The 54,888-nt window shown below is 71.4% G+C and carries 58 protein-coding genes and 1 tRNA gene (1 of these 59 running past the window's edge); 26 read left to right on the top strand and 33 right to left on the bottom strand.

Features of this window, described 5'->3' with window-relative positions; genetic code table 11:
* Positions 1-58: 58 nt before the first annotated feature.
* The 6 genes from ABZO31_RS18200 to ssd all read right to left on the bottom strand — a co-directional run bounded on the left by ABZO31_RS18200 (position 59) and on the right by ssd (position 4,658).
* Entirely contained in the window at positions 59-388 is a 330-nt protein-coding gene (locus tag ABZO31_RS18200) for a TadE family type IV pilus minor pilin (protein WP_406862286.1), read from the bottom strand.
* Between the two features lie 64 nt (positions 389-452).
* Positions 453-623, bottom strand: coding sequence for a DUF4244 domain-containing protein (locus ABZO31_RS18195; protein ID WP_406865393.1), 171 nt, complete (start codon positions 621-623; stop codon positions 453-455).
* A gap of 108 nt (positions 624-731) precedes the next feature.
* Positions 732-1,505, bottom strand: a complete 774-nt coding sequence (locus ABZO31_RS18190; protein WP_406862285.1) for a type II secretion system F family protein — start codon at positions 1,503-1,505, stop codon at positions 732-734.
* The gene (locus ABZO31_RS18185) at positions 1,502-2,383 is read right to left on the bottom strand and encodes a type II secretion system F family protein (protein WP_406862284.1); all 882 of its coding nucleotides are present in this window, start codon (positions 2,381-2,383) and stop codon (positions 1,502-1,504) included. The genes ABZO31_RS18190 and ABZO31_RS18185 overlap by 4 nt, the downstream gene beginning before the upstream one ends.
* Positions 2,377-3,558 (bottom strand): TadA family conjugal transfer-associated ATPase, encoded by a 1,182-nt coding sequence (locus tag ABZO31_RS18180; RefSeq protein ID WP_406862283.1) that lies wholly within the window; start codon positions 3,556-3,558, stop codon positions 2,377-2,379. Before ABZO31_RS18180 ends, ABZO31_RS18185 begins: the two co-directional genes overlap by 7 nt.
* Complete coding sequence (gene ssd, locus ABZO31_RS18175; RefSeq protein ID WP_406862282.1) at positions 3,555-4,658, bottom strand: septum site-determining protein Ssd; 1,104 nt, start codon at positions 4,656-4,658, stop codon at positions 3,555-3,557. The genes ABZO31_RS18180 and ssd overlap by 4 nt, the downstream gene beginning before the upstream one ends.
* 481 nt (positions 4,659-5,139) lie before the next feature.
* Here ssd and ABZO31_RS18170 point away from each other — a divergent pair, with 481 nt between their 5' ends.
* Positions 5,140-5,994 (top strand): HAD family hydrolase, encoded by an 855-nt coding sequence (locus ABZO31_RS18170; RefSeq protein WP_406865392.1) that lies wholly within the window; start codon positions 5,140-5,142, stop codon positions 5,992-5,994.
* A 304-nt stretch (positions 5,995-6,298) separates the two neighbouring features.
* On the opposite strand, the gene ABZO31_RS18165 is transcribed toward ABZO31_RS18170, so the two are convergent.
* Positions 6,299-7,117 (bottom strand): oxidoreductase, encoded by an 819-nt coding sequence (locus tag ABZO31_RS18165; RefSeq protein WP_406862281.1) that lies wholly within the window; start codon positions 7,115-7,117, stop codon positions 6,299-6,301.
* 102 nt (positions 7,118-7,219) lie between these two features.
* Here ABZO31_RS18165 and ABZO31_RS18160 point away from each other — a divergent pair, with 102 nt between their 5' ends.
* Positions 7,220-8,206 (top strand): ATP-binding protein, encoded by a 987-nt coding sequence (locus ABZO31_RS18160; protein WP_406862280.1) that lies wholly within the window; start codon positions 7,220-7,222, stop codon positions 8,204-8,206.
* Between the two features lie 154 nt (positions 8,207-8,360).
* On the opposite strand, the gene ABZO31_RS18155 is transcribed toward ABZO31_RS18160, so the two are convergent.
* Positions 8,361-9,659, bottom strand: a complete 1,299-nt coding sequence (locus ABZO31_RS18155; RefSeq protein ID WP_406862279.1) for a hypothetical protein — start codon at positions 9,657-9,659, stop codon at positions 8,361-8,363.
* Between the two features lie 254 nt (positions 9,660-9,913).
* Here ABZO31_RS18155 and ABZO31_RS18150 point away from each other — a divergent pair, with 254 nt between their 5' ends.
* The 6 genes from ABZO31_RS18150 to ABZO31_RS18125 all read left to right on the top strand — a co-directional run bounded on the left by ABZO31_RS18150 (position 9,914) and on the right by ABZO31_RS18125 (position 17,891).
* Positions 9,914-12,283: a SulP family inorganic anion transporter gene (locus tag ABZO31_RS18150; protein ID WP_406862278.1), complete on the top strand. Its 2,370-nt coding sequence runs from the start codon at positions 9,914-9,916 to the stop codon at positions 12,281-12,283.
* 232 nt (positions 12,284-12,515) lie between these two features.
* Positions 12,516-14,471 (top strand): acetate--CoA ligase, encoded by a 1,956-nt coding sequence (gene acs, locus ABZO31_RS18145; RefSeq protein ID WP_406862277.1) that lies wholly within the window; start codon positions 12,516-12,518, stop codon positions 14,469-14,471.
* 231 nt (positions 14,472-14,702) lie between these two features.
* Positions 14,703-16,124 carry a Na+/H+ antiporter NhaA gene (nhaA, locus tag ABZO31_RS18140; protein ID WP_406862276.1) on the top strand — a complete coding sequence of 474 codons (1,422 nt, stop codon included), beginning with the start codon at positions 14,703-14,705 and terminating at the stop codon, positions 16,122-16,124.
* Between the two features lie 37 nt (positions 16,125-16,161).
* Positions 16,162-16,647 (top strand): phage holin family protein, encoded by a 486-nt coding sequence (locus tag ABZO31_RS18135; protein ID WP_406862275.1) that lies wholly within the window; start codon positions 16,162-16,164, stop codon positions 16,645-16,647.
* The gene (locus tag ABZO31_RS18130) at positions 16,644-17,582 is read left to right on the top strand and encodes an alpha/beta fold hydrolase (RefSeq protein WP_406862274.1); all 939 of its coding nucleotides are present in this window, start codon (positions 16,644-16,646) and stop codon (positions 17,580-17,582) included. Before ABZO31_RS18135 ends, ABZO31_RS18130 begins: the two co-directional genes overlap by 4 nt.
* A gap of 120 nt (positions 17,583-17,702) precedes the next feature.
* A complete protein-coding gene (locus ABZO31_RS18125; protein ID WP_406862273.1) occupies positions 17,703-17,891 on the top strand; it encodes a hypothetical protein in 189 nt (62 codons plus the stop codon).
* Positions 17,892-18,000: 109 nt separating this feature from the next.
* Here the strand turns inward: ABZO31_RS18125 and ABZO31_RS18120 are convergent, their stop codons facing one another.
* The 3 genes from ABZO31_RS18120 to nth all read right to left on the bottom strand — a co-directional run bounded on the left by ABZO31_RS18120 (position 18,001) and on the right by nth (position 20,976).
* A complete protein-coding gene (locus tag ABZO31_RS18120; RefSeq protein WP_406862272.1) occupies positions 18,001-19,200 on the bottom strand; it encodes a MarP family serine protease in 1,200 nt (399 codons plus the stop codon).
* A gap of 47 nt (positions 19,201-19,247) precedes the next feature.
* Positions 19,248-19,949 carry an NUDIX hydrolase gene (locus tag ABZO31_RS18115; RefSeq protein ID WP_406862271.1) on the bottom strand — a complete coding sequence of 234 codons (702 nt, stop codon included), beginning with the start codon at positions 19,947-19,949 and terminating at the stop codon, positions 19,248-19,250.
* A 184-nt stretch (positions 19,950-20,133) separates the two neighbouring features.
* Entirely contained in the window at positions 20,134-20,976 is an 843-nt protein-coding gene (nth, locus tag ABZO31_RS18110; protein WP_406862270.1) for an endonuclease III, read from the bottom strand.
* Positions 20,977-21,291: 315 nt separating this feature from the next.
* Here nth and ABZO31_RS18105 point away from each other — a divergent pair, with 315 nt between their 5' ends.
* Positions 21,292-21,966 carry a Crp/Fnr family transcriptional regulator gene (locus ABZO31_RS18105; RefSeq protein ID WP_046910193.1) on the top strand — a complete coding sequence of 225 codons (675 nt, stop codon included), beginning with the start codon at positions 21,292-21,294 and terminating at the stop codon, positions 21,964-21,966.
* Positions 21,967-22,040: 74 nt separating this feature from the next.
* Here the strand turns inward: ABZO31_RS18105 and ABZO31_RS18100 are convergent, their stop codons facing one another.
* The 5 genes from ABZO31_RS18100 to ABZO31_RS18080 all read right to left on the bottom strand — a co-directional run bounded on the left by ABZO31_RS18100 (position 22,041) and on the right by ABZO31_RS18080 (position 25,496).
* On the bottom strand, positions 22,041-22,922 hold the full coding sequence (locus ABZO31_RS18100; protein ID WP_406862269.1) for a prohibitin family protein: 882 nt from the start codon (positions 22,920-22,922) through the stop codon (positions 22,041-22,043).
* A gap of 82 nt (positions 22,923-23,004) precedes the next feature.
* Positions 23,005-23,835 (bottom strand): MBL fold metallo-hydrolase, encoded by an 831-nt coding sequence (locus ABZO31_RS18095; RefSeq protein WP_406862268.1) that lies wholly within the window; start codon positions 23,833-23,835, stop codon positions 23,005-23,007.
* The gene (locus ABZO31_RS18090) at positions 23,832-24,731 is read right to left on the bottom strand and encodes an NUDIX hydrolase (protein WP_406862267.1); all 900 of its coding nucleotides are present in this window, start codon (positions 24,729-24,731) and stop codon (positions 23,832-23,834) included. The genes ABZO31_RS18095 and ABZO31_RS18090 overlap by 4 nt, the downstream gene beginning before the upstream one ends.
* Positions 24,732-24,873: 142 nt before the next feature.
* Complete coding sequence (locus ABZO31_RS18085; RefSeq protein WP_406862266.1) at positions 24,874-25,344, bottom strand: RidA family protein; 471 nt, start codon at positions 25,342-25,344, stop codon at positions 24,874-24,876.
* On the bottom strand, positions 25,341-25,496 hold the full coding sequence (locus ABZO31_RS18080; protein ID WP_406862265.1) for a DUF4177 domain-containing protein: 156 nt from the start codon (positions 25,494-25,496) through the stop codon (positions 25,341-25,343). The genes ABZO31_RS18085 and ABZO31_RS18080 overlap by 4 nt, the downstream gene beginning before the upstream one ends.
* 72 nt (positions 25,497-25,568) lie before the next feature.
* Between ABZO31_RS18080 and ABZO31_RS18075 the strand changes: the two genes are divergently transcribed.
* Together ABZO31_RS18075 and ABZO31_RS18070 are read left to right on the top strand one after the other, a co-directional pair.
* A complete protein-coding gene (locus tag ABZO31_RS18075; RefSeq protein ID WP_406862264.1) occupies positions 25,569-26,531 on the top strand; it encodes an ArsA family ATPase in 963 nt (320 codons plus the stop codon).
* Positions 26,532-26,656: 125 nt separating this feature from the next.
* Positions 26,657-27,931, top strand: a complete 1,275-nt coding sequence (locus tag ABZO31_RS18070; protein WP_406865391.1) for an ArsA family ATPase — start codon at positions 26,657-26,659, stop codon at positions 27,929-27,931.
* Here ABZO31_RS18070 and ABZO31_RS18065 read toward each other — a convergent pair.
* Positions 27,928-28,272 (bottom strand): WhiB family transcriptional regulator, encoded by a 345-nt coding sequence (locus tag ABZO31_RS18065; protein ID WP_331910866.1) that lies wholly within the window; start codon positions 28,270-28,272, stop codon positions 27,928-27,930. The two genes, ABZO31_RS18070 and ABZO31_RS18065, sit on opposite strands and share 4 nt — an antisense overlap.
* 425 nt (positions 28,273-28,697) lie before the next feature.
* Here ABZO31_RS18065 and ABZO31_RS18060 point away from each other — a divergent pair, with 425 nt between their 5' ends.
* Complete coding sequence (locus ABZO31_RS18060) at positions 28,698-30,917, top strand: transglycosylase domain-containing protein (RefSeq protein ID WP_406862263.1); 2,220 nt, start codon at positions 28,698-28,700, stop codon at positions 30,915-30,917.
* 130 nt (positions 30,918-31,047) lie between these two features.
* Here ABZO31_RS18060 and ABZO31_RS18055 read toward each other — a convergent pair whose 3' ends face one another.
* Both ABZO31_RS18055 and ABZO31_RS18050 read right to left on the bottom strand, forming a co-directional pair.
* A complete protein-coding gene (locus tag ABZO31_RS18055) occupies positions 31,048-31,512 on the bottom strand; it encodes a GatB/YqeY domain-containing protein (RefSeq protein WP_406862262.1) in 465 nt (154 codons plus the stop codon).
* Positions 31,513-31,533: 21 nt separating this feature from the next.
* Positions 31,534-32,064, bottom strand: a complete 531-nt coding sequence (locus ABZO31_RS18050) for an Lrp/AsnC family transcriptional regulator (protein WP_406862261.1) — start codon at positions 32,062-32,064, stop codon at positions 31,534-31,536.
* 70 nt (positions 32,065-32,134) lie between these two features.
* Here ABZO31_RS18050 and ABZO31_RS18045 point away from each other — a divergent pair, with 70 nt between their 5' ends.
* From ABZO31_RS18045 to ABZO31_RS18035, 3 genes are all read left to right on the top strand, one after another.
* Positions 32,135-33,073, top strand: a complete 939-nt coding sequence (locus tag ABZO31_RS18045) for an SMP-30/gluconolactonase/LRE family protein (protein WP_406862260.1) — start codon at positions 32,135-32,137, stop codon at positions 33,071-33,073.
* Between the two features lie 28 nt (positions 33,074-33,101).
* Positions 33,102-34,040, top strand: a complete 939-nt coding sequence (locus tag ABZO31_RS18040; RefSeq protein ID WP_406862259.1) for a metallophosphoesterase — start codon at positions 33,102-33,104, stop codon at positions 34,038-34,040.
* A gap of 87 nt (positions 34,041-34,127) precedes the next feature.
* Positions 34,128-34,201 (top strand) — tRNA-Pro (locus ABZO31_RS18035).
* Positions 34,202-34,513: 312 nt separating this feature from the next.
* Here the strand turns inward: ABZO31_RS18035 and ABZO31_RS18030 are convergent.
* Positions 34,514-34,720 (bottom strand): cold-shock protein, encoded by a 207-nt coding sequence (locus ABZO31_RS18030; RefSeq protein WP_406862258.1) that lies wholly within the window; start codon positions 34,718-34,720, stop codon positions 34,514-34,516.
* A 93-nt stretch (positions 34,721-34,813) separates the two neighbouring features.
* On the opposite strand from ABZO31_RS18030, the gene ABZO31_RS18025 reads away from it, so the two are divergent.
* The 3 genes from ABZO31_RS18025 to ABZO31_RS18015 all read left to right on the top strand — a co-directional run bounded on the left by ABZO31_RS18025 (position 34,814) and on the right by ABZO31_RS18015 (position 37,821).
* Positions 34,814-35,098: a DUF6191 domain-containing protein gene (locus tag ABZO31_RS18025; protein ID WP_406862257.1), complete on the top strand. Its 285-nt coding sequence runs from the start codon at positions 34,814-34,816 to the stop codon at positions 35,096-35,098.
* A 100-nt stretch (positions 35,099-35,198) separates the two neighbouring features.
* Positions 35,199-37,055, top strand: coding sequence for a prolyl oligopeptidase family serine peptidase (locus ABZO31_RS18020; protein WP_406862256.1), 1,857 nt, complete (start codon positions 35,199-35,201; stop codon positions 37,053-37,055).
* 22 nt (positions 37,056-37,077) lie between these two features.
* Positions 37,078-37,821 carry an SURF1 family protein gene (locus tag ABZO31_RS18015; RefSeq protein WP_406862255.1) on the top strand — a complete coding sequence of 248 codons (744 nt, stop codon included), beginning with the start codon at positions 37,078-37,080 and terminating at the stop codon, positions 37,819-37,821.
* A gap of 150 nt (positions 37,822-37,971) precedes the next feature.
* On the opposite strand, the gene ABZO31_RS18010 is transcribed toward ABZO31_RS18015, so the two are convergent.
* The 7 genes from ABZO31_RS18010 to ABZO31_RS17980 all read right to left on the bottom strand — a co-directional run bounded on the left by ABZO31_RS18010 (position 37,972) and on the right by ABZO31_RS17980 (position 44,339).
* Positions 37,972-39,108, bottom strand: coding sequence for a hypothetical protein (locus ABZO31_RS18010; protein ID WP_406862254.1), 1,137 nt, complete (start codon positions 39,106-39,108; stop codon positions 37,972-37,974).
* Positions 39,105-39,932, bottom strand: a complete 828-nt coding sequence (locus ABZO31_RS18005) for a SigE family RNA polymerase sigma factor (protein ID WP_406862253.1) — start codon at positions 39,930-39,932, stop codon at positions 39,105-39,107. Before ABZO31_RS18005 ends, ABZO31_RS18010 begins: the two co-directional genes overlap by 4 nt.
* 236 nt (positions 39,933-40,168) lie before the next feature.
* Positions 40,169-41,218: an aspartate-semialdehyde dehydrogenase gene (locus ABZO31_RS18000; protein ID WP_406862252.1), complete on the bottom strand. Its 1,050-nt coding sequence runs from the start codon at positions 41,216-41,218 to the stop codon at positions 40,169-40,171.
* The gene (locus ABZO31_RS17995) at positions 41,215-42,489 is read right to left on the bottom strand and encodes an aspartate kinase (protein WP_406862251.1); all 1,275 of its coding nucleotides are present in this window, start codon (positions 42,487-42,489) and stop codon (positions 41,215-41,217) included. Before ABZO31_RS17995 ends, ABZO31_RS18000 begins: the two co-directional genes overlap by 4 nt.
* A 137-nt stretch (positions 42,490-42,626) precedes the next feature.
* Positions 42,627-43,289 carry a DUF5063 domain-containing protein gene (locus ABZO31_RS17990; protein ID WP_406862250.1) on the bottom strand — a complete coding sequence of 221 codons (663 nt, stop codon included), beginning with the start codon at positions 43,287-43,289 and terminating at the stop codon, positions 42,627-42,629.
* A 44-nt stretch (positions 43,290-43,333) separates the two neighbouring features.
* Positions 43,334-43,933 (bottom strand): recombination mediator RecR, encoded by a 600-nt coding sequence (gene recR, locus ABZO31_RS17985; RefSeq protein ID WP_361584939.1) that lies wholly within the window; start codon positions 43,931-43,933, stop codon positions 43,334-43,336.
* A 70-nt stretch (positions 43,934-44,003) separates the two neighbouring features.
* Positions 44,004-44,339 (bottom strand): YbaB/EbfC family nucleoid-associated protein, encoded by a 336-nt coding sequence (locus ABZO31_RS17980; protein WP_406865390.1) that lies wholly within the window; start codon positions 44,337-44,339, stop codon positions 44,004-44,006.
* A 295-nt stretch (positions 44,340-44,634) separates the two neighbouring features.
* Between ABZO31_RS17980 and ABZO31_RS17975 the strand changes: the two genes are divergently transcribed.
* A complete protein-coding gene (locus ABZO31_RS17975; RefSeq protein ID WP_406865389.1) occupies positions 44,635-45,366 on the top strand; it encodes an SLATT domain-containing protein in 732 nt (243 codons plus the stop codon).
* 142 nt (positions 45,367-45,508) lie between these two features.
* Here the strand turns inward: ABZO31_RS17975 and ABZO31_RS17970 are convergent, their stop codons facing one another.
* From ABZO31_RS17970 to ABZO31_RS17960, 3 genes are all read right to left on the bottom strand, one after another.
* Positions 45,509-46,159 carry a hypothetical protein gene (locus ABZO31_RS17970; protein ID WP_406862249.1) on the bottom strand — a complete coding sequence of 217 codons (651 nt, stop codon included), beginning with the start codon at positions 46,157-46,159 and terminating at the stop codon, positions 45,509-45,511.
* 91 nt (positions 46,160-46,250) lie between these two features.
* Positions 46,251-46,982: a GntR family transcriptional regulator gene (locus tag ABZO31_RS17965; protein WP_406862248.1), complete on the bottom strand. Its 732-nt coding sequence runs from the start codon at positions 46,980-46,982 to the stop codon at positions 46,251-46,253.
* Positions 46,983-47,073: 91 nt separating this feature from the next.
* Entirely contained in the window at positions 47,074-48,435 is a 1,362-nt protein-coding gene (locus ABZO31_RS17960; protein ID WP_406862247.1) for an aspartate aminotransferase family protein, read from the bottom strand.
* A gap of 195 nt (positions 48,436-48,630) precedes the next feature.
* On the opposite strand from ABZO31_RS17960, the gene ABZO31_RS17955 reads away from it, so the two are divergent.
* From ABZO31_RS17955 to ABZO31_RS17935, 5 genes are all read left to right on the top strand, one after another.
* Positions 48,631-49,221: a DJ-1/PfpI family protein gene (locus tag ABZO31_RS17955; protein ID WP_406862246.1), complete on the top strand. Its 591-nt coding sequence runs from the start codon at positions 48,631-48,633 to the stop codon at positions 49,219-49,221.
* Positions 49,218-49,685 (top strand): MarR family winged helix-turn-helix transcriptional regulator, encoded by a 468-nt coding sequence (locus ABZO31_RS17950; protein ID WP_406862245.1) that lies wholly within the window; start codon positions 49,218-49,220, stop codon positions 49,683-49,685. The genes ABZO31_RS17955 and ABZO31_RS17950 overlap by 4 nt, the downstream gene beginning before the upstream one ends.
* A 46-nt stretch (positions 49,686-49,731) precedes the next feature.
* Positions 49,732-50,448, top strand: coding sequence for a helix-turn-helix transcriptional regulator (locus ABZO31_RS17945; protein ID WP_406862244.1), 717 nt, complete (start codon positions 49,732-49,734; stop codon positions 50,446-50,448).
* A gap of 4 nt (positions 50,449-50,452) precedes the next feature.
* On the top strand, positions 50,453-50,971 hold the full coding sequence (locus tag ABZO31_RS17940; RefSeq protein ID WP_406862243.1) for a DUF3291 domain-containing protein: 519 nt from the start codon (positions 50,453-50,455) through the stop codon (positions 50,969-50,971).
* 843 nt (positions 50,972-51,814) lie between these two features.
* Positions 51,815-52,051 carry a hypothetical protein gene (locus ABZO31_RS17935; protein WP_406862242.1) on the top strand — a complete coding sequence of 79 codons (237 nt, stop codon included), beginning with the start codon at positions 51,815-51,817 and terminating at the stop codon, positions 52,049-52,051.
* A gap of 581 nt (positions 52,052-52,632) precedes the next feature.
* Here the strand turns inward: ABZO31_RS17935 and ABZO31_RS17930 are convergent.
* Both ABZO31_RS17930 and ABZO31_RS17925 read right to left on the bottom strand, forming a co-directional pair.
* Positions 52,633-52,758: a hypothetical protein gene (locus ABZO31_RS17930; RefSeq protein WP_406862241.1), complete on the bottom strand. Its 126-nt coding sequence runs from the start codon at positions 52,756-52,758 to the stop codon at positions 52,633-52,635.
* Positions 52,759-52,770: 12 nt separating this feature from the next.
* Entirely contained in the window at positions 52,771-53,106 is a 336-nt protein-coding gene (locus tag ABZO31_RS17925) for a hypothetical protein (protein WP_406862240.1), read from the bottom strand.
* A 228-nt stretch (positions 53,107-53,334) separates the two neighbouring features.
* On the opposite strand from ABZO31_RS17925, the gene ABZO31_RS17920 reads away from it, so the two are divergent.
* Positions 53,335-54,171 (top strand): helix-turn-helix domain-containing protein, encoded by an 837-nt coding sequence (locus tag ABZO31_RS17920; protein ID WP_406862239.1) that lies wholly within the window; start codon positions 53,335-53,337, stop codon positions 54,169-54,171.
* Positions 54,168-54,362, top strand: a complete 195-nt coding sequence (locus tag ABZO31_RS17915; protein WP_406862238.1) for a DUF397 domain-containing protein — start codon at positions 54,168-54,170, stop codon at positions 54,360-54,362. Before ABZO31_RS17920 ends, ABZO31_RS17915 begins: the two co-directional genes overlap by 4 nt.
* Before the next feature lie 44 nt (positions 54,363-54,406).
* Here ABZO31_RS17915 and ABZO31_RS17910 read toward each other — a convergent pair whose 3' ends face one another.
* Positions 54,407-54,888 carry the 3' portion of a glycoside hydrolase family 19 protein gene (locus tag ABZO31_RS17910; protein WP_406865388.1) on the bottom strand. 418 nt of this gene lie beyond the right edge of the window, so the window shows 482 of its 900 coding nt (coding positions 419-900); its start codon lies off the right edge, out of view; its stop codon occupies positions 54,407-54,409.

Here is a 54,888-nt window from a genome sequence, read left to right as displayed (position 1 = left end):
GCGCACAGCGCGCAGGCCGCGAACGCCGTCCACACGGTCGCCAGGCCCCGGTCGCCCCTCACTGCTCCACCCCCACGGTGTCCTCCGCGAGCGCCGCGGCCTCGGCTCTCAGGGTGAGTCCCAGTCCGCCCGGCCCGGGGGCGGGCGCCCGTACGGTCACCCGCCACAGCTCGCCGGCGCGGACGATCGAGACCGCGGCCCCTTCGGGCGCCGCGACTCGCGCCACGGCCTCCGCGGTCGCCGCCGGCTCGGACCGGGCGGCGGACCGGGCCCCGGCCCGTGCCGCGTCCACGCACTGGATCTGCGCGGCGGCCGCGCCCAGTGCCCAGACCATGGCGGCGGTGAAGGCCACCAGCGCGGGCAGCGCCGTCGCGGCCTCCGCCGTCACCGATCCCCGGTCACGGGAGCCGGGGTCACGACATCCGGAGCGGTGCGAGCCGGAGCGACGGGCATCAGAACTGCGCATCGAGCGCCTTCCCGATCACCGCTTCGAGGGCGTCCGAGACCGCCCCGCTCGTGACGATCTTGTAGAGCACCGTCCCGAACATCGCCGCGGCGATGGTGCCCATCGCGTACTCCGCCGTCGTCATTCCCCGGTCCCGCTGCCGCCGGAGCGCCTCCAGCCGGCTCCGCGACCATGTGCCGTTCGGCCTGTTCCGGTTCCGCCAGTTCCACCTGCTCACGCCAACCCCCTTGTGTTGCCGATGTCTTGTGTCGTGTCGTGCGCGCGGTCAGCCGCGCAGGAGCCCGGTCAGGAGCCCGATGACCACCGGGGCCACGCCCAGCGCCAGGAACGCGGGCAGGAAGCAGAGCCCGACCGGCGCGGTGATCAGCACCTGGGCCCGCTGGGCCCGAATCTCGGCCTCCCGGCCGTGGGCGTCCCGCAGCCCGGACGCCAGCCGCGCGACCGCGTCCGCTGCGGGCGCTCCCGAGGACCAGGCCCGCTCCAGACAGCGGGCGAGACCCTCGGCGCCGGGTATCGCGCCGAACCTCCGCCACACCTCGGCCGGTTCGCCCCCGAGCCTCAGCTCGGCGGCCGTCCGCAGCAGCGCGGCGCCCACCGGCCCGTCGAGCGAGCGCCCGACCGCCTCGGCCGCCTGGCCCGGCCCCGCACCGGCGGAGACGCACGCCGCCAACAGATCCGCCGCGAGCGGAAGTTGCCGAACGGCACCCTGAGCGCGGTCCGCCGGGGCCCGACGGGCCCGCCAGTGCCGCACCCCGTACCCGGCGGCCATCCCCACCAGGCACCCCGGGACCCCGCCGATCACCACCCAGCAGCCGAGCAGTACGCCGAGGGGGACGAGCCAGGGCCGCAGCCGCTCCGGGCAGCCTGGCCGCCGGCCGCGCCTCCGCCCGTACTCGACAGCCAGCAGTTCCGTGATCCGTCGCCGGATGCGGCGCTCGCGTCGCCGTCGCACCACCGCCGACGCGGCCCACAGCAGCCCGCCCAGGACGGCGGCCACCGTCCCCAGCCTGTGGAGGAGTTCGGCCGGCCATCCGGTCATGGCGTCTCCCCCTTGCGTACGATCCACGTCGCCCACCGCAGCCCCGCGCCCTGCAGCAGCACCCCGATCACCAGGCAGGCCAGTCCGGCAGGCGTGTGCAGCAGCACCCGCAGTGGAGTCGCGCCCATCGCCGTCCCCAGCAGCAGCCCCACCACCGGCAGGACCGCGAGCACCGCCACCGTGGCCCAGGTCCCGGCCAGTTGGGCGCGCAGTCGCTCTCTGCGGTCCCGCGCTCCGCGCAGCGCGCCCTCCAGCCGGTCGACGCCCGACGCGAGGCCCGCGCCGCCGTCCACCGCGACCTGCCAGCACGCCGCGAGACCGGCCAGCCCTTCTGCGCCGTCACGGCGCGCAGCCCGGCGCAGGGCTCCGGGCACGTCGCCGCCGAATCTGGCCGCAGCCAGGACCTCCGCCTCGTCCGGTCCGAGCCCGCCGGTGGAGGCGGCCGCGAAGCAGAGCGCCGGTCCTGGCTGCCGGCCCGCACGCAGCTCGCCCGCGAGCGTCCCGCACAGCGCGACCACCGCGTCCTGTCGCGCCTCGTGCTCCTTCCGGAGCCGCGCGGCACGCAGTCGCCGCCCCACCAGCGGCACCGCGAGGGCCCCTGCGGCCAGCGGCAGCGGCGACCCGCCGAGCAGCGCCGGCAGAACGGCCGCCACCAGGCAGAACCACTCCGGTCGCGCCCGCAGCGCAGCCCACCACCGCGCCGCGCTCGCAGACCGCCACAGAGCGCCCTGCGGCGGCACTCCCTCGACGCCGCCGCCCGCGAGCACCAGCCGAGCCCTGCGCAGTCCGCGCCGCCGCCCGTCCACGACGAGCCACGCCGCCACCACCGCACACCCCAGCGCCGCGCTCACGGCCGGCGCCGTCTGTCCCGTCAGCACGGCGCACCTCCTTCGGTCAGCGACCGCAGCCGCTCCCAGCCGCGCTCCCGCACGAACCCGTCCGCGCCCCAGCGCAGCGCGGGCACGGTCAGCACCAGTCCGGCCGCGTCCCGTTCCAGTACGTGCACCTCGGCGATCCGCCGCCGGCCCTGCCCGTCCCGGACGAGGTGGAGGACGACGGACAGCGCCGCGCCCAACTGGCTGTGCAGGGCGGCCCGGTCGAGCCCGGCCGCCGTCCCGAGCGCCTCCAGCCGGGCGGGCACGTCCGCGGCAGTGTTGGCGTGCACCGTCCCGCAGCCGCTGTGCCCGGTGTTCAGGGCGGCGAGGAGGTCCACCGCCTCGCCGCCACGGACCTCGCCGACCACGAGACGGTCCGGCCGCATCCGCAGCGCCTGCCGCACGAGGTCCTGCAGAGTCACCAGGCCCGCGCCCTCCTGGTTGGCGGGCCGGGCCTCCAGGCGGACCACATGCGGGTGGTCGGGCCGCAGTTCGGCCGAGTCCTCGGCCAGCACGATCCGTTCACGCGGGCCGACCAGTCCGAGCAGCGCGGCGAGCAGCGTCGTCTTGCCCGAGCCCGTACCGCCGCTGATCAGGAACGAGACTCCTCCCCCGACCAGGGCGCGCAGCACGCGCTCACCGCCGGGCGGCACCGTGCCCGCCGCGGCAAGCTCGGCCAGGGTGAACGCCCGGGGCCGCACCACCCGCAGGGACAGGCAGGCCGAGCCCACCGCGACCGGGGGCAGCACCGCGTGCATCCGGGTGCCGTCCGGGAGCCGGGCGTCCACCCACGGCCGGGCGTCGTCCAGCCGCCGTCCGGCGACCGCGGCAAGCCGCTGGGCCAGCCGGCGCACCGCCTCGGCGTCGGCGAAGGAGACGTCCGCCGGTTCGAGCCCGGAGCCCCGGTCCACCCACACCGCGTCGGGCGCGGACACGAGCACGTCGGTCACCGACGGGTCGGCCAGCAGCGGCTCCAGCGGCCCGGTGCCGACCAGTTCGCAGCGCAGTTCCTCCGCCGCGCCGAGCACCTCCGCGTCCCCCAGCAGCCGGCCCTGCGCCCGCAGGGCGGCGGCCACCCGCGCCGGTGTCGGCTCGGCGCCGCTCTCCGCGAGCCGCCGCCGCACCGCATCGAGCAGCCGCGCCCCGCTCTGCGGCCCCAGCACCGCCGGGGCGCTCATGACACACCGTCCGGGACGAGGGCCTGCTCCCAGAACGCCGTGCAGAAGCGGGCCAGCGGGCCCCGGGCCGACGCCCCCGGCGGCAGTCCGGCGTCCTGCGCCGCCGAGAGGCCGGGATCCAGCGGGAGTTCGCCGGCCAGCGGCAGCCTCAGGGCGTCCGCGACCCACTGTTCGTCGAGCCCGGCCGCGTACGGGCCGCGGACGACCACGCGCAGGTCCCGGAGCACCATCCCGACGAGCGAGGCGACCCGCCCCGCCGCCGCGACCGCCCGCAGTTCGCCCGGGACGACGAGCAGCCCGAGGTCGAGCTGGGCCAGCGCCTCGGTCGCCGCAGCGTCGACCCGGCGCGGCAGGTCCACGACGACCACGCCGCCGCGCCTGCGCGCGGCCGCGAGGACGGACCGCATCGCGTCGGGCGGCACGACCACCGAGTCGCCGCGGTCCCAGCTCAGCACGCGCAGCCCGCGCACCGCGGGCAGGGATTCCTCCAGCGCCCCGCCGGCCACCCGGCCCTTCGAGGCGGCGAAGTCCGGCCAGCGCCGGCCCTCGGCGCGCTCACCGCCGAGGAGCACGTCCAGGCCACCGCCGAGCGGGTCACCGTCGACGAGCAGCGCGCGCCGCCCGGCGCGAGCTGCGGCCAGGGCCAGGGAGCAGGCCAGCGTCGACGCGCCGGCACCGCCGCTGCCGCCGATCACCCCGACGGTCAGGGCCTGCCGGCCGACGCCCTCGGCGACGTCGGCGATCCGGTCGACCAGCCAGCCCTCGCCGTCCGGGAGCCGCAGCACCCCGTCCGCGCCGATCTCCACCGCCCGCCGCCACACGTCGGGGTGGGCCTGCTCGCGGCCGACCAGCAGGACGCCGGGCCGCCGCACGGCTCCCCGGCAACGGGCCGCCGCGTCGTCCCCGACCAGGACGAGCGGGGCGTCGTCCCAGCTCGGCCGGTGCTCGGGCACCGCGTGATGCACCTCGGGCTCGGCGCCCGCGGCGGCGCACAGCCGCAGCAGGTCGTCGAGGAGTGCCAGGTCCTCGGTCACGATCAGCGGTCCGGCCCGCCGTCCCTCGCCGGCCCGGGCCCGCTCAGCGGTGATGGATCCGGTCATCGTCCACGCCCCTCTCCCCCGTGATCCCTTCCGCGCTTCGGCAGCGCGGGGCGAGATCCGTGAATCCTGTCGTCCGCGAACTTCGCGGCAGGAATCACGGTGGAGCGATCCCGGAAATAAAGTGGATCTTGCTCAAAAACTGTGGATAACTCACCGGTTGTGAATATCCGCACCGCCCAAACAGGCGACTTCCGGAGCGCAGCGCGACGACTACGCTGAGTGATGCAAGCGGAACTGCGGACCGTCGCCGACGCGCGGCGGAGGGGAGGGCGTCATGAGCGGGTTCGAGACCGGAAAACACGTCCGGACATGCGACGACCCCCGCCGGGGGGGAGAGCGGGGGTCGTCTCTCCGGCCGACTCGGGGGGGAGGAGCCGGACCGGGTTAGCACGGTCGCGAACGATCCGTGACTTCCATGGTGTACCCGAGAGCCTTCTCAGGCAAACCCACGCGCCTCAGCGTACGCCGAATGGCTGCACCTATGCTCGGGCTCGTGGAAAACCACTCGTTGCCGCGCACAGCAGCCTTCTTTGACCTGGACAAGACGGTCATTGCGAAGTCGTCGACGCTGACCTTCAGCAAGTCCTTCTACCAAGGCGGACTGATCAACCGCCGCGCCGTCCTGCGGACTGCCTACATCCAGTTCGTCTTCCTCGTGGGCGGCGCCGACCACGATCAGATGGAGCGGATGCGCCAGTACCTCTCGGCGCTCTGCAAGGGCTGGAACGTCGCCCAGGTCAAGGAACTCGTCGCCGAGACCCTGCACGACCTGATCGACCCGATCATCTACGACGAGGCCGCCTCCCTCATCGAGGAGCACCACGCCGCCGGCCGGGACGTGGTGATCGTCTCCACGTCCGGCGCCGAGGTGGTGGAGCCGATCGGCGAGATGCTCGGCGCCGACCGGGTCGTCGCCACCCGGATGGTCGTGGGTGACGACGGCTGCTTCACCGGGGAGGTGGAGTACTACGCCTACGGCCCCACGAAGGCAGAGGCCGTCCGGGAGTTGGCGGAGTCGGAGGGGTACGACCTCTCGCGGTGCTACGCGTACAGCGACTCGGCCACCGACGTCCCCATGCTGGAGGCCGTCGGCAACCCCTACGCCGTCAATCCGGACCGGGCCCTGCGCCGCGAGGCGAGCGCCCGGGACTGGCCGATCCTCGTCTTCAACCGACCCGTTCGGCTCAAGCAGCGGCTCCCCGAATTCAAGATGCCGCCGCGCCCCACGCTGATGGCCGCGGCGGCCGTCGGAGCGGCCGTCGCCACGGCGGGACTGGTCTGGTACGCGAGCAGGCGACGGCAGACCAATCGCGCTGGACGGTTTGTCCAGTTCTGAGGCCAATGACAAAGAAGTGGAGCTTAGGGGTTCCGCTTCCCATTCGAGAGAGGTACAAAGGAATCAGGCCCGCGAGACCTAGGACATCCGAGAGGATCACCTGTTGAGCATGAAGGCCCCACGGACCTGAGCACAGAAGCTTGGCACCCACGCGACGTCGACCCGTCGATTACGGGCCAGCCGCACCAGGCGTAGGGCAAAGTCCCCGCCTGATGGGCACATATCGAGGACGCTTGGTAACTGGGCAGATGTGCCAGCGGCGGTACCGAAGGTTGGTACCGCCGCAACCCGTTTCAGGGGAACGTCAGGCCGCGCCGCGCTGCAGCGCCTCGCAGACCGCCGTCGACTCCCGGACCCCCAGCTCCACCGAGCGCCCGCAGTGCGCGATCCACGCCGCCATGCCCTCCGCGGTCCCGGAGAGGTAGCCCTCGAAGGCCGTCACGTACGCCTCCGCGCCCTGTTCCGCGTGGCCGACCTCCGCCGGGCAGATCGCCTTCGGGTCCAGACCGCTGCCGATCAGCACGATCCGCTCCGCCGTCCGCGCGATCAGGCCGTTGTACGAGGTGAAGGGGCGCAGCGCCAGCAGCTCGCCGTGCACCACCGCCGCCGTCACCAGCGCCGGAGCGTCGCCTCCCGCGATGATCAGCCGTGCGAGTCCGTCCAGCCGGCCCTCGACCTCGGCGGCGTCCGGCAGCGGGCCGTCGATCAGCGGCTCGTCGACCGTCTCGCCGTCGTGACGGGGACGGCCGGTCGAGTCGCTCGGCTCGCCGGACGCGACGAGATGCAGCCGGGCCAGCACCCGCAGCGGCGACTGCCGCCAGATGGACAGCAGCTGACCGGCCTCGGAGCCCAGGCGCAGCGCCGCGCCGACGACCCTGGCCTCCGGGTCACCGCCGAAGTCGGTGCGCCGGCGGACCTCCTCCAGCGCCCAGTCGGCGCCGGACAGCGCGGCCGAGCCGCGCGCCCCGCGCAGCGCCGCCTCCGCGGTGATCTCGGTGCTGCGGCGCCGCATGATGCGATGCCCGTAGACCCGGTCGACGGCCTTGCGTACGGAGTCCACCGAGTCGGCGACGCCCGGCAGGGAGCCGAGGGCGGCCAGGGGGTCAGAGGCGTGCGTACTCATAAGTAGCGAGGCTACGCGCCCCGGGGCCGCACCCCACCTTGGAGTGGTCTTCTTCACGCACATCGACCACCCGACGCGATCAAGCGGCTACCGTAGGTGAACATGAAGATCGCTTTCGTAGGGAAGGGCGGCAGCGGCAAGACGACGCTGTCCTCGCTCTTCATCCGTCATCTCGCCGCGAACGAGGCGCCGGTCGTGGCGGTGGACGCGGACATCAACCAGCACCTCGGCGCCGCGCTCGGGCTCGACGAGGCGGAGGCGGCCGCGCTGCCCGCGATGGGCGGGCAGCTGCCGCTGATCAAGGAGTACCTGCGGGGCGGGAACCCGCGGATCGCCTCCGCCGACACGATGATCAAGACGACCCCGCCGGGCCGGGGCTCGCGGCTGCTGCGGGTCTGTGAGGACAACCCGGTCTACGACGCCTGCGCCCGGCCGGTGCGGCTCGACGACGCCGAGATCCGGCTGATGGCGACGGGCCCGTTCACCGAGTCGGACCTCGGGGTGGCCTGCTACCACTCGAAGGTCGGGGCGGTGGAGCTGTGCCTGAACCATCTGGTGGACGGGCCGGACGAGTACGTCGTGGTCGACATGACAGCCGGCTCGGACTCCTTCGCGTCCGGCATGTTCACCCGCTTCGACATGACGTTCCTGGTCGCCGAACCGACCCGCAAGGGCGTCTCCGTGTACCGCCAGTACAAGGAGTACGCACGGGACTTCGGGGTGGCACTGAAGGTCGTCGGCAACAAGGTGCAGGGGCCGGACGACCTGGACTTCCTGCGCGACGAGGTCGGCGACGACCTGCTGGTGACCGTCGGCCACTCGAACTGGGTGCGCGCGATGGAGAAGGGCCGGCCGACCCGGTTCGAACTCCTGGAGGCGGACAACCGGATGGCGCTGCAGACCCTGCAGAACGCGGCGGACGACTCGTACGAGCGGCGCGACTGGGAGCGCTACACCCGCCAGATGGTCCACTTCCACCTGAAGAACGCCGAGAGCTGGGGCAACGCCAAGACCGGGGCCGACCTGGCGGCGCAGGTCGACCCCGGGTTCGTGCTCGGGGAGCAGCTCGCCATGGCCCAGCCCGGGTGACGACGCCCACGACCGCCGGACGGAGTCCGGCGCAGCCCGCCGAAGCCCGCGAGGCGCCCCCGGGCGCCGAGCGGCGCGAGGGGGGCGGGGAGGACACAGCCCGGAGCCGACCTGGCGGCGCAGGTCGACCCCGGGTTCGTACTCGGGGAGGAGGTCAGCGCTCCTCAGCCCGCTTGACGGCCGGTGCGCCCGCGGGGGCGGTGGCGAGGAAGGACTGCCAGCCGCCCTGCGGGGCCTGACCGACCTTCAGGGTGCGGAGCTTGGCCAGGACCTCGGGGTCCTGGGCGTCCAGCCAGTCGGCGAGCTGGCGGAACGACACGCAGTGGACCTCCCGCTTCACGCAGACGGTGGCGATCGTCTCCTCGATGGCGCGCATGTACGTGCCGCCGTTCCAGGACTCGAAGTGGTTGCCGATGATCAGCGGGGCACGGTTGCCGTCATAGGCGCGGTCGAAGGCCTTGACCAGGCCGTCGCGCATCTGATTGCCCCAGTAGTCGTGCATCGAGCGGGCGCCCTGCGTGGTCGTGCCGGACTGGTTGACCATGAAGTTGTAGTCCATGGACAGCGTCTCGAAGGCCCGGCCGGGCATGGGGACGAGCTGCATCGACAGGTCCCACAGACCCTGGTCCTTCTTGGGCCAGACCTGGTTGTTGACGCCGCTGGTGTCGTAGCGGAAGCCGAGCTGGCTCGCCGCCTGGACGAAGTTCTTCCGCCCCTCCAGACAGGGGGTGCGCGCGCCGACCAGTTCCTTGTCGTAGTCGAACGGCAGCGGCTGCTCGGCGCTGAGGCCGGCATTGGTCCGCCAGTTCTTCACGAAGGACTTGGCCTGGGCGATCTCGCTCTTCCAGTCCTCCACCGACCAGTTGCCGACACCGCTCTCCGGGCCGCAGAAGTGGCCGTTGAAGTGCGTGCCGACCTCGTTGCCCTCCTGCCAGGCCCCGCGCAGCTCGCGCACGGTGGCGCGGATGCCCTCGGTGTCGTTGAAGCCGATGTCGGAGCGGCCGGGGGCGTGCTGCGGCGGCTTGTAGAGGTCCGACTTCCCCTCCGGCAGCAGATAGACCCCGCTGAGGAAGTACGTCATCGTCGCGTTGTACTTCTTGCCCACGGTCCGGAAGTGGGAGAACAGCTTCTGGCTGTCCTCGCCCGCGCCGTCCCAGGAGAAGACCACGAACTGGGGGGGCTTCTCACCGGGCTTGAGGCGCTTCCAGGTCGGCTGGTTCGGCTGGACGCCGGTGTACGCGGTGGAGCCGTCGCCGATGAGGCGCACCGGGCTCTTCTTGGGCGCCGCGCCCTGGGCGCCCTTCTCGACGGCCGGTCCGCCCGGTCCGGCCTTCACCGGCGGGGCGCCGCCGGAGCCGGAGCAGCCGGCGAGTGCGGCGACGAGCGCCACGGCGACCGCGCCGACGGCGAGCGTTCTCGTGCGGAGCGTGTTCCTTGTCCCGGCGACTGTCATCGCCCACCTCTCCTCGGTTCCGTGGTAGCGGCGTCAACGTCGCACCACGGCCGTCGGAACGATGAAACGACAAGCGGCAGAAAGCCCGGCAATCACCGGAACCGGTGAATTATTGCCCTATTTGCCTCGAAAATAATGCCGGAGTCTTTACTCTGCATTACGATCCGTTTACTGAGCGTTGATACTCGCTCGACGTGTTGATCGAAGTGCTGATCGAACAGCCCCGCCGCCCGGAACGAGGAAGACGGGACTCCATGACCCTCTGCTCACCGAACCGCACGACCACCCGACCCCGCTCCCAGCGCCCGCACAGCCCACCGGACGGCGGGCGCCGGTTCCGCATCGCCGGCGCGGACCTCTCCGCGTCCGTCACCGTCTTCCTGATCGCGCTGCCGCTCTCGCTCGGCATCGCCCTCGCCACCGGCGCGCCGCTCCAGGCCGGCCTGGTGGCCGCCGCCGTCGGCGGCATCGTCGCCGGACGCCTCGGCGGCTCCCCCCTCCAGGTCAGCGGCCCCGCCGCCGGACTGACCGTCGTCACCGCCGAGCTGATCCAGCGGTACGGCTGGCGCACCACCTGCGCGATCACCGTGCTCGCCGGACTCGCCCAACTCGCCCTGGCCGCCGTCCGCGTCGCCCGCTCGGCGCTCGCCGTCTCCCCGGCGATCGTGCACGGCATGCTGGCCGGCATCGGCGTGACCATCGCCGTGGCCCAGCTCCACATCGTCCTCGGCGGGACCCCGCAGAGCTCCGCGGTCGACAATGCCCTCGGGTTGCCCGCCCAGCTGGCCGGCGTGCACCCGGCGGCACTCTCGGTCAGCGTTCTCACGATCGCCGTCCTGCTGCTGTGGCCCAGACTCCCCGGTCGGGCCGGGAAGTGGGCGAGAAGGGTCCCCGCGGCACTGGCGGCCGTGGGTGCCGCCACGGCCCTCGCCGCGCTCGCCGGCCTTCGCGTCCCCCGGGTCGACCTGACGTCCTGGAGCAGCCACGCCCTGCCGAGCCTGCCCGAGGGGCCGGTGCTCGGACTGCTCGCCGCGGTCCTCACGATCACGCTGGTCACCAGCGTCCAGTCGCTGCTCTCGGCGGTCGCTGTCGACAAGCTGGTGACGGCCCGCCCCGACCACGGCCACGGCGTGCCCCGTTCCGATCTCGACCGCGAACTCGCGGGCCAGGGCGCGGCCAACATCGTCTCCGGGGCCCTCGGCGGGCTACCTGTCGCAGGCGTCGCCGTCCGCAGCGTCGCCAATGTCACGGCCGGCGCCGTCAGCCGCAGCTCCACGATGCTGCACGGCCTGTGGGTCGTCCTGGCGACGCTCCTCCTGGTCCCCGTGATCGACCTGATCCCGCTGCCCGCCCTCGCCGCCCTGGTGATGGTGGTCGGCATCCAGATGGTCAGCATCACCCACATCCGCACGGTCACCCGACATCGCGAAATCCTCGTCTATGCGGTGACGTTGAGCGGCACGGTCGTGGTCGGGGTCCTGGAGGGTGTGGCTCTCGGCGTCGCCGTCGCCGTCGCCGTCGCACTGCACCGCCTCACCCGCACCCGGATCACCCACGAGGAGCACGGCGACAGCCACCTGATCCGCGTCAGAGGCCAGTTGACCTTCCTCGCCGTACCGCGACTCAGTCGGACGCTGCACCAACTGCCGCCCGGGAGACGCGTGGTGGTGGAGCTGGACGGCTCGTTCATGGACCACGCGGCGTACGAGTCACTGACCGAGTGGCAGGCCACGTACATCCGGCGCGGCGGCACGGTCGAGACGACCGGCCCGGCCGGCGGACGGATCAGCCAGCCGGACGCCCAGTCGCACACCTGCTGCCGCCCCTGGACGCCCTGGCGGAACCACCGCTGCGGCGAGCAGCCGCCGACAGCCGGCAGACCGCCCACCACGGGGAACCAACTCGCCAGCGGGATCGGCAAGTTCCAGCGCAACACGGCCCCGCTCGTACGGAACGAGCTGGCCCGGCTCGCCCGCGAGGGCCAGAGCCCCTCCCAGCTCTTCCTCACCTGCGCCGACTCCCGCCTGGTCACGAGCATGATCACGTCCAGCGGCCCGGGCGACCTGTTCACCGTGCGCAACATCGGCAATCTGGTGCCGCTTCCCGGCGCGGAGAGCGGGGACGACTCGGTCGCGGCGGCCATCGAGTACGCCGTGGACGTGCTCCGCGTCGAATCGATCACGGTGTGCGGGCACTCCGGCTGCGGGGGCATGCAGGCCCTGCTCGCGGCCGGTCCGGACGACCCGCAGACCCCGCTGCGCCGCTGGCTGCGGCACGGACTGCCCAGCCTGGAGCGGATGGCGAGCCGGCAACACACCCAGGCGCGGATCTCCGGCAGACACGCCGCCGACTCGGTGGAGCAGCTGTGCCTGACCAATGTGGTCCAGCAGCTGGAGCACCTGCGGGCGTACGAGCCGGTGGCGCGGCGCATCGCCGAGGGCGCGCTGCAGCTGCACGGCATGTACTTCCACGTCGGCGAGGCCCAGGCGTACCTGCTGACCGAGACGACCGACGTGACCGAGACGAGCGAGACCACCGAACCGGTCCGGGTGGCAGAAGCACCCCGCGAGGGCGACGTCTTCGCCCTCGTCCCGCCGTCCACTCTGGAGAGAGCGGGAGCCTGAGGCTCTGACCTGCGCCTTTCCGCGCGTCCTGAACCTTTCCGGGTCACCGTCCGTGAGACGGTGTGGCCCCCTCCCCCCACCGCCCGGGGGAGTCGGGGCCACCCGTACCACGCCCGGTCCACTCACAGGTCTAAACCAATTCCCGGGAGGCTCTTGTCACCCGGGCATCTGGCTGATGAGCTATGACCCGGGACACAGAGGCACCTAGGACGCCCTGGGAAAGGGAGATGTCGTGAGCAACGAGAGCCTGGCCAACCTGCTCAAGGAAGAGCGGCGGTTCACGCCGCCGGCCGAGCTGGCCGCGCACGCCAACGTGACGGCGGCGGCCTACGAGCAGGCCGCTGCGGACAGGCTTGGCTTCTGGGCCGAGCAGGCGAGGCGGCTCACCTGGGCCACCGAACCGACCGAGACCCTCGACTGGACGAACCCCCCGTTCGCGAAGTGGTTCGCCGACGGGAAGCTCAACGTCGCGTACAACTGCGTCGACCGGCACGTCGAGGCCGGGAACGGCGAGCGGGTCGCCCTCCACTTCGAGGGCGAGCCGGGCGACAGCCGCGCCATCACCTACGCCGAGCTGAAGGACGAGGTCTCCAAGGCGGCCAACGCCCTGACCGAACTCGGCGTCACCAAGGGCGACCGCGTCGCCGTCTACCTGCCGATGATCCCCGAGGCCGTGGTCGCGATGCTGGCCTGCGCCCGCATCGGCGCCACGCACTCCGTGGTCTTCGGCGGCTTCTCCGCCGACGCCATCGCGACCCGCATCGAGGACGCCGACGCCAAGCTGGTCATCACCGCCGACGGCGGCTACCGCCGCGGCAAGCCCTCCGCGCTCAAGCCCGCCGTCGACGAGGCGCTCGCCCGCGTCGACCGCGTGTCCCACGTCCTCGTCGTCCGCCGCACCGGCCAGGACGTCGCATGGACCGAAGGCCGCGACGTGTGGTGGGACGACGTCGTCGGCCGCCAGTCCACCGAGCACACCCCCGAGGCCTTCGAGGCAGAGCACCCGCTGTTCATCCTCTACACCTCCGGCACCACCGGGAAGCCGAAGGGCATCCTGCACACCTCCGGCGGCTACCTGACCCAGGCGGCCTACACCCACCACGCGGTCTTCGACCTCAAGCCGGAGTCCGACGTCTACTGGTGCACCGCCGACATCGGCTGGGTGACCGGCCACTCGTACATCACGTACGGACCGCTGGCCAACGGCGCGACCCAGGTCATGTACGAGGGCACCCCGGACACCCCGCACCAAGGCCGGTTCTGGGAGATCGTGCAGAAGTACGGCGTCACGATCCTCTACACCGCGCCGACCGCGATCCGCACGTTCATGAAGTGGGGCGACGACATCCCCGCGAAGTTCGACCTGTCCAGCCTGCGGGTGCTGGGCTCGGTCGGCGAGCCCATCAACCCCGAGGCCTGGGTCTGGTACCGCGAGCACATCGGCGGCAACCGGACGCCGATCGTCGACACCTGGTGGCAGACCGAGACCGGCGCGATGATGATCTCGCCGCTGCCGGGCGTCACCGAGACCAAGCCGGGCTCGGCCCAGCGCCCCCTGCCGGGCATCTCCGCCACCGTCGTCGACGACGAGGCGAACGAAGTACCGAACGGCGGCGGCGGTTACCTGGTGCTGACCGAGCCGTGGCCGTCGATGCTCCGCACCATCTGGGGCGACGACCAGCGCTTCCTCGACACGTACTGGTCGCGCTTCGAGGGCAGGTACTTCGCCGGCGACGGCGCGAAGAAGGACGAGGACGGCGACATCTGGCTGCTCGGCCGGGTGGACGACGTCATGCTCGTCTCCGGGCACAACATCTCGACCACCGAGGTCGAGTCGGCCCTCGTCTCCCACCCGGCGGTAGCCGAGGCGGCCGTCGTCGGCGCGGCCGACGAGACGACCGGTCAGGCCATCGTCGCCTTCGTGATCCTGCGCGGCTCCGCCAACGAGGACGAGAACCTCGTCGCCGAACTGCGCAACCACGTCGGCACGACGCTCGGCCCGATCGCCAAGCCCAAGCGCGTCCTTCCGGTCGCGGAGCTGCCGAAGACCCGCTCCGGCAAGATCATGCGCCGACTGCTCCGGGACGTCGCGGAGAACCGCGAGCTCGGCGACGTCACGACGCTGACGGACTCCTCGGTCATGGACCTCATCCAGACCAAGCTCCCGGCCGCACCGAGCGAGGACTGACCGCAGACCCCGCAGCAGCGGCGCCCGTCCCGGACCTCCGGGGCGGGCGCCGCTGCCGTTATGTACTTAAAGTGAAAATTCACCGGACCCCGCCGGACGCACCCGCACCCGCGCCCCCGTCATGGGTAAAGTAAGGATCGCGTCAGGAACGCGACAAGAACAACCAAGGTGCGCCGGGAAGTCTGGTCGGCATGTGCTCTGTGCTGCCCACCCGACCGGAGGTTCCCCATCGTGGCCGCGCCCACCCCCACCCGCCGCAGGATTCTCGGCCGGCTCCCGCTGCCCGAGCGACGGTACGTGGCGGACGCCCTGCGCACCGAGACCGTCGGCGGCGTACTCCTGCTGCTCGCCGCCGTCGCCGCGCTCGTCTGGGCCAACACGGCGCAGGACAGCTACGAGACGGCCCAGAACGTCCACATCGGCCCGGCGGCCCTCGGCCTCGACCTCTCCATCCAGCACTGGGCCGCGGACGGCCTGCTCGCGATCTTCTTCTTCGTCGCCGGCATCGAGCTCAAACGCGAACTCGTCGCGGGCGAACTGCGCGACCCGAAGGCCGCCGCCCTGCCCGTCGTCGCCGCCCTGTGCGGCATGGCCGTGCCCGCGGGCGTCTACGCGCTCGTCAACATCCTCGGCGACGGCTCACTCGACGGCTGGGCCGTGCCCACCGCCACCGACATCGCCTTCGCGCTCGCCGTGCTCGCCGTGCTCGGCACGTCCCTGCCGTCCGCGCTGCGCGCCTTCCTGCTGACCCTTGCCGTCGTCGACGACCTCTTCGCCATCCTGATCATCGCGATCTTCTTCACCCACGACCTGAACTTCCTCGCCCTCGGCGGCGCCTTCGCCGGCCTCGTCCTCTTCTGGCTGCTGCTCCGCCTGAACGTCACGGGCTGGTACGTGTACGTGCCGCTCGCCCTGGCGATCTGGGGCCTGATGTACAACAGCGGCGTCCACGCCACCATCGCCGGGGTCGCCATGGGCCTGATGCTCCGCTGCACCCGCCGCGACGGCGAGGAGCGCTCCCCCGGCGAGCACATCGAGCACTTGGTCCGGCCGCTGTCCGCCGGGCTGGCGGTGCCGCTGTTCGCGCTGTTCTCGGCCGGGGTCTCGTTCGGCGGGAAGTCGCTCGCCGACGTGTTCACCGAGCCGGTCACGCTCGGCGTCGTCCTCGGCCTGGTCGTCGGCAAGACAGTCGGCGTCTTCGGCGGCACCTGGCTGACCGCCCGCTTCACCCGTGCGGAGCTGAACGAGGACCTCGCCTGGCCGGACGTGCTCGCCGTCGCCTCCCTCGCCGGCATCGGTTTCACGGTCTCGCTGCTCATCGGCGAGCTGGCGTTCGAGGGCGACGCCGAGACGACCCGGCAGGTCAAGGCCGCGGTCCTGGCCGGCTCCCTGGTCGCCGCCCTGCTGGCCTCCGTCCTGCTCAGGCTGCGGGTCCGCACGTACCAGGCGCTGCTCGCCGAGGAGGAGCGCGACGAGGACGAGGACGGCATCCCGGACATCTACGAGCAGGACGACCCGGACCACCACCTCCGGATGGCGGCGATGTACGAGCGCAAGGCCGCCGAGCACCGCGCCCTGGCCGAGGCCGCCCGCCGACGTTCCGCGACCGAACTGGCGGGGGCATCGCGCGACGACGGCGACAGTCCGGCATGATCTGTGTTCGGACCGTAGAAGACAAGAGGGAGCAGCGATGAGCGAGCCGTTCGACGGAACCGAGCGCAGCCTCGGTCAGCTGGTCGCCTCGGCGACCGCCGAGATGTCCGCTTTGGTGCACGACGAGATCGCGCTGGCGAAGGCGGAGATCCGCCAGGACGTCAAGCGGGGGCTGACGGGCAGCGCCCTGGGGATCCTCGCGATCACGGCGATCCTCTTCTCGCTGCCGATGCTGAGCTTCGCGCTCGCGTACGGCATCAACGCCTGGACCGGCGGCCACAACGGCGAGGGCGGCTGGAACCTCGCCTGGTGCTTCCTGCTGTCGTTCGCCGCGAACGTGCTGATCGCGGGGCTGCTGGGGTTCGTGGCAGTGATCAAGTTCCGCAAGATCAAGCCGCCGGAGAAGTCCATCAACTCGGCCAAGCAGACGGCCGCCGTCCTGCAGGGCGTCAAGCCGCGCCCCCGTCCGGAGCTGGTCAAGGCCAAGGACGACGCCGCGGCTGTGGCACGCTCGTCGGCATGACCGTCCCAGAGAGCAGCAACGGCAACGGCGGAGGTCCCGTACGGATCGACGGGCCGTGGACCCACCGCGACGTGGCCGCCAACGGCGCCCGCTTCCACATCGCCGAGATGGGCGACGGGCCGCTGGTCCTGCTGCTGCACGGCTTCCCGCAGTTCTGGTGGACGTGGCGGCACCAGCTGCCGGCACTCGCCGACGCCGGGTTCCGCGCGGTGGCGATGGACCTGCGCGGGGTCGGCGGCAGCGACCGCACCCCGCGCGGTTACGACCCCGCCAACCTGGCGCTCGACATCACCGGCGTGATCCGCTCGCTCGGCGAGCCGGACGCGGCGCTCGTCGGACACGACCTCGGCGGCTATCTGGCGTGGACGGCGGCCGTGATGCGGCCCAAGCTGGTGCGCCGGCTCGCGGTCTCCTCGATGCCGCATCCGCGCCGCTGGCGCTCGGCGATGCTCTCCGACTTCGCGCAGTCGCGGGCGGGTTCACACGTATGGGGCTTCCAGCGGCCGTGGCTGCCGGAGCGTCAGCTCGTCGCGGACGAGGGCGCGCTGGTGGGACGGCTGATCCACGAGTGGTCCGGGCCGCGAATCCCCGACGAGGACGCGATCGAGGTGTACCGGCGGGCCATGCGCATCCCGTCGACGGCGCACTGCTCGATCGAGCCGTACCGCTGGATGGTGCGGTCGCTGGCCCGCCCGGACGGCATCCAGTTCAACCGGCGCATGAAGCGCCCGGTGCGGGTGCCGACCCTGCATCTGCACGGCTCGCTGGACCCGGTGATGCGCACGCGCAGTGCGGCCGGTTCGGGGCAGTACGTGGAAGCCCCGTACCGCTGGCGCCTGTTCGACGGCCTCGGACACTTCCCCCACGAGGAGGATCCGGTGGCGTTCACGACGGAGCTCGTCAACTGGCTGCAGGACCCGGAGCCGGACCGGTAGGACGCCGTCCGCCCGGCGTGGCGAACTTCCGTTCCAGGAACGGCCATGTGCCCGGCGCATACTCCAATTGGCGGGCCTCGGGGCGGTTACCGACCTTGGGCCCCGGGCAGACGTCGGGGTATGGGCTGGACGCACGACTACGGTGACACAGCACGCAACCGCCGCTCGGCCAGTGGGTCGATCACGCACGAAAGAGGCGGTGCGCAGGACGAGGGGCAGGCACATCCCGGTCAGGGCATCGGGATCCCGCGCATCCTCCGCCGCAGGGCCCGCTGGGTCTCGGCACGACTGAGGCATACCCGCGGCTGACACGTACCCCGGCCGAGGCATACCCCCGGCTGAGGCATACCCCCGGCTGAGACGTACGGACTGAGGAGGCGGGCGCGCGGCCCGGCCGCGCGCCCCGCTCATTCCGGCTCTACAGGGCGCAGCCCTGGCTGTCGACCTGCTGGGTGGCCGTCGCGCCGCGCAGGATGTCGTCGCGGATCTCGTCCGCGGTCAGGGCGTAGCCGGTGTTCGCGTCGTCGAGGGACCGCGCGAAGATCACGCCGTACACCTGGCCGTCCGGGGTCAGCAGCGGTCCGCCGGAATTGCCCTGACGGACCGTCGCGTACAGCGAGTACACGTCGCGGCGCACCTCGCCCCGGTGGTAGATGTCCGGGCCGTTGGCGTTGATCCGGCCGCGGACACGCGCCGAGCGGACGTCGTACGCGCCGTTCTCGGGGAAGCCCGCGACGATCGCGCTGTCGCCGCTGCGGGCGTCCGAGCCGGTGAACCTGAGCGGCTCGGCGTCGAGGTCCGGCACGTCCAGGACGGCGATGTCGCGCTGCCAGTCGTAGAGCACGACCTTCGCGTCGTAGAGGCGGCCCTCGCCGCCGATCTGGACGGTCGGCTCGTCGACCCCGCCGACGACGTGCGCGTTGGTCATGACGCGGCGGTCGGCGAAGACGAAGCCGGTGCCTTCGAGGACCTTGCCGCAGCTCGGCGCGGTGCCGACGACCTTCACGATGGACCGCTGGGCGCGCGCCGCGACCGGGCTGTTCACCAGGGCCGGGTCGGGTGCCCGGACCTCCTTGATGGGCTCGTTGGCGAACGGGCTGAAGACCTGCGGGAAGCCGCTCTGCGCGAGCACGGAGGAGAAGTCGGTGAACCAGGTGGACGCCTGAGCGGGCATCACCCGCGAGACCCCGAGCAGCACCTTCGAGCCGCGGACCTCCTTGCCGAGCGTCGGCAGGGACGTTCCGGCGAGGGCGGAGCCGATCAGCCAGGCCACCAGCAGCATCGCGACGACGTTCACCAGCGCGCCGCCGGTGGCGTCCAGGACGCGGGCCGGCGACCAGACGATGTGCCGGCGCAGCTTGTTCCCGAGGTGGGTGGTGAACGCCTGGCCGACCGAGGCGCAGACGATCACGACCACCACAAAGACGATCACCGCGGTCATCGACGCCTGCGAGCCGTCGGTGAGCAGGTCCCAGAGCAGCGGCAACAGGTAGACGGCCACGAGACCGCCGCCGAGGAAACCGATCACCGACAGGATGCCGACGACGAATCCCTGGCGGTAGCCGACGATCGCGAACCACACGGCGGCGAGCAGCAGCAGGATGTCCAGCACATTCACCGTCAATAGCCTCGCAGATTCGTCTTCGGTCGACCCCGGTCAGGGTGTCATGAGCGCCAGTCGAGCGGGACCTGCTTCGTGCGGTCCCACGGACGCTCCCAGCCCGCGTAGTGGAGGATCCGGTCGATCACTCCCGCGGTGAAACCCCAGACCAGAGCGGACGCGACCAGGAAGGCGGGGCCCTGGTGACCGCTCGGGTGGACGGACATGGCTCGGTTGGCCGGGTCCGTGAGATCCGCCACGGGGACGGTGAAGACCCGGGCGGTCTCCGCCGGGTCGACGACGCCGACCGGTGACGGGGTCCGCCACCAGCCGAGTACGGGCGTGACGACGAAATGACTCACCGGGATGTAGAGCCGGGGAAGGACACCGAAGACCTGGACGCCGGAGGGGTCGAGGCCGGTCTCCTCCTGCGCCTCGCGCAGCGCCGCCCGCAGCGGGCCGCCGCGCTCCGGGTCGCCGTCCTCGGGGTCGAGGGCGCCGCCCGGGAACGACGGCTGGCCGGCGTGCGAGCGCAGGCTGCCGGAGCGCTCCATGAGCAGCAGCTCCGGGCCGCGCTCGCCCTCGCCGAAGAGCACCAGCACGGCGGACTGGCGGCCCGAGCCGCCGGCCGGCGGCAGGAAGCGGCTCAGCTGCTCGGGCGCGACGGTGCGCGCCGTCCTGTCGACCGGCGCGAGCCAGTCGGGCAGGCCCTCGCTGGTCACGGCGACCCCGCCGTCGTACGTCTCGGTCTCTCCTGCGCGTGTCATAGGCACCCCCGTCCGTCCTGTGCAACGCCCGCGACGCCCGGGATCGTTCCGCCCCGCCGCGTGTGGCGTGCATCCGCCATCCGGTCGCCGTCGGTCATCCGGCCGCCGTACGTCATCCGGCCACCATCCGTCACGCGGCCGCCGTCCGTCATCCGGCCGCCATCCGTCACGCGGCCGCCGTCCGTCATGCGGCGCCCAGCGGCGGCGCGGGCAGGCCCGGGTAGTCCGGCGGCGGGTTCAGCCGCTGGCCGGGGTAGCCGCCCTTCTCGTACTTCAGGAGCTTCTTCGCCTTCTCCGGGTCCGTCTCGCCCTCGCCGTAGGACGGGCAGAGGTGCGTGATCGGGCAGGCGCCGCAGGCGGGCTTGCGGGCGTGGCAGATGCGGCGGCCGTGGAAGATCACCCGGTGCGAGAGCATCGTCCAGTCGCTCTTGGGGAAGATCGTCGCGACCTCGGCCTCGATCTTCACCGGGTCGTCGGACTCGGTCCACTTCCAGCGCCGCGCGAGCCGCATGAAATGGGTGTCGACGGTGATGCCGGGGACGCCGAAGGCGTTGCCGAGGACCACGAAGGCGGTCTTGCGGCCCACCCCCGGCAGCTTCACGAGGTCCTCCAGACGGCCGGGTACCTCGCCGCCGAAATCATCCCGCAGGGCCGTCGCGAGCCCCATGATCGACTTGGTCTTGGCCCGGAAGAAGCCGGTCGGCCGGATCAGCTCCTCGACCTCCTCCGGATTCGCCCCGGCCAGGTCCTCGGGCGTCGGGTACTTCGCGAACAGCGCGGGGGTGGTCTGGTTGACCCTCAGGTCGGTGGTCTGGGCGGAGAGGACCGTGGCGACGAGCAGCTCGAAGGGATTACGGAAGTCCAGCTCGGGATGCGCGTACGGGTAGACGTCGGCGAGCTCCCGGTTGATCCGGCGGGCGCGGCGCACCATCGCGAGCCTCGACTCGGGCTTGGCCGGCTTCGCCGTCCTGGCGGGCTTCACGGCTGTCTTCTTCGGCTTCGCCGACGTGACCTTGCTCTCTGCCATGCCAGAAGGCTACGCCGGGACACGCACGGCGATCACGAGTCGGCCGATTCACCCGTTCCGCCCCTCTTTCGACTACCCTGAAGGCCGACGTTCGCCCACGGCTGAATTCCGTCCTCCGGAACGGCCCCAACCAGCGTGCCGCCCCCTCAACCCGCCCCTGGCAGAGCCGATCAGCACACGAATCCGACCCTCGGGCACTGTCCGGCTCGCCGGTACGTCAGACTTGTGGTGGATCCTTGTGATCGATCGCACTGTTTTGCGGTGCGGCATCATGGGGACCACGGTCCCCTGAGCAGGTCGACAAGGAGAGAACTCGTGGACGACGTTCTGCGGCGCGCCCCGCTCTTCGCGGCGCTCGACGACGAGCAGGCAGCGGAGCTGCGCGCCTCGATGAGTGAGGCGACGCTCGCCCGTGGCGACGCGCTCTTCCACGAGGGCGACCCCGGCGACCGCCTCTACGTGGTGACCGAGGGCAAGGTGAAGCTCCACCGCACCTCCCCCGACGGCCGCGAGAACATGCTGGCCGTGCTCGGCCCCGGCGAGCTCATCGGCGAGCTGTCCCTCTTCGACCCGGGCCCGCGCACCGCGACCGCGACCGCGCTGACCGAGGTCAAGCTGCTCGGCCTCGGCCACGGCGACCTCCAGCCCTGGCTGAACGCGCGCCCCGAGGTGGCCTCCGCGCTGCTGCGGGCCGTCGCCCGCCGGCTGCGCAAGACCAACGACCAGATGTCCGACCTGGTCTTCTCCGACGTGCCGGGCCGTGTCGCCCGTGCGCTCCTCGACCTGTCGCGCCGCTTCGGCGTGCAGTCGGAGGAGGGCATCCACGTGGTGCACGACCTCACCCAGGAGGAGCTGGCCCAACTGGTCGGCGCCTCCCGCGAGACGGTCAACAAGGCCCTGGCGGACTTCGCCCAGCGCGGCTGGCTCCGCCTGGAGGCCCGCGCGGTGATCCTGCTGGACGTGGAGCGCCTCGCGAAGCGCTCGCGCTGAGCCCTTTCGTCCGTACGTGAAAGGCCGCCCCGGTCCGACCGGGGCGGCCTTTCACGTACGACGAGCCCGGCGGGCTACTTCTTCGTGTCCACGATCAGCGGGTTGCCGCTGCCGCCACCGCACGGCACCGCGTAGACCGGGTTCTTCGCCGCGGCCTCCTTGTACGCCTCGATGCACTGGTTCAAAAGGACCTTGTCGGTCAGCGAGTCGCTGAGGATCTTGTTGGCGCGGGCGATGCCCTCGGCCTCGATCCGGCGGCGGTCGGCCTCGGCCTTGGCCGTACGGGCGGCCTCGGTGGCCCGCTCGGTGGCCTGCTGCTGCTGGATCTTGCTGTCGATCTGGTCCTGCAGCCTCTCCGACGGCTTCACGTTGCGCAGGTTGACCGCGGTGACGTCGATGCCGCGGGGCGCCAGGCGCTCCTTGATCAGGGTCGCGAGCTCGGCGTTGATCTTCTCGCGGTCGCTCGCGTAGCCCTGCTCGCTGGTGTAGCGGGCGAAGACGTTGCGGACGATCTCACGGCTGTCCGGGTAGACCAGGCGCTGCTGGATGGCGTCCTCGTTGCCGGCGAGCTTGTACAGCTCCACCGCCTTCGACGGGGTCACCGCCCACTTCACCGTCACCTCGGCGTACATCACGCCGCCCTGCGAGGAACGGACCTCGATGACGTCCTTGTCGGAGAGGTTGAGGTCGACGGGGCGCGTCGAGAAGGTCGTGACGTCCGTGAACGGCGACTTGAAGTGCATGCCCGAGGTCATCGGCGAACCGACCTTGCCGAAGGCGACCGGGACGCCCACCTCGTAGGCGCTGACGACGTACAGCGTGCTGCCGATCAGCGAGAACACACCGGCCAGCAGGGCGCCGACGGAGCCGAGCTTCAGACCGCGGCTGTCGTTGCCGCGGCCGACGAAGTACAGCACCACTGCCGCGATCAGCAGCAGGATGGATATGACGAACATTGAGCTTCCCCCGAGAAGTGAGGCCAGAAGTAAGCGGAGCGTAAAGCACGCTCGGAAAGATCCACTTCTCGGGGGCTTGGTCTCAGATGAGGCCGTGCTCCCTCAGGTACTCCAGCTGCGCCCGCACCGAGAGCTCCGCGGCCGGCCACAGGGACCGGTCCACGTCCGCGTACACGTGCGCGACGACCTCCGCGGCCGTGGTGTGGCCGTTCTCGACCGCCGTCTCCACCTGGGCCAGCCGGCCCGCCCGGTGCGCCAGATAGAACTCCACGGCCCCTTGCGCGTCCTCCAGGACCGGCCCGTGGCCCGGCAGGACCGTGTGGACCCCGTCGTCGACCGCGAGCGAGCGCAGCCGCCGCAGCGAGTCGAGATAGTCCCCGAGCCGCCCGTCGGGGTGCGCCACCATGGTCGTGCCGCGCCCGAGGATCGTGTCCCCCGTCAGGACCGCACGGTCGGCGGGCAGATGGAAGCTGAGCGAGTCCGAGGTGTGCCCCGGCGTCGGTACGACACGCAGTTCCAAACCTCCGGGCGCGATCACGTCACCCGCGGCCAGGCCCTCGTCGCCCAGGCGCAGCGCCGGGTCCAGGGCCCGAACCTGAGTCTTCGTCAGCTCGGCGAACCGGCCGGCGCCCTCCGCGTGGTCCGGGTGGCCGTGGGTGAGCAGGGTGAGCGCGACCCGCTTGCCGAGCTCCTCCGCCGTGCGGATCACGTTCCGCAGATGGGCCTCGTCCAGCGGCCCCGGGTCGACGACCACCGCGAGGTCGGAGTCCGGCTCGGAGAGGATCCAGGTGTTCGTCCCGTCCAGGGTCATCGCGGACGGGTTCGGGGCCAGGACGTTCACCGCGCGGGCCGTCGCGGGCCCGGAGACCACGGCGCCGCGGGGTCGGCCTGGCAGGGAGGCCGCGTCGGTCATGCCGCGCCTCCCGTCCCCGCACCCGTCCCGTCGCCCTCACCGGAGGCGGGGATGTGCTTGGTGAACTCCTCGTGCCCCGGCCAGCTCAGGACCAGTTCGTCGCCGTCCATCCGCGCCTCGGCGATCACCGGGGTCAGGTCCTGCTCTCCCGTCGCACCCAGTGCCTCCGCCGCGCTCCCGAAGCGCTCCAGGCCGCGCAGGGTCGCGATGGTCGGCGGCATCATCGTCAGCTCGCCGCGGTCGTAGCCGGCCGCCGCGTCCGCCGGGCGGATCCAGACGGTCCGGTCCGCCTCCGAGGAGGTGTCGCGGGTCCGCTGGCCGGCCGGCAGCGCGGCCACGAAGAACCAGGTGTCGTACCGCCGCGGCTCGAACTCCGGCGTGATCCAGCGCGCCCACGCGCCCAGCAGGTCCGAACGGAGCACCAGACCTCGCCGGTCCAGGAACTCGGCGAAGGACAACTCCCGGGCGATCAGCGCCTCCCGGTCCCGCTCCCAGTCCTCGCCCGTGGTGTCGCCGACGACCGCCTCCGCGGTCTCGCCGGCGAGCAGCACGCCCGCCTCCTCGAACGTCTCGCGCACCGCGGCGCAGACGACGGCCTGTGCCTCCGCCTCGTCCGGCACGCCGAGCCGCTCGGCCCACTCCTTCAGGGAGGGCCCGGCCCAGTGGACGGGATGCTCGTCACGCGGGTCGACGCCGCCGCCGGGGTAGGCGTACGCACCGCCCGCGAAAGCCATGGAGGCGCGGCGGCGCAGCATGTGGACGCTGGGCCCGCCGTCGCCGTCCCGCAGCAGCAGGACGGTCGCCGCCCGCTTGGGAGCCGCGGCCGTCAGCTCGCCGGCGGCGAGGGCGCGGATGCGGTCGGGCCATTCCGGTGGGTACCACTGACCATTCGCCATGGGCGGATCGTAAGCGCTGGCGGACCCGATGTTCGAGAGCCGATCTTCGGTACGTGGCGGCCGCCACAACCAGCCGCCCGTCTCGCGCGTACGGCCCCGGGCGCGAGGTTCGCGCACGGGGCCGCAGCGGAAGGAGCGGGTGTCAGGCCTGCTCGAGCTCCACCTGGATCTCGACCTCGACCGGCGCGTCCAGCGGCAGCACCGCGACGCCGACCGCACTGCGGGCGTGCACGCCCTTGTCGCCGAGCACCGCGCCGAGCAGCTCGCTCGCGCCGTTGAGGACGGCGGGCTGACCGGTGAAGTCGGAGGCGGAGGCGACGAAGCCGACGACCTTCACGACACGCTTGATCCGGTCCAGATCACCGGCGACCGACTTCACCGCGGCCAGCGCGTTCAGCGCGCAGATCCTGGCGAGGTCCTTGGCCTCCTCGGACGTGACCTCGGCGCCGACCTTGCCGGTCACGGGCAGCTTGCCGGCCACCATCGGGAGCTGGCCCGCGGTGTACACGTACGGACCGGACTGCACGGCCGGCTGGTACGCGGCCAGCGGCGGGACGACCTCCGGAAGGGTCAGCCCCAGCTCCGCGAGCTTCGCCTCGACGGCCCCGCTCACGGCTTCGGCCGCTTCAGGTAGGCCACGAGCTGCTCGGGGTTGGGCCCGGGCACGACCTGGACGAGCTCCCAGCCGTCCTCGCCCCAGGTGTCCAGAATCTGCTTCGTCGCGTGCACGAGAAGGGGCACGGTCGAGTATTCCCACTTGGTCATGGAGCCGACTGTAGCCGCTGCCACAGGCAGCCTCCTGCTTGGACGGCCCCGGCAGTGGTTAGGCTCGATGACGTGAGCAGGCTCCAGGTCGTCAGCGGCAAGGGCGGTACCGGTAAGACGACGGTCGCCGCGGCCCTCGCGCTCGCCCTCGCGACCGAGGGCAGGCGGACACTCCTCGTGGAGGTCGAGGGCAGACAGGGCATCGCGCAGGTCTTCGAGACGGAGGCGCTGCCGTACGAGGAACGCAAGATCGCCGTCGCCCCGGGCGGCGGCGAGGTGTACGCGCTGGCGATCGACGCCGAGCTGGCGCTCCTCGACTACCTCCAGATGTTCTACAAACTGGGCAGCGCGGGGCGGGCGCTGAAGAAGCTGGGCGCGATCGACTTCGCGACGACGATAGCGCCGGGCGTCCGGGACGTGCTGCTGACCGGCAAGGCGTGCGAGGCGGTGCGCCGGCGCGAGAAGCACGGCGGCTTCACCTACGACTACGTCGTCATGGACGCGCCGCCGACCGGCCGCATCACCCGCTTCCTGAACGTCAACGACGAGGTGGCCGGGCTGGCCAGGATCGGCCCGATACACAACCAGGCGCAGGCGGTGATGCGCTTCCTCAAGTCCCCCGACACCGCGGTGCATCTGGTGACGCTGCTCGAGGAGATGCCGGTCCAGGAGACCGCGGACGGCATCGCCGAGCTGCGCGAGGCAGAGCTGCCGGTCGGCAACGTCCTCGTGAACATGGTGCGGCCGCACGTCCTGGACGAGGACGCGGTACGGGCCGCCGCCGACGACCGTCGCGACGAGATCGCGGCGGCGCTGGCGGCCGCGGGCGTCACGGGCGGCGCGACCCTGGTCGAGCCGCTCCTGGAGCAGGCTGCGGAGCACACCCAGCGGGTGGGCCTGGAGCGCGAGCAGCGGGCCGTACTGGCGGGCCTGGACGTGCCGTCGTACGAACTGCCCTTCCTGGGGGAGGGCGCGGACATCGCCGGGCTGTACCGGCTGGCCAAGGAACTGCGGAGACTGGGGGTCGGCGCGTGACGGAGGGGTTTGAGGCGGCAGGGGGCTCAGAAGGACCGGGGGCCGACTCCGCTGTGCCCGGGGCCGACTCCGCGGCGCCGGAGGCCGACTCCGCCGTGTCCGGGACCGGCTCCGCGGCACCGGGGATCGACTCCGTTCCCGTCCTCGCCCTGGACCCGATCATCGACGACCCGGGCACCCGGATCATCGTCTGCTGCGGCGCCGGCGGCGTCGGCAAGACGACCACGGCGGCGGCGCTCGGCGTGCGCGCGGCCGAACGGGGGCGGCGGGTCGTGGTCCTGACGATCGACCCGGCGAGGCGGCTGGCGCAGTCGATGGGCATCGACTCGCTCGACAACGTCCCCCGCAAGGTGGAGGGCATCAAGGGCTCCGACGGCGGCGAACTGCACGCCATGATGCTCGACATGAAGCGGACGTTCGACGAGATCGTCGAGGCGCACGCGGACGCCGAACGGGCGCGGGCGATCCTGGAGAACCCCTTCTACCAGTCCCTGTCGGCCGGTTTCGCCGGTACGCAGGAATACATGGCGATGGAGAAGCTCGGCCAGCTGCGGGCGAAGGACGAGTGGGACCTGATCGTCGTCGACACGCCCCCGTCGCGGTCGGCGCTGGACTTCCTGGACGCGCCGAAGCGGCTCGGGTCGTTCCTGGACGGGAAGTTCATCAAGCTTCTGATGGCGCCGGCGAAGATGGGCGGCCGGGCGGGGATGAAGTTCCTCAACGTCGGCATGTCGATGATGACCGGGACGCTGGGGAAGCTGCTCGGCGGTCAGTTCCTGAAGGACGTCCAGACGTTCGTCGCGGCGATGGACACGATGTTCGGCGGCTTCCGGACGCGCGCCGACGCCACGTACCGGCTGCTACAGGCGCCCGGGACGGCGTTCCTGGTGGTCGCCACGCCGGAGCGGGACGCGCTGCGCGAGGCGGCGTACTTCGTGGAACGGCTGGCGGCGGAGCGTATGCCGCTGGCCGGGCTGATCCTCAACCGGGTGCACGGCAGCGGGGCCGCGCGGCTGTCCGCCGAACGGGCGCGGGCCGCCGCGGAAAATCTTGACGAGGACCGCATTGTGGATCAGGGGGCCGGGAAGACTGGTCTTCGTGGCCCCGGCGCCCTCGGGGCCGCCTCTCCCGAGCTTGGACCCGAGCCGTCGGAATCCCCCGTCGACGGTGACACAGATCCGGAAGTCCGGCCCACGGTCGAGCAGTTGACCGCGGGTCTGCTCCGGCTGCACGCCGAACGGATGCAGGTGATCGCGCGTGAACAGCGCACGCGGGATCGCTTCACCGCGCTGCACCCCGAGGTGGCGGTGGCCGAAGTGGCCGCGCTGCCCGGTGACGTGCACGACCTCGCCGGCCTCCGTGCCATCGGGGACCGTCTCACGACCGGCCGGTCGGCCTAGCCGACCGCGGCGTACGCCTCGTACGTCTCGTCGTCGTTCATCGCGACGGGCAGCAGGCCCGCGCCGCGCTCGTACTCGGTCCGCGCGGTCTCGAGGAGCCGGCGCCACGAGGTGACGGTCGGCCGCCGGCGCAGCAGCGCACGGCGCTCGCGCTCGGTCATTCCGCCCCACACACCGAATTCGACCCGGTTGTCCAGCGCGTCGGCCAGGCATTCCGTCCGCACCGGGCAACCGGTGCACACCGCCTTGGCCCTGTTCTGCGCCGCACCCTGCACGAAAAGTTCATCCGGATCGGTAGTGCGGCAGGCCGCCTGCGCACTCCAGTCAGCTACCCAGCCCATACCGGCGCCGTCCTCTCCCGAATCGAGGCTCCCCCACGGCGGCAGCGGCATATTCACCGCTGCCAGTTGAGGACGTTACGGAAGGTGGGCACAGCGCAACACCCCCTTCGGGCCCAATCTTGAATGGTCCGAACGGACTATGCGTACGCGGCAGATCACCCAGGGGAGTGACCGCAGGACATAAACGACTTTCCCTCTGAATTCGGGGCATAAAGCCCGACTTTACAGAGGGCACTCAATGACGCATGCGGCGGAATCGGGCACACCGACCCATGTTTCGGGGTCATGAATCGGTGTGGATAACGCGGTTGATGACGGAGTAACCGCCGGGGTCTTGATACAGAACCGCACAGCTGTGACAGTTGAGAGCAGCTTAGGCCAAGGCATATACGCGTGTCCGGCGAATGAGAACGTAGGCTGCCCCCATGGGAAAGAAGCGCTCGGGCGGTGGTCTGACCGGGACCCAGCAGGCCGTCAAGTTCCTCGGTGTCAGTGTGCTCGCCGGAGCCGTGCTGGCGGGCATCGCCCTGCCCGCGGCCGGGGCCCTGGGGCTCGCGGCCAAGGGGACCGTCGAGGGGTTCGACGAGATCCCCGCGAATCTGAAGACTCCGCCGCTCAGTCAGCGCACCACCATCCTCGACGCGCAGGGCGGCAAGATCGCCACGGTCTACTCCCGTGACCGCACGGTGGTGCCGCTCGACAAGATCTCGCCGTACATGCAGAAGGCGATCGTCTCGATCGAGGACTCGCGCTTCTACGAGCACGGCGCGATCGACCTCAAGGGCGTGCTGCGCGCCATCAACCGGAACGCGCAGTCCGGCGGCGTCGCCCAGGGCGCGTCCACGCTGACCCAGCAGTACGTGAAGAACGTCTTCGTCGAGGAGGCCGGCGACGACCCCGACAAGGTCGCCCAGGCCACCCAGCAGACCATCGGCCGCAAGGTGCGCGAGCTCAAGTACGCGATTCAGGTCGAAGAGGAGCTGGGCAAGAAGAAGATCCTGGAGAACTATCTCAACATCACGTTCTTCGGGCAGCAGGCGTACGGCATCGAGTCGGCCTCCCAGCGGTACTTCTCCAAGCGCGCCGCCGACCTGAACGTGGAAGAGGCGGCGATGCTCGCCGGCATCGTCCAGTCGCCGAGCCGGTACGACCCCGTGAACGACGCGCAGGAGGCGACCAAGCGCCGCAACATCGTGCTGCAGCGCATGGCGGACCTGAAGCACATCACCCCGGCCGAGGCGGAGCGCGCGATGGCCAGCCCGCTGAAGCTGAAGGTGAGCAAGCCGAAGAACGGGTGCATCACCGCCGTCAGCGGCGCCGGCTTCTTCTGCGACTACGTCAAGCAGGTCTTCCTCTCCGACCCGGTCTTCGGCAAGTCCCGCGAGGAGCGCGCCAAGATCTGGAACCAGGGCGGTCTGACCGTCCGGACCACCCTGGACCCGCAGGCCCAGGAGGCGGCCCAGCAGTCGCTGAAGGACCACGTGAACCAGGACGACAAGGTCGCCGCCGCGGTGAGCATGGTCGAGCCCGGCACCGGCAAGATCCTGGCGATGGGCCAGTCCAAGCCGTACGGCTTCGGCGAGCACGAGACCACGATCAACTACTCGGTCAACCAGAAGCAGGGCGGCTCGAACTTCGGCTTCCCGGTCGGTTCGACCTTCAAGCCGTTCCTCGCCGCCGCCGCGCTCGAGCAGGGCCGGCCGCCGACGCAGGTGTACTCGGCGCCGTACGAGATGCCGTACCCGGCGTCGATCCCGACCTGCTCCGGCAACCCGTGGGTGAACGACGGCAACTACAAGCTCGAGAACGAGAACGAGTCGGAGGTCGGTCCGTACGCGCTGAAGGAGGCGATGGCCAAGTCGGTCAACACCTACTTCGTGCAGATGATCCAGGACATCGGCCTCTGCCCGGTCGTCGACGTCACCGACAAGCTGGGCGTGGTGCAGGGCAACGGCAAGAAGCTGCCGGTCTCCCCCTCCGCGCTGACCCTGGGCTCCACCGGTATCTCGCCGCTGACGATGGCCACGGCGTACGCGGGCTTCGCCAACCGGGGCACGTACTGCACGCCGACCGCGATCGAGTCGATCAAGACGGCGGACGGCAAGAAGCTCGACGTGCCGCAGTCCAGCTGCAGCAAGGCGATGACGGAGCGCACCGCGGACACGATCAACTCGCTGCTGCGCGGCGTGGTCGACTCCGGTACGGGCCAGCAGGCCGGTCTGACCGGCCGTGACAACGCGGGCAAGACCGGTACCACGGACGAGCGGAAGAACGCCTGGTTCGTCGGCTACACGCCGAACCTGTCGGGCGCGGTGTGGGTCGGCAGCGCCAGCCAGCAGGTCTCGATGGAGCGGATCACCATCGGCGGCGTGTACCACGACAAGGTCTTCGGTGGTCAGGTCCCGGGCCCGATCTGGAAGGACGCGATGACGGGCGCGCTGGACGGGAAGCCGGCCGGGCAGTTCGTCCGCGTCGACATCCCGGACGCGCAGCCGAAGGACCCGAAGGACAAGGACCGCGACCGGCGGCGCCCGGACGACAACAAGCCGGGCGACGACGGGAACATCTTCCCGGACATCCAGCTCCCGCCGGACCTGATCGGCGGCCAGCGCGGCGGCCAGGGCAACGGCGGCCGCGAGCGGTAGGCGGCGGTACATACGGAAGGGGCGGCTCCTCTCGATCGAGAGGAGCCGCCCCTTCTGTATGTACGGTCCGGTTCGGTCAGGCCCCGGAGCGGGTCCCGGCCTGGGTGTCCGTCCGGTCCCGGTCCGCGTGTCAGCCGGCGAGGAGCTTCTTCACCGTGGCGGCGACCCGGCCGCCCTCCGCGCGCCCCGCGACCTTCGGGTTCACGATCTTCATGACCGCGCCCATGGCGCGCGGCCCCTCCGCACCGGCGCCGGCCGCCTCGGCGACGGCCGCGGCGACGATCTGCTCCAGCTCGTCGTCGCTCAGCTGCTGGGGCAGGTACGCGTCGAGGACGACGCCCTCCGCCTTCTCGCGCTGGGCCTGCTCGGCACGGCCGCCCTGCTCGAAGGCCTCGGCCGCCTCACGGCGCTTCTTGGCCTCCTTGGCGATGACCTTCTGGACCTCGTCGTCGGAGAGCTCGCGCTTCTCCTTGCCCGCGACCTCCTCCTTCTGGATGGCGGCCAGGGTCAGCCGGAGCGTGGACGAACGCAGTTCGTCGCGCTCCTTGATGGCGGCGTTGAGGTCTTCCTGCAGCGTGGACTTGAGCGTGGTCATGGCTTCTTCTTAGCCCTTTCCTCAGGACCCGGTCAAAGAGCTTTCGGGTCCGTCGGCCGCCGCCGAGGGGGTGTGGGCGGCCACCGGGCGTTCGAAGAACGTCTCCAGGGACACCGTCGCCTGGGTGCCATTCACGCCCTCGATCGCGTACAACCGGCGCAGCACGTCCTGCAGTTGTTCGGTCGTCTCGGTGCGCACCTTGACCAGGACGGAGGCGCTGCCCGCGATGACATGGGCCTCCATGATCTCCGGGATCGCCGCGAAGGCGTCCGCCGAGTCGCCCATCCAGGCGGACGACTCGACCATCACGAACGCCAGCACCCCGACGCCGAGCGCCGCCGGGTCGACGTCCACGGTGGTGCGCCGGATGACCCCGCGCTCGCGGAGCTTGCGCACCCGCTCGTGGGCGGCGCCGGCGGAGAGGCCGACCTCCTTGCCGAGCGCGGCATAGGCCGTGGTCGCGTCGCGCTGGAGAGCGGCGAGCAGCCGGCGGTCGATCTCGTCGAGGTCCGCTGCCCTTGCCTGTGTCGTCCTCATGGTGTGGGTGGCCATGGCACAACCGTATCCACTTCTGACATAGTCGAGGAAGACAGAATCCGATTCGGCGATCAAGCCTTGGGGGATGACGATGTCCAGCACCACTCACCCTGTCGTGTACGAAATCCTGGACGAGCGTTTCCGCGCCGGACGCTGTGCCAATGGCGACGACTTCATGCAGGTCCTCTGGACCGGCGGCCGCTGGGTCGAGGGCCCCGTCTATGTGCCGGCCTGGCGGCAGCTCATATGGAGCGACATCCCCAACGACCGGATGATGCGCTGGGACGAGACGACCGGGACCGTCGGCGTCTTCCGCACCGCCGCCGGGCACAGCAACGGCAACACCCTCGACCGCGAGGGCCGGCTGATCAGCGCCGAGCAGGGCGGCCGCCGGGTGACGCGGACCGAGCACGACGGGCGGATCACGGTGCTGGCCGACCGCTGGCAGGGCCGGCGGCTCAACAGCCCGAACGACGTGGTCGTGCACTCGGACGGCTCGGTGTGGTTCTCCGACCCCGACTTCGGGATCACCAGCGACTACGAGGGGCACCGCGCGGAGTCCGAGATCGGCGCGAACAACGTGTACCGGATCGACCCCGGCACCGGGGAGGTGCGGCTGGTCGCGGACGGCTTCGGGGCGCCGAACGGGCTGGTGTTCTCGCCCGACGAGCGGGAGTTGTACGTCTCCGACACCCGCAACGGCGTGATCCGGGTCTTCGAGGTGCGGGCCGAGGACGGGACGCTGTCGGACGGCAAGGTGTTCGCCGAGATGAAGGAGGGGCTCGGCCGCTTCGACAACATCCGCTTCGACGACGGCGGACGGCTCTGGGCCGCGGCCATGCACGGCGGCGTGCACTGCTACGACCCGGACGGCACGCTGCTCGGCCGGGTGCTGATGCCGGAGCCGGTCGCCAACGTGGCCTTCGGCGGCCCGAAGAACAACATCATGTTCCTCACCGCGTCGACGTCCGTGTACAGCTTCATGACCGCCGTGACCGGAGCACCGCGCATCCGCGTCCGGTGACACCTGTTCGGTCTGCGACGATGGGGCGATGCGCGCACGCTACGGACTCCCCATGAAAATCACGGCCGGTGTGGCGGCGACGGCCGCGGCGGGCCTGATCTACTCCGCCGGCATCGAGGCCCGCTCGTTCCGGCTGCGCCGGATCACCGTGCCCGTGCTGCCGCGCGGGATGCGGGACCTGCGGGTGCTCCAGGTGTCGGACGTCCACATGGTGTGCGGGCAGCGCAAGAAGCGGGCGTGGCTCCAGTCGCTGGCGGGGCTGCGCCCGGACTTCGTCGTGAACACCGGCGACAACCTGTCCGACACCGAGGCGGTGCCGGAACTGCTGGACGCGCTCGGCCCGCTGATGGACTTCCCCGGCGTGTACGTCTTCGGCTCCAACGACTACTACGGGCCGCGGCTGCGCAACCCCGCCCGCTACCTCCTGGAGAAGACGCAGGGCCGGCACGGCCTGAACGGCAACGCGCCGGTCGTCGGCGCGGTGCACAACCCGTGGGAGCCCATGCGCGACGCCTTCGACGAGGCGGGCTGGGTCAACCTCACGAACACCCGGGGCCGACTGAAGCTCGGCGGCGTCGAGCTGGCCTTCACCGGCCTGGACGACCCGCACATCAAGCGCGACCGGTACGAGCAGGTGGCCGGCGGCCCCGACGAGTCGGCGGACTTCTCGATGGGCATCGTGCACGCGCCGTACCTGCGCACCCTCGACGCCTTCACGGCGGACGGCTACCCGCTGATCCTGGCCGGCCACACGCACGGCGGCCAGCTGTGCATCCCCTTCTACGGCGCGCTGGTCACCAACTGCGACCTGGACACCGACCGCGTGAAGGGCCTGTCCACCCACACGGTCCACGACCGCACGTCGTACCTCCACGTCTCGGCAGGCTGCGGCACGAACCGCTACACCCCGGTCCGCTTCGCCTGCCCCCCGGAAGCCACCCTGCTGACCCTGACGGCAAGGCCCTGACCCCCACGAAAACCGGATTTCGTCCTGGAGCGCGCGTGGGCTAAAGTAATCGATGTCGCCGCGACGAGCAGATCAGAGCAGCGACATCGGGGTGTAGCGCAGCTTGGCAGCGCGCTTCGTTCGGGACGAAGAGGTCGTGGGTTCAAATCCCGCCACCCCGACAGCTGAAACACCAGGTCAGGGGCCTGATCCGCGAGAGCGGGTCGGGCCCCTGAGTGGTTTTCGGGGTGCCTGGGGAGTGGCGCGGGGGTGGATCAAGGAATCGCTCTCGACGCTGCCCACCAGGTCGCCGCCGGCCCACCGGCGGTGGTGAGCAGGGCGACGAGCCATCCGGGGATGCGTCGGATGGTCAAGTGCAGTCCGCCGACGCGGAGTTCCGGGCGGGGTGGGCGGGTGTGGGCGACATGGCGCTCTCCCAGTTGGGACGGGATGAAGCGACGTGCGGCTCTCTCGCGGGCCCTCGCGATGTCGCGTCAGGGGCGGATGTGCTTGGCCTCGAAACGGCCGGCTCCCAGGGTCAGGACGAAGGAGACCTGCTGGCCCTCGGAGAGGGTGCGGGGTTCGGATTCGATGTCCTCTGCGGTGAAGAAGACCGGCTCCTCCGAACCGAGGGGGAGGACGAAGCCGTAGCCGTGACGGCGGTCGAAGGACTTCACGAAACCGGTGCTTCTGCCTTCCATGGCGGTCTCCTTCCTTCCCTCTATGACTACCCCGTGGGCGGACGGCGTTCTCGCCGCTCTGGACGTGGTCGGCGGCCTGTAGAGAATGGCGGTATGGAGTTCGCCGTGCTCGTGACGCTGCCCGGTCTGGTCATCGTGCTCTGTCTGGTCGCGTTCGCCGACCAGATCCTGCGGGCGACCGGACGCGGGCGGCGGCGCGGGCAGGTGTCGTCGACCGGGTTCGAGCAGCTGCACGCGACCTTCTCGCATGGGAAGGAGAGCGAGCTGAAGGAGCGGCAGAGCGCGCTGGTGATGCGGGACGACGAGGAGGACGGGGCGCCTCCGCACCGGTCGACGGTGGACCTGGGCGCCGGGCGGGCGGTCATTCGGCTGCCGTAGTTCTCCACATCCGCCGGGGTCCTCTTCCGTCGTCCGGGGAGTTATCCACAGATTCGGGCCGGGCGGGCTGAATGTCCCTGGGATCGAGCATCATGGGGACATGACCGAGAGTGACGAGAACCCCACCGCCGTACCCGTCTGGGAGCAGCGATTCCGCGCGCCGCGGGTGTCCCTGCCCGAGTGGGCCGAAGAGGCCCCGGAGCGTTCGCTGTTCGTGTCCAACGCGACGGGGACGTACGAGCTGTACGCGTGGGACCGGGCCACGGGCATACAGCGGCAGGTGACGGACCGGCCGAACGGGACGACGGACGGGGCGCTGCCACCGGACGGCCGCTGGGTGTGGTGGTTCGCGGACACGGACGGCGACGAGTTCGGGGTGTGGATGCGCCAGCCCTTCGAGGGGGGCGACGACGAACCGGCTGTTCCCGGGCTCGAGCCTTCCTATCCGGCGGGGCTCGCGATCGGGCGGGACGGGACGGTGGTCGTGGGGCGGTCCACGGACGAGGACGGGTCGACCGTGCACGTCGTCTCGCCGGGACGGGCCGAGCCGGTGGAGATCTACCGGCACCGGGAGTCGGCGGGCGTCGGCGACCTCTCGTACGACGGGACGCTGATCGCGATCGAGCACACCGAGCACGGCGACTCGATGCACGCCTCGCTGCGGGTGGTCCGTGCCGAGGACGGGTCGACGGTGGCGGAACTGGACGACAGCAAGGGCGGCGCCGAGGAGCTGGGCCTGTCCGTGTGGGGCTTCGCCCCGCTGGCCGGCGACACGCGGCTGCTGGTCGGGCACCAGCGGCGCGGCCGCTGGGAGCCGCTGCTGTGGGACGTGGTGACGGGCGAGGAGACCGACCTCGCGCTCGAGCTGCCGGGCGACGTCTCCGCGGAGTGGTATCCGGACGGCTCCGGGCTGCTGATCGGGCACGACCACGAGGCGCGCAGCGACCTGTGGCGGTACGAGATCGGGACCGGCGCGCTGGTGAAGGTGGACACGCCGGTGGGCTCGGTCTCGGGCGCGACGGCCAGACCGGACGGCTCGGTGGAGTACATGTGGTCGTCGTCGGCGCGGCCGGCGGTGCTGCGGTCGACGGACGGCGGCGTGGTGCTCGACCCTCCGGGGCCCAAGGCGCCGGAGTCGGTGCCCGTGGAGGACGTGTGGGTGGAGGGTCCCGGCGGGCGGGTGCACGCGCTGGTGCAGCGACCCGCCTCCGGCGAGGGCCCGTACCCGACCGTCTTCGAGGTGCACGGCGGTCCGGCCTGGCACGACAGCGACTCCTTCGCGGCGGGTCCGGCGGCCTGGGTGGACCACGGCTTCGCGGTGGTGCGGGTCAACTACCGCGGGTCGACCGGCTACGGGCGGGAGTGGACGGACGCGCTCAAGCACCGGGTCGGGCTGATCGAACTGGAGGACATCGCGGCGGTCCGCGCCTGGGCGGTCGGCTCGGGGCTCGCCGACCCGGAGCGGCTGGTCCTCTCGGGCGGTTCGTGGGGCGGGTACCTGACCCTGCTGGGCCTCGGGACACAGCCCGACGACTGGTCGCTGGGGCTCGCCGCGGTGCCGGTGGCCGACTACGTGACGGCGTACCACGACGAGATGGAGGCCCTGAAGGCGCTGGACCGCACGCTGCTCGGCGGTTCGCCCGAGGAGGTGCCGGAGCGGTTCGAGGCCTCGTCGCCGCTGACGTACGTGGACGCGGTGAAGGCGCCGGTGCACATCTCGGCCGGGGTCAACGACCCGCGCTGCCCGATCCGGCAGGTGGACAACTACGTGGACCGGCTGGCGGCCCGGGGTGCGGTGCACGAGGTGTACCGGTACGACGCGGGGCACGGCTCGCTGGTGGTGGAGGAGCGGATCAAGCAGGTGCGGCTGGATCTGGACTTCGTCCGCAGACACCTCGGGCTCCCCATCGAGGCTCCGGCCGAGGGTTCGGCGGGGACCCCGGCGGAAGGGAGATGAGAACGCTGCGTACCGTGGAGGGGTGTACCGGTTCCTGACAACGCCCCGCTGGTGGGGGATCAACGTCTTCGTTCTGCTGGCGATCCCGTTCTGCGTCTTCATGGGGACCTGGCAGCTGGGCAAGTTCGAGGAACGCGTGGACAACCACCAGGCGGCCGAACGGCTCCCGGACCCGGCGAAGCAGAAGGCAGCGCCGCTGGACTCCCTGCTCCCGGTGAACACGGCGACCTCGGGCCGGGTGGCCGAGGCCTCGGGCCGGTACGGCGAGCAGTTCCTCGTACCGGACCGGCGGCTCGACGACCGGGACGGCGCGTACGTGCTGACGCTGCTGAAGACGGACGGCGGCCGGGCGCTGCCGGTGGTGCGGGGCTGGCTGCCGGCCGGGGCTAAGGCTCCGGCACCGCCGGCCGGTGAGGTCACGGTCACCGGGGCGCTGCAGGCATCGGAGAGCGCGGGCAAGGGCGGCGGCGCGGCGGGCGGACTGCCGCAGGGTCAGCTGGGGGTGATCAGCGCCGCGGCGCTGGTGAACCTGGTGGACGACGAGGTGTACGACGCCTGGGTGACCCAGGCCGACTCCCCCGCCGGACTGACCCCGGTGCCGCCGAAGGCGGCGGCGGGCACGGGGCTGGACGTGAAGGCGTTCCAGAACCTGGGCTACACGGCCGAGTGGTTCGTCTTCGCGGGCTTCGTGGTCTTCATGTGGTTCCGGCTGTTCCGCCGGGAGGCCGAGGCATCCCGCGACAAGGCCCTCGGCCTGACCGACTGAGCCCTGACCGACTGAGCCCTCACCCGGCTGAGCTCTCACCGGCTGAGGGCCCTCCGGCCGAGCCCTCACCCGCCGCGGACCCGCCGACCGACGACCCGCCGACCCGGCGACCCGACGACCTGACGACCCGCCGACCCGTATGCCGGGAGGTCAGGAGGCGTCGAGGACGCCTGTGCGGTAGATCGTGCCGGCGCAGGCGTTCGGGATGGTCGTCGAGGCGGACGGGCCGCCGGACTCGGCGGTGTGGGTCACCGCGACGCTGCCGTCGAGGAGTCCGCCGTCCTCCGCGACCAGCTGGGGCTGCTCGCCGGTGGTGCCGTCCGTGCCGGTGGAGCCGGTCGTGCCGGTCCCGCCGTCCGTGGCCGGGGCGGTGGGCGTGGGCGAGGTGTTGGCGGTCGGGCAGGTCTCCGAGGGGACCCAGGCGAACTTCACCTCGTACGCCGTGTCCGGCTTCAGCAGCAGCGACGGGGACTCCTGCGAGGGGTCCGGCAGGCCGTTGGCCGCGTCGCCCGCGTGGTGCGAGACGACGGAGATCTTGCCCGGGTCGGCCGCGCCCGAGGTCTGGAAGGCGATGCTGCCCGAGCCGTTGACGGCGCAGTCGCGGCCGGAGAGGTTCGAGACCCGGAAGGTGCCGTAGACCTTGCCCTCCCCGTCCGGCTGGCCGCTGTACGCGGAGGTGACGCCTAGCTGGTCGGCCCGGCAGGACGGGGCGGAGACCGGTACGGAGTCCGGGACCTGCCCGCCGGTGCCGTCGGCCCAGCCGTCGCCGGTGCGCGTGCCGCTCTGCCGGGGCTTCTCGGACGCCAGGTCGTCACGGGTGGGCGAGGTGGAGACGCTCGGGGTGCCGCTGCCCTTGCCGCCGCCCTCGACACCCGTCTCGCTGCCCGTGCCGCCCTGCGCCTGCTCGCCGTGCCCGGCGTTGATCGCGGCGGCGTCGGTGACCCCGCCGGAGTTCGCGACGTGCACGAAGGCGGGGATCGCGGTGCCGATCAGGACCGCGGCGGCCGCCATGCCGACGACGGCCTGGCGCTTGCGGGCGCGCCGCGCGGGCACCGCCCGGCGCAGGTGGTCCAGCGCTCCGTCGGAGGGCTCCAGGTCGCTCACCGCGGTCTGCAGCAACTGCCGCAACGCCGCCTCGTCCCCGCGCTGACTCTTTCCGAAGCCGGCGCCCAGCAGTTCGCCCAGCTCCCTCTCGGGCCGCCCGTCGTTCACGATGTCGTCGTTCCCACTCAGCTTGTCCTGCCCGCTGTTCAGCGGTTCCTGCTCGTCGTCCCGGCGGCCGGTCATGTCGTGGCCTCCATGGCGACCCGCAGCGCCGCGATGCCGCGCGAGCCGTACGCCTTCACCGAGCCCAGGGATATCCCGAGCGTCTCGGCGACCTGCGCCTCGGTCATGTCGGCGAAGTACCGCAGCACCAGCACCTCGCGCTGGCGCCGCTGAAGTCCGCGCATCGCCTTGATCAGCGCGTCCCGCTCCAGCTGGTCGTACGCGCCCTCCTCGGCGCTCGCCATGTCGGGCATGGGCTTCGACAGCAGCTTCAGGCCGAGGATGCGGCGGCGCAGCGCCGATCGCGACAGGTTCACCACCGTCTGCCGCAGGTAGGCCAGCGTCTTCTCGGGGTCGCGGACCCGCGAGCGCGCCGAGTGCACGCGGATGAACGCCTCCTGGACCACGTCCTCGCAGGCCGCGGTGTCGTCCAGGAGCAGGGCCGCGAGACCGAGCAGCGACCGGTAGTGGGCGCGGTAGGTCTCGGTGAGGTGGTCGACGGTGGTCCCGGCGGCGCCGGCGTCTCCCACCGACCCATCGGCGGTACCGGCCTTCCCGGCGGAAGCGGCGTCAGCCGTCCCGGTGTCGTCGGTGGACCCCGCCGCCATGGCGTCGTCGGCGCCGTCGCGCGGGGTCGGGATGCGGGTGATACGGGCAGGGGGCATCGGAGCGATCACCGGCATGCCGCCGGCCGGCCGAGGCCGCCGGATCGGACGCACCACGGCTCCGCCTGCACGAACCGCGGGAGCCTCCGGTGCCGCGGGTGCGCCGACCGCGCCCCGCACGGGGACGAGAGCCGCGCCGCGGAGCGAGACCACCGCGGTGATGTCGAGTACCTCTGCCACGCCTGTTGGACACGTTCCCCCCCGTCAGGGTTGTACGCGTACGCCACCGTTTTTGGCGGTGCGTCGTTCGTCCTCATGCGTACCTGATCTTCCCCAAAGACGCCGCCGTCCGGCCCGGCGGTTGCAGACGGCGGGAAGAGCATCGTCGGGCATGACATCGCCGCAGTTCAAGAGCTACTTACTCGTGAATGTGCGATGACTTGCTCACACTCGGTCCACCAGCCGGTGCACCGATCCTACAAAGCGGAGACGACCGCTTCCGCGATCTGCACGACATTGAGGGCGGCCCCCTTGCGGAGGTTGTCGCCGCAGACGAAGAACTCCAGCGCCCGCTCGTCGTCCGGGGCCCGCCGCACCCGTCCCACCCAGGTCGGATCGGTGCCGACGACGTCCGCCGGCGTGGGGAAGTCCCCGGCGTCCGGATCGTCGTACAGCACGACGCCGGGCGCGGTGGCGAGGATCTCGTGGGCCCGCTCCACCGTCACCGGCTGCTCGAAGCGGGCGTGCACGGACAGCGAGTGCGTGGTGAGCACCGGCACCCGGACACAGGTGACGGCCATCGGCAGCTTCGGCAGGTCCAGGACCTTGCGGGTCTCCGCCCGCAGCCCGGCCTCCTCGGAGGACCAGCCGCCGTCGAGCGAGGCGCCCGACCAGGGCACCACGTTGAGCGCGACCGGCGCGGCGAACGGACCGGTGTCCTCGCCGACGGCCCGCCGTACGTCGCCGGGACGGGAGCCCAGCTCGGTGCCGGCGACCAGGGAGAGCTGCGAGCGCAGCGCGGCCACGCCGTCCTGGCCGGCGCCGCTGACCGCCTGCAGGGCGGTGACCACGACCTCGGCGGCGCCGAACTCGGCGTGTAGCGCGCCCAGCGCCACGATCAGGGCCAGGGTGGTGCAGCCGGGGCTCGCGACGATGCCGCGCGGCCGTACCCGTACCGCGTGCGGGTTGATCTCGGGCACCACCAGCGGCACGTCCGGGTCCAGCCGGAACGCCGCCGAGTTGTCCACGACCACCGCGCCCTTGGCGGCGGCGATCGGCGCCCACTGCGCCGCCACGTCCTCGGGTACGAGGAAGAGGGCGACGTCCACCCCCTCCAGAGCCTCCTCGGAGAGGGCCACGACCTCGGTCTCCGCCCCGCGCACGGCGAGCTTCCGCCCGGCCGAGCGCGGGGAGGCGACGAGTCGGATCTCGCCCCAGACGTCCGCGTGCTGCGAGAGCAGCTGGAGCATCACGGCGCCGACGGCTCCGGTCGCACCGACGACCGCGAGCGCCGGCCGGCGGTTCATCGGCCGGTGCCTCCATAGACCACGGCCTCGTCGGAGTCGCTGTCCAGGCCGAAGGCGGTGTGGACGGCGCGGACCGCCTCGTTGACGTCGTCCTGGCGGGTGACGACCGAGATGCGGATCTCGGAGGTCGAGATCAGCTCGATGTTCACGCCCGCGTCGGACAGCGCCTTGAAGAAGTCGGCGGTGACGCCCGGGTTGGTCTTCATGCCCGCGCCGACCAGGGAGATCTTGCCGATCTGGTCGTCGTAGCGGAGCGAGTCGAAGCCGATCGCGTCCTTCGTCTTCTCCAGGGCCTCGATGGCCTTCGGGCCCTCCAGCTTGGGGAGGGTGAAGGAGATGTCCGTCAGGGCGGTCGCCGCGGCGGACACGTTCTGCACGATCATGTCGATGTTGATCTCGGCGTCCGCGATGGCGCGGAAGATCGCCGCGGCCTCGCCCGGCTTGTCCGGGACGCCGACGACCGTGATCTTGGCTTCGGAGACGTCGTGGGCGACTCCGGAGATGATGGCGTGCTCCACCTGAACGTCCCCATTCGGCTTTTCGTTGCTGACCCAGGTGCCCGGCAGCCCCGAGAACGAGGACCGTACGTGGATCGGGATGTTGTAACGGCGCGCGTACTCGACGCAGCGGTGCAGCAGCACCTTGGAGCCGGAGGCGGCGAGCTCCAGCATGTCCTCGGAGGAGATCCAGTCGATCTTCCGGGCCTTCTTCACCACGCGCGGGTCGGCGGTGAACACGCCGTCCACGTCGGTGTAGATCTCGCAGACCTCGGCGTCCAGCGCGGCCGCGAGGGCGACGGCGGTGGTGTCCGAGCCGCCGCGGCCGAGCGTCGTGATGTCCTTCGAGTCCGCCGAGACGCCCTGGAAACCGGCGACGATGGCGATGTTGCCGCCGTCGAGCGCCGTACGGATCCGGCCCGGCGTGACATCGATGATGCGCGCTTTGTTGTGGACCGAGTCGGTGATGACGCCTGCCTGGCTGCCGGTGAACGACTGGGCCTCGTGCCCCAGCTGTTTGATCGCCATGGCCAGCAGTGCCATGGAGATCCGCTCTCCGGCGGTCAGCAGCATGTCGAATTCACGCCCGGCAGGCATCGGGGAAACCTGCTCGGCGAGATCGATCAGCTCGTCCGTCGTGTCGCCCATCGCGGATACCACGACGACCACCTGGTGGCCGTCCTTCTTGGCATCGACGATTCGCTTGGCGACGCGCTTGATGCCTTCGGCATCGGCAACGGAGGAACCTCCGTACTTCTGCACGACAAGGCCCACGTGCGCTCCTCGCTCAGTCCCTGCCGCAGTCATCACTGCGGTCGGCGTCAGTTTATCGAGCGGCCCGGAAACACCGACCGGATATCGCATGCTGAGATGTACTGCTCAAGGAGCGAGCCAACCCCCGTGTCGGGAGGTCAGCGCTTCACCGGCCGCAGCCCCAGCGGGCCCGCGATCTCCTGCACCATCACCCGGCCGGCCTCCTCCGCAAGGTCGTCCTCCGTCAGGTCCTCGTCCGTGTCCAGGCCGTCCAGCTCGGCCAGCGGCTGGTCCAGGCGGACGTGCGCGACCAGCGACTGCAGCGCCCGCAGGGTCGCCGAGGCGGTCGGGCCCCAGTTGGAGAAGTACGAGAACTGCCACCACCACAGCGCCTCGGTCGTCCGCCCGGCCCGGTAGTGGGCGAGGCCGTGCCGCAGGTCGGTGACGATGTCCGCGAGGCTGTCGGAGATCCGGGAGGGCACCGGCGCCTTGCGCGGCTCGTACGGGTCGAAGACCTCGGAGAACACGTCCACCGGGTCGAGCATCACCGCGAACCGCTCCCGCAGCTCGTCGACGTCCGCCTCCGGGCCCGTGTCCGGCTCGTACCGCTCGTCCGGGACGATGTCCTCGTGCGCGCCGAGCCGCCCGCCCGCGAGCAGCAGCTGGGAGACCTCCAGGAGCAGGAAGGGAATCGCGCTGTCGGGCTCGTCGCCCTTGGCCACTTCCGTGGTCGCGACGATGAAGGACTCGATGGAGTCCGCGATCTGGACGGCGAAGTCGTCCGGGTCCTGCGTGATCGAGTGCAGCGTGGCGTCAGACATCGAGGGTGCCTCCCTTGAGCGCACGGTGCGCGCATGCCCTGTCGTCATACATCTAGCAGGCGCCGCCCCTCGAAGGCACGGCCCAGGGTGACTTCGTCGGCGTACTCGAGGTCGCCGCCGACGGGCAGCCCGCTGGCGAGCCGCGTCACCTTGAGCCCCATGGGCTTGATCATCCGCGCCAGGTACGTCGCGGTGGCCTCACCCTCCAGATTCGGGTCGGTGGCCAGGATCAGCTCCGTGACCGTGCCGTCCGCGAGCCGGGCGAGCAGCTCGCGGATCCGCAGGTCGTCCGGGCCGACGCCCTCGATCGGGCTGATCGCGCCGCCGAGCACGTGGTACCGGCCGCGGAACTCACGGGTCCGCTCGATCGCCACGACGTCCTTCGGCTCCTCGACCACGCAGATCACCGCCTGGTCCCGGCGCGGGTCGCGGCAGATGTTGCACTGCTCCTGCTGGGCCACGTTGCCGCAGACCGCGCAGAACCGGACCTTCTCCTTGACCTCCAGGAGCGCCTGCGCCAGCCGGCGCACGTCGGTCGGCTCGGCCTGGAGGATGTGGAAGGCGATCCGCTGCGCGCTCTTGGGACCGACGCCGGGCAGCCTGCCCAGTTCGTCGATGAGGTCCTGAACCACGCCTTCGTACAACGCCAGCGCCCTTCTCGGGAGTGCTTGATTCTTACGGTAGTGGCTTAAGACGTGCGTCAGAAGCCCAGGCTCAGAAGCCCAGGCCCGGCATCCCGCCCATGCCCTGGGCGAGCGGGCCGAGCTTGGCCTGCTGGAGCTGCTGCGCGTTGTCGTTGGCGGCCTTGACCGCGGCGACGACCAGGTCGGCCAGCGTCTCGGTGTCCTCCGGGTCGACCGCCTTCGGGTCGATCACCAGAGCGCGCAGCTCGCCGGAACCGGTCACCGTGGCCTTGACGAGACCGCCGCCGGCCTGACCGTCGACCTCGGTGGCGGCGAGCTCCTCCTGGGCACGCGCGAGGTCCTGCTGCATCTTCTGGGCCTGCTGGAGCAGCTGCTGCATGTTGGGCTGGCCACCACCGGGGAACACGGTCACTCACTCCTGGTCACTGCATCGGTCACTGCTGACGACTCTCGGTACGCCGAGCCTACGTGGTCCACGCCCCCGCTGCCGCCCAACTCTTTCGAGTGAGAAACTCGGGGCTCCTCTACCTGATCACGACCCCCTTGCGGGCGGAATTCCCGGGAATGCGGGCCCACAGCCCACCATTCGGCGGTAGGAAGGGCAGGCACCACGTGCACCGCACGTCACGCTCGACGCAACCATGCAGAGGAGTGCCCCGGTGAGCCAGCAGCCGGACATGCAGCCGCCGGAGATGCCGGAGATGCAGCCGGGGCAGCCCGGCGGGAAGCGGGACGGCCACCGGGACGACCCGGCCCGCAATCCCGACCTGACCGGCGCGCCCTTCCCGCACGGCGACTGGGGCGAGCCCGCGGAGCGCCTCGACGAGCTGTACCGCTGGGTCGAGGCGCAGGCGCTGCGCACCGCGGACTGGTACCTCTCCGACCGCGTCCGCAAGCGCCGCGCGGCCGTCGCCCTGCGCATCGGCACGGCCGTGGGCGTCGTGGCGGGCGCGGCGCTGCCGCTGCTCGACCTGACGGACGTGGCGGCGGACGGGGCGGCCGGCTGGGGCTACCTGTCGCTGCTGCTCGGGGCGGCGTGCATCGGGTGCGACCGCCTCTTCGGGCTCACGTCGGGCTGGATAAGGAACGTGGCCACGGCCCAGGCCATCCAGCGACGGCTGCAGGCCCTGCAGTTCGACTGGGCGTCGGAGAGCGTGCGCGAGGTGCTCGGGCCCACGGAGGGCACGGCGAGCGAGGCGGCGGAGCGGTGCCTCGGGATTCTGCGGCGGTTCTCGGAGGACGTGACGGAGCTGGTGCGGGCGGAGACGGCGGACTGGATGGTGGAGTTCCGCTCGGGGCCGGCGCCGCTGGTGATGCAGTCGATGGGGGTGCCGGGTGCGCGTGCCGAGGTGCCGCACCCCTCGTCGCGGTTCCCCCTTCCGCCGGGGACGCGGCCGAACATGCCGCGGCAGCGGCCGCCGGAGCCGCGGTGACGCTCCGCTAGGGGGCAGTTTCGACCTGCGGGCCGGTTGCGGCTGGTCGCGCCCACGCGGCGGAGCCGCCCATCGATACACCCCGCGCCCCTGTCGGGGCGCCGCCGAAGGTGCGGGCCCCGTGTGCGGGGGCCCGCACCCCTCAGCTGAAGATGATCATCGAGCCCTGGCCCAGGCTCCTCGTCGCTGCCGCGTGGAGGCCCAGCCAGACGTGGCGTTCCCGGGCGAAGGGGCTGTCGTCGTACGGGATGGGGCCCGCGGGCTCCTCCAGGGACGTGGGGCGTTCCGGCGGGAGCGGGGCCGCCGGGGGGTTCGCGGGGTCGATGCCGATCGCCGGGGCCACGAACTCCAGCTCCCGCAGCAGCCCGTGCGAGGAGCCGAGCGGCCCGCCGCCCTCCAGCAGCTCGTCGTTCGAGAGCGGCGCCGGGAAGTCCACGGGCACGTACGCACCGGCGTGGTCGTAGTGCCAGACGAGGTGCGACTGCTGGGCGGTCGCCTCGAACATCTCCAGGAGCTGCTCGTAGTCCCCGCCGAGTTCGCCGACCGGCTCGACCGGCAGCCCGCACAGCTGGAGCAGGTACGCACGGCGCAGGAAGTGCAGGGCGTCGTAGTCGAAGCCGGCCACCGGCGCGACGTCGCCGGAGAGGCCCGGCATGTACGCGAAGACGGGGACGGTGGGCAGGCCGGCCTCGGTCAGCGCCTTGTCGTAGGCGGCGATCTCTTCGGCGAAGGGATTGTCGGGGCTGTGGCACAGCACGTCGACGAGGGGGACCAGCCACAGGTCACAGGCCAAGGCGGGCTCGCTCTCCGTTGTCTGTCGTGGTCACGCGTCGGGTCGGGACAGCGTAGTGGCCTCCGTACCCTCCGCACAGGCCGGGTACGCGTCAGCCCTGGAAGCGCTCCAGCCGGTCCGCCCACTGCAGGGCGTGCTCGTTGTACTCCTCGACCACCGCGATCGCGGCCTTCGCGTCGCCCCGGGTGATCGCGTCGACCAGGGCGGTGTGCCCGCCCCACAGCCAGTCGAGCAGTTCGAGGTCGGAGCGCAGGTACGGCACGGCGAACACCCAGGCGTGCACGCGCAGCCGGTGCAGGAAGCCGGCGACGTACTCGTTGGTGGAGACGAGCCGGCTCAGCTCGCGCCAGAAGCGGATGTCGTAGCCGATGAGGACGTCCAGGTCGCCGGTCCGCGCGGCGCGCGCGGCGGCCTCGGCGCGGCGGCGCACGGAGGCGAGCGCGGCCCCGAAGCGCACGTCGGGCTCGCCGGCGGCGCCGCCGGCCGGGCCGAGCGGGGCGGCCGGGGACGGGTCCGCGGCGAGATGGCGGCGGAATATCCCGTCCACGATCATCATCCGGGCCTCGACCATGCCCCGGTAGTCGTCGACCGTGAAGCGGTGGACGCAGAAGCCGCGGTGGTGGTCGGAGTCGAGCAGCCCCTGCGCGGAGAGGTCGACGAGGGCCTCGCGCACGGGCGTCGCGGAGACGCCGTACTGCTCGGCGATGTGCTTGACGGTGAAGGTGTCGCCCGGCCGGAGACGCCCCGCGAGGATCTCGTCACGCAGCGCGTCCGCGATCTGCTGTCGCAGGGTGCTCCGCGTCACGCTCGCGTTCGTGGGCATGGTGAGGCCCCCTCCGTCCGGCTGCGGGACACAGTAGTCCAGGCGGAGGGGGTCCATGATCATTTAGCGCGCCGCGAAGGCCACGGCGGCCTCAGACGGTGTGCTCGTCCGCCACCGACAGGGCGGCGTCGAGGGCGGCCAGGCCCTCCTTGGCCTCGGCCTCGGAGACGTTGCAGGCGGGCACGGCGTGGGTGCGGTTCATGTTGATGAACGGCCACAGACCGTGCTTCTTCGCCGCCGCGCCGAAGGCCGCCATGGGCGCGTTGGCCGCGCCGGAGGCGTTGTACGGGACGAGCGGCTCGCGGGTCTCCTTGTTCTTGACCAGGTCCAGCGCCCAGAAGGCGCCCATGCCGCGCACCTCGCCCACGGACGGGTGGCGCTCGGCCAGCTCGCGCAGGCCGGGGCCGAGCACCGTCTCGCCGATGCGGGCGGCGTGCTCGACGACCTTCTCGTCCTCCATCACCTGGATGGTCGCGACGGCCGCGGCGCAGGCCAGCGGGTGGCCGGAGTAGGTGAGGCCGCCGGGGTACGGGCGGGTCTCGAAGGTCGCGGCGATCTCCTCGCTGATCGCGACGCCGCCGAGCGGCACGTAGCCGGAGTTCACGCCCTTGGCGAAGGTCATCAGGTCGGGCACGACGTCGAAGTGCTCGGCGGCGAACCACGTGCCGGTACGGCCGAAGCCGGCCATGACCTCGTCGAGGACGAAGACGATCCCGTACGCGTCGCAGATCGCGCGCACGCCGGCGAGGTAGCCGGGCGGCGGCGTCATGATGCCGGCGGTGCCGGGGACGGTCTCCAGGACGATCGCCGCGATGTTCTGCGGGCCTTCGAAGGCGATGGTGTCCTCGAGGTGCTGCAGCGCGCGCTCGCACTCCTGCTGCTCGGTCTCGGCGTAGAAGGCCGAGCGGTACAGGAACGGCGCCCAGAAGCGGACCACGCCGGCGGTGCCGGTGTCGGAGGCCCAGCGGCGCGGGTCACCGGTGAGGTTGATCGCGGTGGAGGTCGCTCCGTGGTACGAGCGGAAGGCGGAGAGCACCTTGTGGCGGCCCGTGTGCAGACGGGCCATCCGGACGGCGTTCTCGACGGCCTCGGCGCCGCCGTTGGTGAAGAAGATCTTGTTCAGGTCGCCGGGGGTGCGCTCGGCGATGAGGCGGGCGGCCTCGGAGCGCACGTCGATGGCGAACGCGGGCGCGAAGGTGGTGAGCTTCGCGGCCTGCTCCTGGATCGCGGCGACCACACGGGGGTGCTGGTAGCCGATGTTGGTGTAGACGAGGCCGCTGGTGAAGTCGAGGTACCGGTTGCCGTCGTAGTCCCAGAAGTACGAACCCTCCGCGCCGGCGACGGCGAGCGGGTCGATCAGGCCCTGGGCGGACCAGGAGTGGAACACGTGCGCACGGTCGGCGGCCTTCACGGCCGCACCGGCCTGGGGATCGGGTTCGACATGAGGGGTCATGGATCCAGCGTAAAGACGCGCAGGTCGGAGCGGCCATCACCATCCTGTCCACCGAGACGGCGGGGGACGCGACACGTTGCCGGACGGGAGCAGGACCGGAGTCGGACCGGAGTCGGACCCCCCTTATTGACAGCAGGCTGTCAATCTGACAGTCTGCTGTCAGAAGCAGAAGACACCGCAAGCTGGAGGCAGGCCATGCGCACCGTCCACCTCGCCGTCTACGACACCCTCGCCGACTGGGAGACCGGCCACGCCACTTCGTGGCTCGCCCGCTGCGGCTTCACGGTCAGGACCGTCGGCTTCACCGCCGAGCGGCCCGTCACCACCATCGCCGGGATGCGGATCGTCCCCGACCTCGCGCTCGCCGACCTGCGCCCCGAGGACAGTGAGCTGCTGATCCTGCCGGGCGCCGACCTCTGGGACACGAGCGACGAGCTCGCACCCTTCGCCGCCAAGGCCCGCACGTTCCTCGACGAGAAGGTCCCCGTCGCCGCCATCTGCGGCGCGACCGCGGGCCTCGCCCGCGAGGGCCTGCTCGACGACCGCGCGCACACCAGCGCCGTCGACTTCTACCTGGCCGCGACCGGCTACCGGGGCGGTGAGCGGTACGTGGAGACGGACGCGGTCACCGACGGCGAGCTGATCACCGCCGGCCCGACCGAGCCGGTCGCGTTCGCCCGCGAGATCCTGGGCAAGCTGGGCGCCTTCGAGGGCTCCAAGCTGGACGCCTGGTACCGGCTGTTCCACGACTCGGACCCGGCGGCGTTCGCCGAGCTCAACTCGTGAGCCGGGCACAGCAGGACGCGTTGTCCCGGACCGCGCTCGCCGTGTTCCGGCTGAACGGCCAGTTCCTCTCCGTCTCGGAGAGGCTGGCCGAACCGGCCGGGCTCACGGCCGCGTGGTGGCAGGTCCTCGGCGCCGTCCTGCCCGAGCCGCTCCCCGTCGCCGGGATCGCCCGCGTCATGGGCATCACCCGCCAGAGCGTCCAGCGGATCGCGGACCTGCTGGTCCGCGAGGGCCTCGCCGCGTACGAGCCCAACCCGGCCCACCGCCGCGCCAAGCTCCTCACCCCCACCCCCGAGGGCCGCGCGGCCATCGACCGCATCGACCCCGGCCACGCGGAGCTGGCGGCCCGGCTGATGAGCGAACTCGGCGGCCAGGACGCCTTCGAGGAGACGGTACGGGTGCTGCGGCGGCTGTCGGCGGCGCTGGACGCGATCGAGCTGGAGGCGAGGGAGAGCGACGGCTGATTCCTGAGCCTGATTCCGCAGCGATCGTTGCTCTTAGACTCGGCCGGTGACGACCGAAGACACCGACGGCATCGACGGCACCGACGACTCCGCATTCACCGCGCTCGGCGCGCTCTCCGACCCCGTACGCCGGAACCTCTACCGGCACGTCGCGGCCACCCCGGGCGACGTGGGCCGCGACGCGGCCGCGGAGGCGGTCGGGATCTCCCGCTCCCTCGCCGCCTTCCACCTCGACAAGCTGGTCGAGGCCGGGCTGCTGACCGTGTCGTTCCGGCGGCTCTCCGGCCGTACGGGGCCCGGCGCCGGGCGGCCGGCGAAGGTGTACCGCCGCGCCGAGGGCGAGCACTCCGTCTCCGTACCGCCCCGCGCGTACGACTCCGCCGGACGGCTCCTCGCCGAGGTGGTCGAGAACGCCGGCCTCGACCGCGCACTGCAGGCCGCGGCCCGCGCCATGGGCGCGACGGCGTCCTCGACGGACCTCGTGGAGACCCTGCGCGCCCGCGGCTACCAGCCGTTCTGGGACGGCTCGACGCTGCGGCTGCGGAACTGCCCCTTCCACGCGCTGGCCGCCGAGTTCCCCGCCCTGATCTGCGGGATGAACCTCGCGCTGATCGAGGGCCTGGCGCCGGAGGGGGGCTGGTCGCCGGAGATGGATCCGTGCCCGGACGGGTGCTGCGTGGCGCTGAAGTCCTCTCGGAAGTCGTCTGATGAGTCTTCTAAAAACAAATCCATTGACGATAGAAGCGAGCCCCAGCCATCCTGAGGACATGACTGGCTATCACCTCGCGCAGGTCAACATCGGCCGCATCGTCGCCCCGCTGGACAGCCCCGAGTTGGCCGGCTTCGTCTCCCAACTCCCCGAGATCAACGCGCTCGCCGACCGCAGCCCCGGATTCGTCTGGCGCATGGTCGACGAGGACGGCACGGACGCGACGGGCTTCCGCCCCGACGAGCACGACGACCGGATCATCTTCAACTGCTCGGTGTGGGAGTCGGTCGAGGCGCTGAAGGCGTACGTGTACCACTCCGACCACCTGCGCGTCCTGGCCCGCCGCCGCGAGTGGTTCCAGCGCATGGCGGAGGCCCACCAGGCCCTGTGGTGGATCCCGGCCGGCCACCGCCCGACCCTGGCGGAGGCGATGGAACGGGTCACCCTGCTCCGCGAACACGGCCCGGGGCCGGACGCGTTCACCTTCCGCAACCCGTACCCGGCACCGGTGGCGCCGACGGTCGCGCCGGCAGTCGCGCCGGCAGTGGCGCCGGCAGTGGCGCCGCCGAGGGTGTAGCTGCCTGCTCTGACGGGCGCGTTGAGGCGGGGGTGGGGGGGTGGTGGCCGGGGTGGTGGCGGGGGGAGGAGGTAGTCGGGGGTGGGGTTTCTGGTGGGCTTCTGGTGCGGCCGCCCTCTTTCCGAGTGTGGCCCCTGGAGGCACCGCGTCAAGGGCGCTCCTCCGTCGCGTCGCTTCGCGATTCCGCTTGCGCTTCACCCTTGACCCGGCACCTCCAGGGGCCTTTTCACACTCGGAGGGCGGCCGGGGGGCAGGGTCCGCGCGTAACCCTGCGATAGTGCCTGGCCGCCGTGGGCGGCCGGCGGGTGGGTGCGCGGTCGTTGAGTGGGGTGCCCATTGCCGTCTCGGCGCCATGACCGCCGTCCCGAGGCAGAGTCCATGCCCGGCTGGTCATTGTCCGTGGGGGTGAGGGAGTAGGTAGGCGGGGGAAGCGGACTCTGCCCTTTCACGCCACTGAAGCGAGCCGCAAAGCCTCTGGAGTCACACGGGTCTCGTCCCGTCACCCCCGTACCCCCGCAGTCCGTTGAGAGCACCGAAACGACAATCTCGACACCTTCCCGGCAGGCCCGTGATGGCAGAGGCGGGTGTTGTGTGCGTGACACCGGGGGGTGCGGAACCCACCCCTGCCTCATGTGCGCGAGTCGGAGTCTTCGGAGGCTGTCGTTTCGGTGCTACGGAGCCCGCCACTCCGCGACGGGCGAGGTAGGTGTTGCGTGCGTGACGGCGGGGGCGTCGAGTCCCGTCCCTGACTGGCACGCGGGGGTTGCCCCCATGGGTTGGGTCAACGTCGAGGACCAATAGGCTCGAGCGGTTGAGGGTGGGGCCGAGCCGGAGGGGTTGGGCATGGGTGACACCCAGATCACGATCAAGCTGACGAGTGACGAGGCTCTGGTGTTGTCGGACTGGCTCGAGAAGCTGCAGATGACAGACCTGAGCCGGGTGGTCGACGATCCGGCGGTCTGGGCGCCGATCCATCGCATCGCCGGAACGCTGGACAAGTCGCTTCCTGGGCTGTTCGCGTCTGACTATGACCAGCAGCTTGAGGCAGCTCGCCGACGGCTTCGGCCGGAAGGCGACTGACCGGCGAGCCCGAACGCTCACCTCGCCCCTCCAGGTCGGGGTTCGCCCCCCCTCGCGGGCCGCAGGGCTGGATGGGCGTCGTTCTTGTCGTTTCGGTGCTCCCAGCGCGCCGGGACGATAGGTGAGTGACTGGGTGAGATCTGTGTGACCGGGGAGGGTTCGGGGCTCGTCTCAGTGGCGCGAAACGGCAGGTCCGGGTGCCCCGCCTCCCCCTGCTCCCCCTCCGCCCGTTCCACTCCCCATGGACAATGACCAGCCGGGCATGTGCCGTGCCTCGGGACGGCCTTTCAGGCGCCGAGACGGCATTGGGCGCCCCACTCAACGACCGCGTACCCACCCGCCAGCCGCCCACGGCGCCCGGCCACCATCCCGCCTCCCTGCGCGGACCCTGCCCCCCGGCCGCCCTCCGAGTGTGAAAAGGCCCCTGGAGGTGCCGGGTCAAGGGTGGAGCTTTAGCGGAATCGCGAAGCGACGCGACGGAGGAGCGCCCTTGACGCGGTGCCTCCAGGGGCCACACTCGGAAAGAGGGCGGCCGCACCAGAAGCCCACCAGAAACCCCACCCCCAGTACCTCCTCCCTCGCTACCCCAGCGCGTCCATCACCCCCGTCGCGAACGCCGCGAGGACGAGGCCCAGGAACGAGCCGAGCAACAGCAGGATCCACCGCTTGCGGGCCGAGCCGGCCCCGGTGCCGAGGTTGATGCGCATACCGGTACTTTCTCACCCGAACAGCACCGTCGCCACGCTCCTCAGCAGCAACGCGTGCACGTACCGGCCCGGCCGCGTCGGCGGAAACCGCCACGACAGCGGCCACGTCCGCCCCTCCAGCGCCGGCACCGGCACGTACGCCACATGAGCGGGTCCCGCGTTCAGCCGGGTGACGCCCCTCGGCCATGCGCGGTGCACCGTCGAGCCCGGCGGCACCAGGAAGTACATCGACCGGCGCCCGTTCGCCTCTATGACGACCGGTCCCGGGTCGCCGCCCGTCAGCCGTTCCATGCTGTCCGCCAGCGCACGGCCGTCCTCGCCGTCGACCCGTACGGCGTCGAATTGCACACCTGCCTTGCGGAGTTGGAATCCGGAAATAGGAATCCAATCCAGGTTTTCTTCCCGATTCGCTGCGATCACGAAGACAGGATCGCGGGTCGTCGCTAGCGTTTTCCAGGACTGACCAGGGTGCGTCGAGAACCCCTTGACCTGCACGAACGCGCCTTGCAGGCAGTCGAATTCGGCGGGGAGCAGTTGAGACCGGTTGAGTCCGGTCGAGTCCGAATGGGGATCGCAATGGCGCGAGCGGAGAACAAAGAATCGGCGGGCCCGGCGGCACGTATGGCGGCGAGCTTCGCCAAGCGAATGCGGCTGAAGAAAGGGCTGACGCAGGAGCAGTTGGGGCGGATGCTGGGCTACACGGGCGCAGCGGTGAGTGCGATGGAGACGCTGGCGCAGCCGGTGAGCGACGAGATGCTGGAGAAGCTGGAGGGGGCGCTGGGCGACGGGGTGGGAGTGTTCGAGGACCTGCGGGAGTGGGTGCGGCTGGAGAAGCTGCCGGAGATCTTCCGGGAGTACGCGCCGATGGAGCAGAAGGCGGTCAGCTTGTGGCTGTACGCGAACCACGTCTTCCACGGCCTGTTCCAGACCGAGGCGTACGCGCGAGCGCTCATCGCGGGCGGGTATCCGGAGCCGACCCCGGAGCGGGTCGAGGAGCTGGTCGTCGGCCGGATGGCGCGCAAGCAACTGTTCGACCGGAAGCCGACGTGCGAGATCGAGCTCATCGTCGACGAGTCGGTGCTGAGGCGGCCGATCGGGAGCGACGAGATCATGCGCAGGCAACTGCTGCACTTGGCAGAGTGCGCTCGTCGGAGAAACGTGAACCTTCAGGTGCTGCCGCTCAGGGCGGCGCTGAACGGCGTGTACGCGGGCGACCGAGGCACTCTGGAGATCGCCGAGACCCCGGATAACGGCACCTTGACCTATCTGGAGATCCAGGGCGAAAGCCTGTTTGTGACCGACCGAACCAAGGTGCGTACGCACCTCCAGCGGTATGCAAAGATCCGGACCCAGGCCCTGGACCCACGCGAATCACTGGGTCTTATCGAGCAGTTGTCGGGAGTACAGAGATGAGCGACACCCTGCACTGGTTCAAGTCCAGCCACAGCGATAGCGGCGGCGGCAGTTGCGTCGAAGTCGCCTTCAGCAACACCGTCGCCCCCCGCCCCCACACCATCCACCTCCGCGACAGCAAGATCCCCCACGGCCCCACCGTCGCCATCACCCCCGACGCATGGTCGGCGTTCGTGGCCTGGCAGGGCTGAGGGGGACCTCGCCGGGTCAGCCGTCAGCTGAGCGGGTCAGCCGGTCAGCAGTACAGGTTCGCTCCCGTCGGGACACCCAGCAGCGTCGTGAACTGGCGGTACTTGCTGACCCGGCTCTCCACCTGTGCCGGGTTCCGGCCGTCGCACTCCAGCGAGCCGTTGATCGAACGGATCGTCTGGCCGAAGCCCGCGCCGTTGACCATGGCGTTGTGGCCGGTCATCGTGCCGGGGCCGTTCTGGGTGTTCCAGTACCAGAGGCCGGTCTTCCAGGCGACGGCCGCGTCGCGCTCGACGCGGTACGGGTCGTTCAGCAGGTTGATGCCCAACGCGTCGCCCGCCGCCTTGTAGTTGAAGTTCCAGCTCAGCTGGATCGGGCCGCGGCCGTAGTACGCCGCCTGGCCGGCCGGGCAGCCGTAGGACTGGCCCCAGTCGCAGTAGTGCGGGTAGTTCGCCGTGTTCTGCTCCACGATGTGGACGAGGCCGCCCGTCTCGTGGCTGACGTTGGCGAGGAAGGCGGCGGCCTCCT

The sequence above is a fragment of the Streptomyces solicamelliae genome (genome assembly GCF_045348655.1).
Lineage (GTDB): Bacteria > Actinomycetota > Actinomycetes > Streptomycetales > Streptomycetaceae > Streptomyces > Streptomyces solicamelliae.
The sequence above is the reverse complement of the archived record's forward strand: the minus strand, read 5'-3'. Positions and strand labels throughout refer to the sequence as shown.

Coding starts and splice junctions, on each gene's coding strand:
- ABZO31_RS18190 (WP_406862285.1), bottom strand. CDS start 1,505: ATGACCGGATGGCCGGCCGAACTCCTCCACAGGCTGGGGACGGTGGCC.
- ABZO31_RS18180 (WP_406862283.1), bottom strand. CDS start 3,558: ATGAGCGCCCCGGCGGTGCTGGGGCCGCAGAGCGGGGCGCGGCTGCTC.
- ssd (WP_406862282.1), bottom strand. CDS start 4,658: ATGACCGGATCCATCACCGCTGAGCGGGCCCGGGCCGGCGAGGGACGG.
- ABZO31_RS18170 (WP_406865392.1), top strand. CDS start 5,140: ATGCTCGGGCTCGTGGAAAACCACTCGTTGCCGCGCACAGCAGCCTTC.
- ABZO31_RS18165 (WP_406862281.1), bottom strand. CDS start 7,117: ATGAGTACGCACGCCTCTGACCCCCTGGCCGCCCTCGGCTCCCTGCCG.
- ABZO31_RS18160 (WP_406862280.1), top strand. CDS start 7,220: ATGAAGATCGCTTTCGTAGGGAAGGGCGGCAGCGGCAAGACGACGCTG.
- ABZO31_RS18155 (WP_406862279.1), bottom strand. CDS start 9,659: ATGACAGTCGCCGGGACAAGGAACACGCTCCGCACGAGAACGCTCGCC.
- ABZO31_RS18150 (WP_406862278.1), top strand. CDS start 9,914: ATGACCCTCTGCTCACCGAACCGCACGACCACCCGACCCCGCTCCCAG.
- ABZO31_RS18135 (WP_406862275.1), top strand. CDS start 16,162: ATGAGCGAGCCGTTCGACGGAACCGAGCGCAGCCTCGGTCAGCTGGTC.
- ABZO31_RS18130 (WP_406862274.1), top strand. CDS start 16,644: ATGACCGTCCCAGAGAGCAGCAACGGCAACGGCGGAGGTCCCGTACGG.
- ABZO31_RS18125 (WP_406862273.1), top strand. CDS start 17,703: ATGGGCTGGACGCACGACTACGGTGACACAGCACGCAACCGCCGCTCG.
- ABZO31_RS18115 (WP_406862271.1), bottom strand. CDS start 19,949: ATGACACGCGCAGGAGAGACCGAGACGTACGACGGCGGGGTCGCCGTG.
- nth (WP_406862270.1), bottom strand. CDS start 20,976: ATGGCAGAGAGCAAGGTCACGTCGGCGAAGCCGAAGAAGACAGCCGTG.
- ABZO31_RS18100 (WP_406862269.1), bottom strand. CDS start 22,922: ATGTTCGTCATATCCATCCTGCTGCTGATCGCGGCAGTGGTGCTGTAC.
- ABZO31_RS18095 (WP_406862268.1), bottom strand. CDS start 23,835: ATGACCGACGCGGCCTCCCTGCCAGGCCGACCCCGCGGCGCCGTGGTC.
- ABZO31_RS18090 (WP_406862267.1), bottom strand. CDS start 24,731: ATGGCGAATGGTCAGTGGTACCCACCGGAATGGCCCGACCGCATCCGC.
- ABZO31_RS18080 (WP_406862265.1), bottom strand. CDS start 25,496: ATGACCAAGTGGGAATACTCGACCGTGCCCCTTCTCGTGCACGCGACG.
- ABZO31_RS18065 (WP_331910866.1), bottom strand. CDS start 28,272: ATGGGCTGGGTAGCTGACTGGAGTGCGCAGGCGGCCTGCCGCACTACC.
- ABZO31_RS18060 (WP_406862263.1), top strand. CDS start 28,698: ATGGGAAAGAAGCGCTCGGGCGGTGGTCTGACCGGGACCCAGCAGGCC.
- ABZO31_RS18055 (WP_406862262.1), bottom strand. CDS start 31,512: ATGACCACGCTCAAGTCCACGCTGCAGGAAGACCTCAACGCCGCCATC.
- ABZO31_RS18050 (WP_406862261.1), bottom strand. CDS start 32,064: ATGGCCACCCACACCATGAGGACGACACAGGCAAGGGCAGCGGACCTC.
- ABZO31_RS18045 (WP_406862260.1), top strand. CDS start 32,135: ATGACGATGTCCAGCACCACTCACCCTGTCGTGTACGAAATCCTGGAC.
- ABZO31_RS18040 (WP_406862259.1), top strand. CDS start 33,102: ATGCGCGCACGCTACGGACTCCCCATGAAAATCACGGCCGGTGTGGCG.
- ABZO31_RS18030 (WP_406862258.1), bottom strand. CDS start 34,720: ATGGAAGGCAGAAGCACCGGTTTCGTGAAGTCCTTCGACCGCCGTCAC.
- ABZO31_RS18025 (WP_406862257.1), top strand. CDS start 34,814: ATGGAGTTCGCCGTGCTCGTGACGCTGCCCGGTCTGGTCATCGTGCTC.
- ABZO31_RS18020 (WP_406862256.1), top strand. CDS start 35,199: ATGACCGAGAGTGACGAGAACCCCACCGCCGTACCCGTCTGGGAGCAG.
- ABZO31_RS18010 (WP_406862254.1), bottom strand. CDS start 39,108: ATGACCGGCCGCCGGGACGACGAGCAGGAACCGCTGAACAGCGGGCAG.
- ABZO31_RS18000 (WP_406862252.1), bottom strand. CDS start 41,218: ATGAACCGCCGGCCGGCGCTCGCGGTCGTCGGTGCGACCGGAGCCGTC.
- ABZO31_RS17990 (WP_406862250.1), bottom strand. CDS start 43,289: ATGTCTGACGCCACGCTGCACTCGATCACGCAGGACCCGGACGACTTC.
- ABZO31_RS17975 (WP_406865389.1), top strand. CDS start 44,635: ATGCAGCCGGGGCAGCCCGGCGGGAAGCGGGACGGCCACCGGGACGAC.
- ABZO31_RS17965 (WP_406862248.1), bottom strand. CDS start 46,982: ATGCCCACGAACGCGAGCGTGACGCGGAGCACCCTGCGACAGCAGATC.
- ABZO31_RS17960 (WP_406862247.1), bottom strand. CDS start 48,435: ATGACCCCTCATGTCGAACCCGATCCCCAGGCCGGTGCGGCCGTGAAG.
- ABZO31_RS17955 (WP_406862246.1), top strand. CDS start 48,631: ATGCGCACCGTCCACCTCGCCGTCTACGACACCCTCGCCGACTGGGAG.
- ABZO31_RS17940 (WP_406862243.1), top strand. CDS start 50,453: ATGACTGGCTATCACCTCGCGCAGGTCAACATCGGCCGCATCGTCGCC.
- ABZO31_RS17935 (WP_406862242.1), top strand. CDS start 51,815: ATGGGTGACACCCAGATCACGATCAAGCTGACGAGTGACGAGGCTCTG.
- ABZO31_RS17930 (WP_406862241.1), bottom strand. CDS start 52,758: ATGCGCATCAACCTCGGCACCGGGGCCGGCTCGGCCCGCAAGCGGTGG.
- ABZO31_RS17920 (WP_406862239.1), top strand. CDS start 53,335: ATGGCGCGAGCGGAGAACAAAGAATCGGCGGGCCCGGCGGCACGTATG.
- ABZO31_RS17915 (WP_406862238.1), top strand. CDS start 54,168: ATGAGCGACACCCTGCACTGGTTCAAGTCCAGCCACAGCGATAGCGGC.